Here is a 56,397-nt window from a genome sequence, read left to right as displayed (position 1 = left end):
CCGCCGCGCTTCGGCCTGCTGATTCCCGGCGCCTCGCCGGGCCGGCCCGGCAAGCGCTGGCCGGCCGCCGCCTATGCTGCCCTAGCGGCCGGGCTCGATCTGCCGGTGGCGGTGCTGGGCGGGCCGGGCGAGAGGGAGCTGGCCGCCGCCATCCGCGCCGGGGCGCCCGGCGCCATCGACCTGACCGGCCGCACCACGCTGGAGCAGATCGGCGCCCTGGGGCGGCGCGCCGCCTTCGCCGTGGGCAACGACACCGGACCGACGCATCTGGTGGCGGCCTCGGGCTGCCCGACCGTGGCGCTGTTCGGCGCCGACAGCGACCCGGCCCTCTGCGCCCCGCGCGGCCCCGCGGTCTCGGTGCTGCGCCACCAGCCCCTGGACAGCTTGCCGGTGGCAACGGTGGCGGAGGCGCTGGCGCGGCTCAGGCGCCCGTCCTGACGGCCCGAATCCCTCGCCGGCCCCTCAGGGCGCGGGGGAGAGGCTGCGCTTGAGGCAGCGCAGCGCGAAGGCCGTGCGGGTGTGGCGGACGCCGGGCAGGCGGTAGAGCTTCTCCCGCAGCAGGGCCTCGTAGCCCGCGGTGCCGCCGACCGCGGCCTTCAGCAGATAGTCGTACTCCCCGGTGGTGAGGTGGCATTCCAGCACCTCGGGCATGTCCAGCACCGCCTGCTCGAAGCGGGACAGCGCGGCCTCGTCATGCTTCTCGACCATGACCTCGACGAAGACGGTGTCCGGCAGGCCGAGCATCGACTGGTTCAGCAGGGCCACATAGCCCTCGATCACCCCCGCCTGCTCCAGCCGCCGCACCCGGGTCCAGCAGGGGGAGGGCGAGAGGCCGACCTCCTCGGCCAGCTCGGCATTGGTCAGCCGGGCGTTGCGCGCCAGGGCCCGCAGGATGCGTCGATCGGTCTGGTCCATTCGGCTGTCCTCCTCCACGGCCGAACGGGCCGGACATGACGCGCGCAAGGCCCGAATTCATCAAAAGGTTGACAGAACCCGGCCATATCCTCACGTTGACGCGAGCGGAAAGGGTAGGCATGCGTCTTCACGGCTACCGGACATCGTCGGCCACGTGGCGGGTCAGGATAGCCCTCGCATTGAAGGGCGTCGCCGCCGGTTCCGTATGGCATGACACCCCCGGGGGTGGCCCGCGTGGCGCCGGGACGCTGCGCCTCAACCGACAGGGCCTGCTGCCGGCCATCGAGCTGGACGACGGCACCGTGCTCAGCCAGTCCGTGGCCATTCTGGAATGGCTGGAGGAGATCTGGCCCAGCCCGCCGCTGCTGCCACCCGATCCGCAGCTGCGCTGCAAGGTCCGCAGCTTCGCCCTGGCCATCGTGGCCGATATCCAGCCGCTGCACACGCAGCGCGTGCTGACCCACATGCTGAGCGGCGGGCTTTCGGAGGGGGATGTGCAGGGCTGGGCCCGGCAATGCATCGCCCAGGGCCTCGATGCCTGCGAGACCCTGCTGGACAGTTCGCCCGGCCCCTTCTGCTTCGGCGATTCGCCCAATCTTGCCGATATCTGCCTGGTGCCGCAGCTCTATGCCGCGCGCCGCTTCGGCGTGCACCTGCCCTATCCGCGGCTGCTGGGGGCCGAGGCCGCCTGCATGACCCTGCCATCCTTCATCGAGACCGTGCCGGAGAAGCCGAATGCCATGCTCTGAACGCCCTCGGGGCGTGATGCCACGGCTGGCGGCGCTGGTCCCGGCTGCCCTGCTGGCGCTCCCCCCGGGCGTGGCGCAGGCCCAGCTTCGCAGCCTGGCGGTGCCGGCCGAGGCCGGCCTGGTCGTGGCGGCGCGCGGCCAGTCGCAGCCCCGCCTGGTGGCGCCACCCGCCGCCGTGGCGGCGCCGGCCATGGCCGAGGAGCCGGCGCCGGTGCAGCTGGAGCCGGGTGGCCTTGGCCTGGCGGGGCCTGTCGGCATCGTGCTGCCGCTGGTGGCCGGCGCTCTGCTCGGTGTCGGCGCGGCGGGGCAGGGCTCGGGCGGCGCGGCGCCGGTCCGCACGCGCTGACGGCCCGCGCCGGGCCGACGGGATTCCGAAACCGGCGCTGAGCGCCAAAGGGCCGCGCCCCGCCTTGCGGCCGGCGCGGCTCGGGTCCATGGACGCGGGTGGCCCGGCGGGGCGGCTTCCCGCCGGCGGGCCCGCGCGACACCCGCGCGGGAGCCGGAATGAGGAGATGATGATGGGCACACGCGACGAGGCATTGGCCAGGGCGGGGCGTTTCTTCGACGAGGGCCATTTCCGTACCCTGCTGGGCGATCTGGTCTCGGTGCCCTCCAGCTCGCAGGAGGCCGGGCGGGTGGGGGAGATGGAGCGCTACCTGACCGGGCTGATCCGGCCCTGGCTGGAGCGGCTCGGCTTCACCGTCACGCTGCATCCCAATCCCGAGGAGGGCTTCGGCCCGATCCTCACCGCCCTGCGCATCGAGGACCCCGCGCGCCCGACCGTGCTGCTCTATGGCCATGGCGACACCGTGGCTGGGCTGGACGAGCAATGGTCCGAGGGGCTCGAGCCCTGGCGCCTGACCGATCGCGGCGACCGCTGGTACGGCCGCGGCACCGCCGACAACAAGGGCCAGCACGCCATCAATCTGGCGGCCCTGGAGGCGGTGCTGCAGGAGCGGGGCGGCCGGCTCGGCGCCAATGTGAAGCTGGTGCTGGAAATGGCCGAGGAGCGCGGCAGCAAGGGCCTGCGCGATTTCGTCGCCGCCCATGCGGAGGAACTGGCCGCCGACGCGCTGATCGCCTCCGACGGGCCGCGCGTCGAGCCCGGCCTGCCGACCATCGCCACCGGCACGCGCGGCACCTGGCATTGTGACCTCGCCGTGTCGCTGCGCGAGGGCGGCGTGCATTCCGGCCACTGGGGCGGGCTGACGCGCGATCCGGCCATCCTGCTCGCCCACGCCATCGCCAGCATCGCCGACAAGGACGGGCGCGTGCGGCTGCGCGACTGGCTGCCGGGCGGCGGGGCCGGCGTGCCGGAGGCGGTGCGCGCCGTGCTGCGGGACTGCCCGGTCGGCGGCGGCGACGGCGCGGCGAGCATCGATGCCGGCTGGGGCGAGCCGGGGCTGAGCGATGCCGAGAAGATCTATGGCTGGAACAGCTTCATCGTGCTGGCCATGCTGAGCGGCCGGCCGGAGAATCCGGTCAATGCCGTGGCCCCCTGGGCGCGGGCGCATTGCCAGATCCGCTACACCGTGGACAGCGATCCCTCCGGCTTCGAGCCGGCGCTGCGCCGCCACCTGGACGCGGCCGGGCTGGAGCTGGTGCGCATCGAGAATGCGGGGCTGCGCATGCCGGCCAGCCGAACCGCGCCGGACCACCCCTGGGTGCGCTGGGCGCAGGAGAGCATGCAGCGCAGCCTGGGCAAGCGGGTGCAGATCATCCCCAACAGCAGCGGCGGCCTGCCGGGCGATGTCTTCGTCGATCATCTCGGCGTGCCTCTGGTCTGGGTGCCGCACAGCTACAACGGCTGCAAGCAGCACGGGCCCGACGAACATCTGCTGACCGCGCCGGCGCGCGAGGGGCTGCTGGCCTTCGCCGGGATGTGGTGGGATCTCGGCGAGGCGGGCACGCCGCGCGGCTGAGCCCGCCTCCGGGCGGCCCCGGTGAGGGCTGCCCCGGTGAGGGCTGCCCCGGTTTCGCCGCGCCGCCGCCGCGCCCGCGCCACGCGGCGGGGCGAGCCTCCCCCTGTCGGTCCGGCGATCCCGCCGGCCGGCGGTAAGGGAGGCGGCGCGATGCGACGACGTGACCTGCTGGGACTTGGCCTGGTGTCCCTGGCGGCGGGCACGCCCCTGGTGGCCGCCGCGCAGCGCCCGGATGAATGGCGCCGCCTGCGTGAGGAGGAGGCGCGCCGCCGGGAGATCGAGGCGCGGCGCCATGTCGAGCGGGAGCAGCGGCACTGGGAGGCGGAGCGCCGCCAGCTGGAGGAGCGCCACCGCGAGGCCCGCCGCCGCGAGGAGGAGGAGCGCCGGCACCGCGACGAGGAACGCCGGCGCTTCGAGGAGCGGCAGCGCGAGGCCGCCCGCCGCGCCGAGGAGGAGCGCCGCCGCGCGGAGCAGATGCGCCAGGAGGCCCGGCGGCACCGCCACCCGGGCTGAGGTGAGGGGCGGGGGAGGAAGCACCCGCCGGCGGACAGGGCCCTGACATCGGCATGGGCCTCCGGCACGCCCCCCCGAAGTCCCGGCGGGCGCGCCGCGCCCCTTTGACGCGGCTCCGCTTCCGTCCGATCCTCTCCCGGCCGTCAGAAGCCCGGAGGAGACCCGCATGACCGACTACCCCTTCACCGCCGCCGACCTGGAAGCGCTGCGCGCCTGGGACACGCCCACCATCTGCAACGCGCTGGAGATCACCTCGCCCGAGCGGCGCGGCTATGGCTACACCGTCCGCCCGCTGGTGCCGGCCGACGTGACGCTCCGCCCGATCTGCGGCCTGGCCCGCACCGGCGCCATCCGTGCCGCCGCCCCCTCCGGCCGCGAGGCGGCGAAGGAGCAGTCCATCCGCACCGGCTGGTACGAATACGTGGCCGATGCCGCCATGCCGACCGTGGTGGTCCTGCAGGATCTCGACGACACGCCGGGCTACGGCGCCTTCTGGGGCGAGGTGCATTCGGCGGTGCACAAGGCGCTGGGTGCCCAGGGCTGCGTCACCAACGGCTCCTACCGCGACATCGACATGCTGGCGCCCGAGTTCCAGATCCTGGGCGGCGTGATCAATCCGAGCCACGCGCATGTCCACATGGTGGCCTACGGGCTGGATGTCTCGGTGCACGGCATGGCCTGCGACCACGACGCGGTGGTGCATGCCGACCGGCATGGTGCCGTGGTCATCCCGCAGGATGCCGTGCGCCGTCTGCCGGCGGCGATCGATCTCTGCACGCGGCGCGAGAAGCCGATCCTGGATCTCTGCGCCTCCGGCCAGTTCTCGGTGGCGGCGCTGAAGGAGGCGCTCGCCAGGTCCAAGGAGATCCACTGACCGTGCGCCCACGCCTCGCCCCCTTCGTGGCCTTCGGGCTCGCGCTGGCGACCCTGCCGGCCGCGGCGCAGCAGGACGAGGGCTGGACCCGCTTCCTGCCGGCCATGGCGCCCGGCCTGGTGGCCTGCCTGGAGGGCGAGGCGGGGGGCGTCGTCACCGCCGCCATGCCGATGAACCACGGCCGCGTGCTGGTCCGCCTGCAACGCCCCGGTGGGGAGCGGCTGGAATGCGTGGCCGAGCTCGGCCCGCCGGGCCGGCCGTCCCGGCGCGAGACGCTCCGCCCGGTCGGCGTCGAGCCGCCCTGGCCCGGGGAGGACGGGCGCCGTTTCACGCTGCATCCGCTCTGCGCGGGCGCCGCGGGCGTGCGCGACGAGGCCGGGCAGCCCGCCGGCTGGCTCAATCCCGAAGGCTGCGGCTGACGCCGGCGTGCGGGACGAGATCGCCGAGATCCTGCGGCTGCAGCGCCAGTACAGCGCCCTGCCGACCCCGGCGATGCAGCGGCGCGGCCTGCTGGTGCGCCGCCTCCTGCCGGCGGCGCTGATGCGCGGGCGGGCGCGGCTGGTCCGGGCGCTGGGCGCTCATGGCGAGGATCTCCGCGCCGAGGGGCGCGACGGCCTGGGCTCGAAGGCGCGCCTGCCCTGGACGCGCTTCCATTCGCGGGCCCGCTCACCCAGCGCGCGGCAGGGCTGGTACTGCGTCTATCTCTTCGACGCGGCGGGGGAGGCGGCCTATCTCTCCCTCGCCCATGGCTCGACCTTCTACGAGGATGGCGCCTTCCGGCCGCGCCCGGCGGCGATGATGGCGCGGCTGGTCGCGGCGGGGCGGGCCGTCCTCGCCGCGGACCTCGCCGCCGAGCCCGGCCTGACGCTTCCCTTCGATCTGGGTGGCGGCGCGCTGGGCCGGTCCTATGAGGGGGCGGCGGTGGCGGCCCGCCGCTATCCGGCGGCGGCGCTGCCGTCGGATGCGGGCTTCCTGGAGGATGCCGGGCGCTTCGCCGCCCTGCTCGGCCGCATCCATGCCGCCGAGGATGCCGGCGCCATGCCACCCGCTCCGCCGCCGGAACGCATCGAGGTGGAGAATGCCGCCGCCGGCCGCCCCGGCCGCGGCCTGGGCGGGCAGGGCGGCGGGCTGCCGCCGCGCGCGCGGGCCGCCGTGGTGGCGCATGGCCTGGCGGTGGCGCGGGCGCATCTCGAGGCGCTCGGCTGGACGGTACGGCCGGCACCGCGCGGCCAGCCGCTGGATCTGGTGGCCCGCCGCCGGGGCGCCCGGCTGCATGTCCTGGTCCGCGCCAGCACCGCCACCGCGGCACCGGTGCCGCTCGGCCGCGCCGAACTCATGGCCCTGGCCGAACGGCAGCCGGAGACGGCGCTGCTGCTGGTCAGGGGCGTCCGGCTGGACGAGACGGGGGAGGAGGTCCTGGCGCAGAGTGGCGAGGTCCGCCTGCTCGCCCCCTTCGACCCCGGACCGGAGCGGCTGCGGCCCCTGGTCAGCGAATACGCGCCTCCCGATCCCGGCTGAGGAAGGCTTGCGGCCAGCCGGCCGGCGGCCCATGTCATCTGTCCCAGCAACAGCATGAAAGGAGGTGATCCGGTGTCTCATTGTTTGATGTCGGCGTGCCACGCCCCGTCCCGGCTCTCCGGATCGCGGGAGGCCGTGCCGGCCTGAGAAGGCCCGTGCGGTGGGCGCCAGCCGCCCGCAGGCAATGCTAGGAGGCCCCGGATGGCGACATCCGGGGCCTTTTTCACGCACAGCCCGTGCGGGGATGCGTCCCGCCACCGGCGGCGCACCGCCTGCGGCCCCTTGTGCCGCCCGGCCCGGCCCGATTTAACCGGCCGGGTGCGAACCGCTTCCCCGAAGCGGCGAAGGAGAGAGGAGGCCGCCTGGCCATGAGCGACGTGACGGTGCAACCCTGGGCGGAACGCTTCGCCGTCGGCGCCGTCCGCCCGGAATGGGTGGATCACTACGGCCATATGAACCTGGCCTACTATGTCGTGGCCTTCGACATGGCGACCGATGTCGTCTGGCCCGCCCTTCGTCTCGGCCCCGGCTTCCGCGAGCGCGACCTCGGCACCTTCGCGGCCGAGAACTGGATCGCCTACCGGCGCGAGGTGACGCTCGGCATGCCGCTCGCCGCCAGCACCGAGATCATCGCGCATGACGCCAAGCGCCTGCTGCTGCGCCACCGCCTGTTCCACGCCGAGGAGGGCTGGGAGAGCGCGGAATGCGAGTTGCTGTTCCTCTGCGTCGATCTAGGGCGGCGCAAGGTAGCGGAATGGCCGGAGGATGTGCGCGCCGCCTTCGTGGCTGCGCCTGTGGGACCGCCGGCCCGGCGCCTCGCCCTGAAGCGCTGAGGCCGCCTGGAGCGTCGTCCGTTCGCCCTGGCCCACGGCAGACGCTCCAGCCACCTGTTCTCGCGGGCATCTTCACCCGATCCGGTGATCGGGATCTGCTCTAGCGGCGGCCCGGACGGTGGTCGTTCGGGTCGATGCCGTGGCGCTTCAGCTTGTCGTAGAAGGTCTTGCGCGGCAGGCCGAGCGCCTCCACCACGGCCCGCACATCGCCCTGATGCGCCGCGAGCGCCTCCGTGATGGCCGCCGCCTCGAAGGCATCGACGCGCTGCGGCAGCGGGGCCGCGTCATCCTCCCTGCCGCCGCCGGGCAGGGGCGTGTCCTCGGCCAGCCCGAGGGCGACGCGTTCGGCGTAGTGCGTCAGCTCGCGCACATTGCCCGGCCAGTCATGCGTGACGAGGTGCCGCCGCACCGTCTCGCCGGGCGGCGGCGCCGCGCGGCCGAAGCGTGCCGCCGCGCGCTCCAGGAAATGCGCGAAGAGCAGCGGGATGTCGGCGCGCCGCTCCCGCAGCGGCGGGACCCGCAGCGTCACCACGTGCAGGCGGTAGTAGAGATCCTCGCGGAACCGACCGCGCCGCGCCAGATCGAACAGCGAGACCTTGGTGGCGGCGACGACGCGCAGGTCGAGCCGCCGCACCTCGTTCGTGCCGAGCGGCGCGATCTCGCGGCTCTCCAGCACGCGCAGCAGCTTCACCTGGACGGCGGGCGACATGGCCTCGATCTCGTCGAGGAAGAGCGTGCCGCCATCGGCATGCTCGATGCGGCCGATGCGGCGCTTCTGCGCGCCGGTGAAGGCGCCGGCCTCGTGGCCGAACAGCTCGCTCTCGATCACGCTCTCCGGCAGGGCACCGCAGTTGAGGGCGACGAAGGGCCGGTGCGCGCGGCGGCTCCAGCGGTGCAGGGCGGAGGCGACGACATCCTTGCCGCTGCCGGTCTCGCCCTCGATCAGCACGTCGACACCGGTATCGGCGATCTGCCGCAGCCGCTGGCGCAGCGCCTGCATGGCCGGCGCGTCGCCGAGCAGGCTGGTATCGGCCCCGGCCTCGACCGCGCGGGCCAGGCGGCGGTTCTCCAGCACCAGCCGCCGCTTCTCGAGGGCATGCCGCACCGCCGACACCAGCTCGGCTACCGCGTAGGGCTTGGGCAGGAAGTGATAGGCACCCTCGCGCATCGCCGCGACCGCCATCGGGATGTCGCCATGACCCGTGACCAGGATCACCGGCAGGTCCGGGTCGCGGCGGCGCAGCTCGTGGAACAGGGCGATCCCGTCCATGCCGGGCATCCGCACATCGGTGACGACGACGCCGGGAAACTCCGCGTCCACCACCTCGAGCGCGCGCGGCGCCGAGGCGACGGCCATGGCCTCCAGTCCGGCCAGGGCGAAGCTCTGCAGGTTGGCCTCGCGCAGAGTGTCGTCATCATCGACGAACACGACATCCATTCAGCCGCTCCCTCGCTGGCCCGTCTCCCGGCTCATCCCCTCGCTCATCCCTGGGCCGGCCTCGTCCAGCGTGATGACGAAGCTGGCGCCGCCCGGCGTCTCCGGCGCCTCCAGCGTGCCGCCCAGATCGGCCAGGATCCCGCGCGAGATCACCAGCCCCAGTCCGAGCCCGGCGGATTTGGTGGTCGTGAACGGCATGAACAAGGAACGCCGGACCTCGGGCGGCAGTCCCGGCCCGTTGTCGGCGACGCGGACGCGGACCCGCCCGCCCGTGGCGGCGGCGGAGATGGCGATGCGGGGCGCCGCCGCGCCGTGCAGCGCCTCGATGGCGTTCTGGATCAGGTTCACCAGCACCTGTTCCAGTCGCACGCGCTCGGCCCGCACGCACGGCTCGCCCTCGATCGCCAGCGAGACCGCGATGCCCTCGTGGCGCAGGCGGTGGCCGAGCAGCAGCAGGGCGCCCTCGATGGCGGTGCGGATCGGCATCGGCTCCACCTCGCCGGTGGCCTTGCGGGCGAATCCGCGCAGCCCAGCGGTGATGGTGCCGATGCGCTCGGTGAGGGCGGCGATGGTGGCCAGCCCGCGGCCGGCCATGGCGGCCTCGCCGCGCGCCACGAACTCGGCGGCATTGTCGGCGAAGCTGCGGATGGCGGCGACCGGCTGGTTGATCTCGTGCGCCACGCTGGCGGTGATCTGGCCGAGGATGGCGAGCCGGTTGGCCTGGCCCAGCTCGTCGCGCATGCGGTGCAGCGCCGCCTCGGCCCGCTGCCGCTCCTCGGCCTCGGCGCGAAGGCTGGCATTGGCGGCGCTGAGCTCGGCGGTGCGCTGGCCGACCTCGGCCTCCAGCGCCCGGCGCCGCTCCGCCTCGCGCCGCCGCTCCCGCGCCATGCGCCGCCGTCGCCGCAGGGTGAGGCCGAGCAGCGCCATCAGCGCCAGGCCGAGCAGCAGGGCCCAGGCCCGGGCGGCCGCGCGGGCCGCCTCCAGCGTGGGCGCGGTGGGAGCCAGCAGGGTCAGGCTCCAGCCGGTGCCCGGCACGGGGGTGGAGACGGGGAGGAAGAGGCCGCGCGCCGCCGGCTCGTCGAGCCGCAGCAGGCCGTGGCCGTCGCTCGCCTGATGGGGGGTGAAGGCCAGGTCGCGCAGCGGCGTCTCACCGAACTGCAGGCTGCCGCGGATCGCCTCCCGGGCGGCGGGCTCCAGCGGCCGGGTGGCCAGGAAATGCCATTCCGGCACGCTGGTGACGGTGACGATGCCGCGGTCGTCGGTCGTCAGCACCGGTTCGCGCAGGCGCCGCCACGCCTCCTCCACCTCCGCGAACTCGGCCTTGACCACGATGACGCCGAGCGGCCCGCCGGCATCCTCCAGCCGGCGCGTGAGGTAGAGGCCCGGCCGCTGGCTGACGGTGCCGAGGGCGAAATGCTCGGCCGCGCCGCTCCCGAGCGCCTCCTGGAAATAGGGTCGGAAGGCGTAGTCCTGGCCGACGAAGCTCGTGTCGCTGCGCCAGTTGCTGGCCGCGACGGTGCGCCCCTCCCGGTCCAGCGCATAGATGACGGCGGTGCGCGTGCCTTCCGCCAGCCGCTCCAGCTTGACGTTCAGCGCCGCCAGGCGTCCGGGCTCCGGCCGATCGAGGGCGCGGATCAGGTCCGGGTCCTGCGCCAGGATCACCGGCAGGCTGCGCTGCTTCTCGATCTCGGCCCGCAGCACGGTGGCGCGAAGCTCGGCCGCGGCGCGCGCGCCCGCCTCCATCTCGGCCAGGACGAAGCGCGTGGCAAGGCGCCCGGCGAGCCGGTCCGCGGCCACCAGGAGGGTCAGGGCGGCGAGCGCCAGCGCGGCGCGCCGGACCCCGCGCGGCAGGGAGGTCAGCACGGGAGGCCCGGACGGATCCGTGCGGATCTCCGCACAGGGACCGCGTCAACCGGGCGGAAATCCGCACGGGCGGCGGCGGAGGCGGCGGGGTGGCACATTCTAAACATGTATAAGATCAATGATCTGGGCCGGATGCCAACCGCCGCGGCGGTCTGGCATCGGGCTTGCCATGGAGGGGGGCATGCCGATCCGCGGACCGTATCCCCGGGCGGCCTGATCCAGCTGTCATCCCGACATCCCGAGCAGGGCGATGGCGGGCCCCCCAAGGTGGAGGAAACAACCATGGCCTTCGTGGAACACGCCGTCGCCGGCAAGGCACCGCCCGTCAAGCCCAGGCGCTTCTACCGGCATCTCTATGTCCAGGTGCTGGCCGCCATCACGGTCGGCATCCTGCTCGGGCATTTCTATCCGCAGACCGGCGCCGAGATGAAGCCGCTGGGCGATGCCTTCATCAAGCTGGTGAAGATGGTCATCGCCCCGGTCATCTTCCTGACCGTGGTGGTCGGCATTGCCGGCGTGCGGGATGTCGGCAAGGTCGGGCGGGTCGCCGGCAAGGCCATGCTCTACTTCCTCACCTTCTCCACCCTGGCGCTGATCATCGGCCTGATCATCGCCAATATCGTCCAGCCGGGCGCGGGGCTGAACATCAACCCCGCCTCGCTCGATGCCAGCGCCGTCTCCGGCTATGCGGCCAAGGCGCATGAGAGCACCATCACCGGCTTCCTGATGAACATCATCCCGGCCTCGCCGGTGGCCGCCCTCGCCTCCGGCGACATCCTGCAGGTGCTGTTCTTCGCCGTGCTCTTCGGCATCGCGCTCTCCGCCATCGGCGACCATGCCGAGCCGGTGATGAACCTGCTGCACTCGGCCTCGGCGGCGATGTTCAAGCTGGTCGCCATCCTGATGAAGGCCGCGCCCATCGGTGCCTTCGGCGCGATGGCCTTCACCATCGGCAAGTACGGCATCGGCTCGATCGCCAACCTGGCGCTGCTGATCGCCACCTTCTACGTCACCGCGCTGCTCTTCGTGCTCGTGGTCCTGGGCGCCGTCGCGCGCTACAACGGCTTCTCCATCCTGGCGCTGATCCGCTACATCAAGGAGGAGCTGCTGCTGGTGCTCGGCACCTCCTCCTCCGAGGCGGCGCTGCCGACGCTGATGGAGAAGCTCGAGCGCGCCGGCTGCAGGAAGTCCGTGGTCGGGCTGGTGGTGCCCACCGGCTACAGCTTCAACCTCGACGGCACCAACATCTACATGACCATGGCGGCGCTGTTCATCGCCCAGGCCTGCGGCATCGAGCTGTCGATCTGGGACCAGGTGCTGCTGCTGCTGGTCGCCATGCTCTCCTCCAAGGGCGCGGCGGGCATCACCGGCGCGGGCTTCATCACCCTGGCGGCGACGCTCTCCGTGGTTCCCTCCGTCCCCGTCGCCGGCATGGCGCTGATCCTGGGCATCGACCGCTTCATGTCCGAGTGCCGCGCCCTCACCAACCTGGTCGGCAACGCGGTGGCCACCATCGTCGTCGCCCGGTGGGAGGGCGAGCTGGACACCGTCCGCCTGCAGTCCGCGCTGAAGGGCGCGCCCCTGCCGGTGGAGGAGGATCTGGCGCTGCAGCCCGCCGAGTAAGGGTAAGGGCTTTCCCCCCCGCGCCGGGGGGGCGCGCCGCGACGCCCGCCATTCCCCGGGCGGCGCGGAGGCGGCAGACTGGCCGGAGCGACTCCGGCCGAGAAAGGGAGAAGGCATGCCGGCCTCCATCGGGGCGCGATGGCTCGGGCGGCTGGGCCTGGCCTGGCGCGACGCCTTCGCCGCCTCGCTGGCGGCGGCGCTGGCCTGGATGGTCTCGGTGGCCGCCTTCGGCCATTCGCACCCGGTCTTCGCGGCGGTCACCGCGCTGGTCTGCCTGGCGCCGGGGCTGCCGAGCCACGGGCGGCAGGCGGTCGGGCTGATGCTCGGCGTCACCACCGGCATCGTCGTCGGTGAGCTGGCCCTGCTGCTGCCCGACACCTATCCGCTGCTGCGGGTCGGTCTCGGCAGCTTCCTCGCCATCCTCATCGCCGCCGGCTACGGGCAACCGCCGGTGGTGCCGATCCAGGCCGGGGTCTCGGCCGTGCTGGTCCTCGCCGTGGGCCCGGCCCAGGCCGGGCTGGTGCGCTACCTCGATGTGGCCGTGGGCACCACCATCGGCCTCGTGTTCAGCCAGATCCTGATGACGCCCGATCCGGTGCGGCAGATCGACGACGCGGCGCGCGACCTGCTGCGCCGCCTCGCGGAGGCGCTGCAGGGCTGCCGGGCGGCGGTGGAGGCGGCGGCGGCCGGCCGGCCGGAGGAAGGGCTGGAGCGGGCGCGGGCCGGGCTGCAGGCCGTCTCGGCCGCGCATGCCAGCCTGATCGGCCTGCACGCCGGCATCGCCGCGGCACAGGGCGCGGCGCGCTGGTCCCTGCGCGGCCGGCTGACGGCGCCCGAGGTGCGTGACATGGCCGCCCGCTACGACCGGCGCGGCATCCGCCTCTATGCCTCCGCCCTGCTCTTCGCGGAGGGGCTGGCCAATACCCTGCGCCGGGAGGAGGCGCCGCCGCCACCGGAGCTGGGCCAGGAGATCGACCGGGTCGCGCGGATCTGCGCCGGCTTCGCGGCCGGCGTGGCGCAATCCGTGCCGCCGGCCCCGGCCGCCGCGGCGACCGGGGCCGCGCCGGGCTGGCGGCACTGCGCCGAGCAGCTCCAGGCGGTCGCGGAGGTGCTGGCGGTCCTGGGCACGCCGAGCACGCCCGCCCGCGGCTGAGACGCGCGGCCGGGAGCGGCCGCCTTGGCGCCGCCGCGCCGGATTGCTCTACTGCCTTCCGGCGGCGCCTTTGGGGAGCCGGAACCGGAGACAGACATGCCGCTGCGACGCTGGGTGATGCCGATCGGACTGGCCGCCGTGGTCCTGGCGGGCGGCGGCTATCTCGGCTGGCGGCTGCTCCTGCGCGAGCCCGCGCTGCCCTCCTTCATCGCCGCCACCAACGGCCGCATCGAGGCGGAGCAGATCGACATCGCCAGCAAGATCGCCGGGCGGGTGCTGGAGGTCACGGTCGAGGAAGGCCAGATGGTCGAAGCCGGCGCCGTGGTCGCGCGGCTCGATGACCGCACCCTGCGGGCCCGGCTGCTCGCCGCCGAGGCGCAGGTCCTGGAAGCGCGGCAGGCGGTGGCGGCGGCGGAGGCCGAGCAGCTGCGCGCCGCCAGCACACGCCAGCTCGCCCAGACCGAGCTGGCCCGGACCCAGGAGCTGTCCCGCCGCGGCTTCGCGCCGGCCGAGCAGCTCGATCAGCGCCGCTCGACGCTGGAGGTGGCCGAGGCCACCGTCGCCACCGCCGAGGCGGGCCGGCGCCGCGCCGAGGCCAATCTCGCCGCCGCCGAGGCCAATGCCGCCGAGGTGCGCACCCTGCTGGACGACACCGTCCTGACCGCGCCGCGTACCGGCCGCGTGCTCTACCGCCTGGTGCGCAGCGGCGAGGTGGTCTCGGCCGGGGGGCGTGTGGCGACCCTGATCGACCCGACCGATGTCTCGATGATCATCTTCCTGCCCGCCGCCCAGGCCGGGCGCCTGACCTATGGCGCCGAGGCCAGGCTGGTGCTGGACCCGGTCCCGGACTACGTGCTGCCGGCCAGCGTCAGTTTCGTCGCCCCTGAGGCGCAGTTCACGCCGCGCCAGGTCGAGACGGCGCAGGAGCGCGGCAACCTGATGTTCCGGGTCAAGCTCCGCCTGCCGCCGGATCTGCTGAGGGCGCATGTCGATCAGGTGAAGGGCGGGGTGCGCGGCCTCGGCTATGTCCGGCTCGATCCGGCGCAACCCTGGCCGCCCCGGCTGGAGGTCCGCCTGCCGTGAGCGGCGCGGGCGCGGCGCCACCATCCTCCATTCTCCCGCCGGCCGCCGCGCTGCACGGGGTGCGGCACCGATACGGCGAGGTGGTGGCGCTGGATGACATCGGCCTGGAGGTGCCTGCCGGCGTGATGGCCGGGCTGGTCGGGCCCGACGGCGTCGGCAAGTCCACCCTGCTCGGCCTGCTGGCGGGGGTGCGGCGGCCGCAACAGGGGGAGATCTCGGCGCTCGGCGCCGACCTGCGCGACCGCGCCGCCCTGGCCGGCCTGCGGCGGCGCGTCGCCTACATGCCGCAGGGGCTGGGGCGGAACCTCTATCCGGTGCTCTCCATCGCCGAGAACATCGACTACTTCGCCCGGCTTTTCGGCCAGGGCGCGTCCGAACGCCGCGAGCGCGCGGCGGAGCTGATGCAGGCCACCGGCCTCGCGCGCTTCGCCGCCCGCCCGGCGGGCAAGCTCTCGGGCGGGATGAAGCAGAAGCTCTCGCTCTGCTGTGCCCTGGTGCGCGACCCGGACCTGCTGATCCTGGACGAGCCCACCACCGGCGTCGATCCGCTGTCCCGCCGCCAGTTCTGGGCGCTGATCGGCCGGCTGCGCGCCCGCCGGCCGGGCATGAGCGTGCTGGTGGCCACCGCCTACATGGACGAGGCCCAGCGCTTCGACTGGCTGGCGGCGCTCGATGGCGGGAAGGTCATCGCCACCGGCAGCCCGGCCGGGATCCTCACCCGCACCGGGACGCGCAGCCTGGAGGAGGCCTTCATCGCCCTGCTGCCGGAGGCCCGGCGGAAGGGCCACCGCCCCGTGGTCATCACCCCGCCGCCGCCGCCCCGGCCCGGGGAGGGGCCGGTGATCGAGGCGCGCGGCCTGACCAAGCGCTTCGGCGACTTCACCGCGGTGGATCATGTCGACCTCCGCATCCATCGCGGCGAGATCTTCGGCTTCCTGGGCTCCAACGGCTCGGGCAAGAGCACGACCATGCGCATGCTCTGCGGCCTGCTGCCGGCCAGCGAGGGGGAGGCGAGGGTGCTGGGCCAGCGGCCCGGTGCCGGCGGCGACGCGCGGCGGCAGGTCGGCTACATGTCGCAGGCCTTCTCGCTCTATGGCGAACTGACGGTGCGGCAGAACCTCGCGCTGCATGCGCGCCTCTTCCATCTTCCGGCGGCGCGGGGCGCGGCGCGCATCGCCGCCGTGATGCGGGACTTCGACCTCGAGGCGGTGGCCGATGCCGCGCCGGAATCCCTGCCGCTGGGCGTGCGGCAGCGGTTGCAGCTCGCCGCCGCCGTGGTGCATGAGCCGGCGCTGCTGATCCTGGACGAGCCGACCTCCGGCGTCGATCCGGTGGCGCGCGACCTGTTCTGGCGCCACCTGCTGCGGCTCTCGCGCGAGGATGGCGTCACCATCTTCATCTCCACCCACTTCATGAACGAGGCCGAGCGCTGCGACCGGATCTCGCTGCAGCACGCCGGGCGCATCCTGGCCATGGGGGCGCCGCGCGCGCTGGTGGCCGAGCGCGGCGCCGCCACGCTGGAGGAGGCCTTCATCGGCTGGCTCGAGGAGGCGGCCGGGCCGGAGGAGGCCGCGGAGGCGCCCGCGCCGCGCCCGGCCGCCCCGGCGCGCCGGCCGCGCCGCTTCGAGGCGGCGCGGCTCGCCGCCTGCGCCTGGCGCGAGACGCTCGAACTGCTGCGCGACCCGATCCGCCTGACCTTCGCCCTGCTCGGACCGCTGCTGCTGGCGCTGGCCTTCGGCTTCGGCATCTCCTTCGATGTCGAGAACCTGCCCTATGCCGCGCTGGATGGCGACCGCACGCCGGAGAGCCGTGGCCTGCTCGAAAGCTTCGCCGGATCGCGCTACTTCTCCGAGAGGCCGCCCCTGGCCGACGCGGCGGCGGCCGAGGCGCGGCTGCGCGCGGCGCGGATCGCCGTCGCGGTCGAGATCCCGCCCGGCTTCGGCCACGACCTGCGGCGCGGCGACCGGCCGGAGGTGGCGGTCGCGATCGACGGCGCCATGCCCTTCCGCGCCGAGACCGCGCGCGGCTATGTGCTCGGTCTGGCGCAGAGCTGGCTGCAGGACCGGCAGGCGCTCTCCCCGCTGCCGCGCGGCGCGGCGCTGCTGGCCATCGAGCCCCGCTTCCACTTCAACCAGGCCTTCCGCAGCGTGGTCGCCATCGTGCCGGGCGTCATCATGCTGATGCTGATGCTGGTCCCGGCCATGCTCGCCGCCGTCGGCGTGGTGCGCGAGAAGGAGAGCGGCGCCATCGCCAACTTCCGCGCCACACCGGTCACGGCGCCGGAGTTCCTGATCGGCAAGCAGCTGCCCTACATCGCCGTGGCGCTGACCAGCTTCGCCATGCTGGTGGCGGCGGCGTGGCTTGTCTTCGGCGTGCCGGTCCTCGGCTCGGCTCCGGCGCTGGCCCTGGGCGGGCTGCTCTACGTCCTGGCCTCGACCGGATTCGGGCTGCTCGTCTCGGCCTTCGTCCGCAGCCAGGTCGCGGCGATCTTCGCCACCGCCATCCTCTCCATCGTGCCGGCGGTGAACTTCTCCGGCCTGCTGGTGCCCACCGCCTCGCTGACGGGGGCGGGGCGCGTCATCGGCTTGGCCTTCCCCGCCAGCTGGTTCCAGCAGATCACCATAGGCACGATGAGCAAGGGGCTGGGCCTCGACGCGCTCTGGTGGAACCACGCGATGCTGGCCGGCTTCGCGCTGCTGTTCATCGCGCTGGCGGCGCTGCTGCTGCGCAAGCAGGAGGCCTGAGGCCGATGCGCGGCCTCGGCACGATCCTCTGGCTCGGGCTCAAGGAGCTGCGCGTGCTGCGGGCGGACCCCGTGCTGCTGCTCCTGCTGCTCTACACCTTCACCGTGGCGGTCTACACGGTGGCGACGGGCATGAAGACGGAGGTGCGCAACGCCGCCGTCGCCGTGGTGGACGAGGACCGGTCCGATCTCTCCCGCGCCATCGCGGCCGCCCTGCTGCCGCCGCAGTTCCGCCCGGCCGTGGCGATGACGCCGGCCGAGGTGGCGCGGGCCCTGGATGCCGGGCGCATCACCTTCGCCCTGCAGATCCCGCCGCGCCTCGAGGCGGACCTGCTGGCCCGCCGCCCGGTGAACCTGGCCATCGATGTCGACGCCACGGCGATCTCCCAGGCCGGCAACGGCTCGGGCTTCATCCAGCAGATCGTGCAGCAGGAAGTGGCGGCCCGGCTCGGCGGCACGGCCTCGCCGATCGATCTCGTGCTGCGCACGCGCTTCAACCCGAACAGCACGCCGGAATGGTTCAGCGCCGTGATGCAGGTGGTGAACTCGACGCTGATCCTCTCCATCATCCTGCCCGGCGCGGCGCTGCTGCGCGAGCGCGAGCACGGCACGCTGGAGCACCTGCTTGCCATGCCGGTGACGCCGCTGCAGATCCTGCTGGCCAAGATCGGCGCCAATGCGCTGGTCATCGTCGGCGCCGCCGTGCTCTCCCTGCTGCTGGTCGTGCATGGTCTGCTCGGCGTGCCGCTCGCCGGCTCGCTCGCCCTTTTCGTCCTCGGCACGGTGCTGTTCCAGCTTTCGGTGGCGGCGCTCGGGGTCCTGCTGGCGACGGTGACGAGCTCGACAGGCCAGTTCGGCCTGCTCGCCCTGCCGTCGATCATCCTGATGATGCTGCTCTCAGGCAGCATGACCCCGCTGGAGAGCATGCCGCCCTGGCTGCAATGGGCGGTGCAGCTGCTGCCCACCACGCAGTTCGTCGCCCTCTCGCAGGCGGTGCTCTACCGGGGCGCCGGCCTGGAGGTGGTGGCGCCGCGCCTCGCCGTCCTGGCCATGCTGGGCGCGGCCTTTCTCGGCGTCACCTTCCTGCGGCTGCGGCGCAGCCTGGCGGGCTGAGGCGCCAAGCCGCTTCCCTCAGGCCGCTCCCCTCAGGCCGCCCTGGCCGCCGCCTCGGCCTGCTGCCGGAACGCCGCGCCGCGCGCCTCCATCCCGGGGATCAGGGCGAAGGTGGTGGCGACGTCGAGCAGCTTGCCGCGCACCGCCGGATCGCTCGCCCAATCCGCATTCTCGATCAGCGAGGGCAGCAGGGCATCGGCCAGCAGGGCGGCGACGGTGCGGTAGCGGGCGGCCTCCGCGGCGCCAGGACCGGCCCAGGCCGGCGCCGTCCCCCACCAGAGGATGTCGAGAAGCTGCCGGGCCGGGGTCTGGCGGAAGATCGCGCCGGCCATGCCGGCGACCGCCTGCAGCAGCGCGGATTTCAGGGTCTCGGCGCCGCCGGCCGCCGGCGCGTCCAGCGCCTGGCGCAACCGCGCCAGCTCATGATCCAGCGCGTCCGGCGGGAAGGGGCGGAAGCGCGCGCCGACCATCGTGCCGGTGCTGTCGGCATAGCCCTCGACGGCTTCGAGGGCGTTGAGCAGGGGGTGGTACTCGATCTCGCCGCTCCAGTCGAACTGGCCGCGGAAGAAGCGCTCGTCGTAGCCGCGCGGCACGCCGAGGAAGCGGACTGCGGCGTCGCGGCCGCTGCGGTCGATCTGGAACAGCGCCATCTCGAGCGTGTTCACCGGCCAGCCCAGATCGACGGCGCTCCAGAAACCGTCCGCCACCGGCTCGCCGGCCAGGGCGAGGGCATTGATCAGCAGATGCGTCGCCTGGCGCAGGTTCTGCACGTTGAAGAACCTGTCGGCGCCATGCAGCCCGACCAGCCCCGCCTCGATGCCCTCGGCGATGTCGCGGGCGACGATGCCGTTCTCCAGCACATGGGTGAAGCGGGTGGTGGCGAAGCGGGTCGGTCCGCCGCCGCGTGCCGCCACGGCCCACTGGAACTCGGCCAGCTTCTTGCTGCCGGTGTAGACGTGGTCGGTCACGTAGGCGAAGCACTTGCCGGTCGAGGAATAGACCGCCCGCGCCACGCCATGCCGCCGGCAGGCCGCGATGACATGGCCCGTGCCATAGACATTGGTCTCGATGGCCTCGCGCACCACCGCCTCGGCCCGGCCGGGCTCGCGGATGCTGGCCAGGTGGAAGACCACCTCCGGGCGGTGACGGGCGAAGGCCTCGTCCACCGCCGCCGCCTCGCGGATATCGACGGGACAGGCCTCGCCGGGCCCCTCATGCGGCGCGACGTCGAGGCAGACCAGCGCCGCCGGGCGGAACTCCGCCAGCAGTCCGCGCAGGCGCGTGCCGACGCAACCCGCGCCGCCGGTCACCAGGATGCGGCGGCCGGCCAGCTGCGCGGCGGCGGCCTCGCGGTGCAACTCCACATTGCGGGTCATGGCGAGATGCAGCGGGTCTTCCTGCAGCCGGCCCTCGGCCTTGAAGGCGGCGATCAGCGCCCGCGTCGCCGCGCGCAGCGGCTCCAGCTCCGAGGGGGACAGGTCGGAGGCGCCGCTGGACGCCAGGGCCTGAATATGGCGGATCAGTTCGGCACTGGTTTGCGGAGGCATCTCTCTATCCCGGATCGCCCATGCGCCATCGGGCGCGCGCGGCGGTGAAGTTTCGGATGGTTCTTTCAGATAACGGACCCGCTTCGCGGCGCCCCGGAGCGCGCCGGCGACCGGCGTCTCCGCTTTCCTCCTCAGTCCACCGGCTCAGTCCGCGGGCGCCGGCTGCCTCGGCCGGGCCTCGCCCGGCTCCGCCCTGGGGCCGGTCCAGCCGGCGAAACCCTTCTCCAGGTTGTAGAGCAGCGAGGGATCGTAGCCCGCCGCGGTCAGGGAACGGATCACAGCCGCCGAGCGCAGGCCGGACTGGCAGTAGAGCACGATCTCCCGGTCACGCGGCAGGGCGTCCAGCAGGGTGTTCTCGGGCCGGAGCCCGCCGGAGAGGACCAGATCGACGGCTTCCGTCAGCGCCGGCTTGGACAGGCAGAGCGCCTGCGGGATGGTGCCGCCCAGCCATTCCGAGGGATTGCGCACGTCCACCAGCGTCAGCGCCTCGCCGCCGGCCAGCCGGGCCTGCAGCGCGTCCGCCTCGATGCTGCGGCCGACCTGCGGGGCCGAGCAGACCATCACCGTCTCGCGCAGTTCGATCTCGTCCCGGGGGCCGCTGCAACAGGGGCAGGCGGGCGCCCTGGCGATGTCCACCGAGGTGAAGCTGAGGTCCAGCCCGTCATAGACCAGCATGCGGCCGATCATCGGCTGGCCGATGCCGGTCAGCAGCTTGATCGCCTCGGTCGCCTGCAGGGCGCCGATCACGCCGGGCAGCACGCCCAGCACGCCGGCCTCGGCGCAGTTCGGCGCCAGCTCGCTCGGCGGCGGCTCGGGGAAGAGACAGCGGTAGCAGGGGCCCCGGCGCGCGTCGAAGACGCTGAGCTGGCCGTCGAACCGCAGCACGCCGCCATAGACGTTGGGCTTGCCGAGCTTCACGCAGGCGTCGTTCACCAGGTAGCGCGTCGGGAAGTTGTCGGTGCCGTCGATGACGACGTCGTAGCCGGCGATCAGGTCCAGCGCGTTGCCGACATTCAGGAAGACGTCATGCCGCTCGATCACCACGTCGGGGTTGAGATCGCGCATGCGCGCCGCGGCGCTCTCGGTCTTCGGCCGGCCGAGGGTGCTGTGGCCATGCGCCACCTGCCGCTGCAGGTTGGTCTCCTCCACCACATCGGGATCGACGAGGCCGATCCGGCCGACGCCGGCCGCGGCCAGGTAGAGGGCCGTCGGGCTGCCGAGGCCGCCCGCGCCGATCAGCAGCGCGCTGCCCGCCTTGAGCCGCCGCTGCGCCTCGAGGCCGAATTCGGGAAGAATGAGATGGCGGCTGAAGCGGCGCAGCTCCGCCGCGCCCAGTTCCGGCAGGGCAGGGTCCGTCAGGCGCGCGCTCATCCGCCGGCGATGCTCGCCAGGATGCGGATCTCGTCATTGGCCGCGACCGGCGTCGCCAGCCCGTCCAGCAGGCGGATGTCCTGGCCGTTCTTGCAGACCACGATGAAGCTGCGGAGGTTGCCGGCGTTGAAGATGTGATTGCGCAGTTCCGACGACTGGCCAACGAAATTGTCCAGCGTCCCGGCCACGGTCTCGCCAGTCACGGCAACACGGCTCTGCTGATCCGTATAACGACGCAAGGAACTCGGAACGAGGATTACAGGCATCAGCTTCTCCAATACGGCAGCCTGATGAGCCTAGACTGATCCTCCCTTATCTTTAAAGAGACTTATCCCTTGCAGGAAGGCATCTCGCGCGACTGTGCTTTCCATGAGCAAAGAGCAATATGGCCGCCAATCGGTGTCAAACCTCTGTGAGAGGCGCCTTCCGGCGCGATCAGGGCAGCGGCAGACGCCCCGGCGGGCGCCAGCCGGAACGGCTCAATCCTCGTGGCTGGTCTCACGGTGCAAGACGAGGTTCTCAAGATACTGCCCGTAGCCGCTCTTGCGGAGGGGCTTGGCCAGGGCATGCAGCGCCGTGTCGTCGATCCATCCATTGCGCCAGGCCACCTCCTCGGGGGCGGCGATCTTCTGGCCGGTCCGTTTCTCGATCGCCCGGACGAACTCGCCGGCCTCCAGCATGCTGTCATGCGTGCCGGTGTCGAGCCAGGCATAGCCGCGGCCGAGGCGGGCGACGCGCAGGCTGGCCTCGCCCAGATAGATCTGGTTGAGGTCGGTGATCTCCAGTTCGCCCCGCGCCGAGGGCTGCAACTGGCTGGCCAGGGCACCGGCCCGGCCATCGTAGAAGTACAGCCCCGTCACCGCCCAGTTCGAGCGCGGCTGCGCCGGCTTCTCCTCCAGCGAGAGCGCCTGGCCCTGCCGATCGAAGTCGACGACGCCGTAGCGCTCGGGATCGGAGACCTGATAGGCGAAGACGGCGGCGCCCCGTTCCCCGGCATCGAGCGGGGCGCGGGCCATGCGAAGCTGCTTCTCCAGATCGTGGCCGTGGAACAGGTTGTCGCCGAGGATCAGGGCCGAGGGCTGGCCGTCGAGGAACTTCTCGGCCAGCACGAAAGCATGGGCGATGCCGCGCGGCAGGTCCTGCTCAACATAGCTGAGCTGCACGCCCCAGGCCGCGCCGTCGCCCAGCAGGCGGCGGAACAGCGGCAGGTCATGCGGGGTGGAGACCACCAGGATCTCGGTGATGCCGGCCAGCATCAGCACCGAGAGCGGGTAGTAGACCATCGGCTTGTCATAGACCGGCAGCAGCTGCTTCGACACCGCCAGGGTGGCGGGATGCAGGCGGGTGCCGCTGCCCCCGGCCAGGATGATACCCTTCATGACACTCGTCCCGGAAGCTGGGGCCGCGGGATGGGCGGCCCGTTGTGGGGAATCGCAGGCGGCCGGCCCGGCGCCCTGGCCGGGCCGGGCGGTCTCACGACCTGCCGGCCTCGGGCAGCAGGCCCAGGCGCTGGCCGTCGTAACGGCCCTCGCGCAGCGGGCGCCACCACCATTCGTTGTCGAGGTACCAGCGCAGCGTCCTGTCGATGCCGCTCTCGAAGGTCTCCCGGGGCGACCAGCCCAGGTCGCGGCCGATCTTCACCGGATCGATGGCATAGCGCCGGTCGTGCCCCGGACGGTCGGTAACGAAGGTGATCAGCCGGCGGCGCGGCCCGGCCGCATCGGGACGCAGCGCATCCAGCCGGTCGCAGATGGTCTCGACCACCTCCAGGTTCCGCTTCTCCGCCTTGCCGCCGATGTTGTAGGTCTCGCCGGGCCTCGCCTCCCGCACCACTAGGGCCAGCGCCCGAGCGTGGTCCTCGACGAAGAGCCAGTCGCGCACGTTGCCGCCGTCGCCATAGACCGGCAGCGGCCGGCCCTCCAGCGCGTTGAGGATAATGAGCGGGATCAGCTTCTCGGGGAAGTGATAGGGGCCGTAGTTGTTCGAGCAGTTGGTGACGATGGTCGGCAGCCCGTAGGTCTCGTGCCAGGCGCGGGCCAGATGGTCCGAGGCCGCCTTGGTCGCCGAGTAGGGCGAGCGCGGGTCGTAGGGCGTCGTCTCGCTGAAGGCCGGGTCATTCGGGCCGAGCGAGCCATAGACCTCGTCGGTCGAGACGTGCAGGAAGCGGAAGGCGTCCTTCTCCGCCGGCGGCAGGGCGGACCAGTGGGCGCGCGCCGCCTCCAGCAGGGTGAAGGTGCCCACGACATTGGTCTGCACGAAGGGCGCCGCGCCGGCGATCGAGCGGTCCACATGGCTCTCGGCGGCCAGGTGCATCACCGCCTGCGGGCCGAAATCCGCGAAGGCCCCGCGCATCGCCTCGGCATCGGCGATATCGGCCTCGAGGAAGGCGAAGCCGGGCTTCCCCTCGCAATCGCGGATCGAGCGGCGGTCGCCCGCATAGGTCAGCTTGTCGACGACCAGGACCTCGTCGCCGAGCTCCAGGACAAGGTGGCGGACCAGGGCGGAACCGATGAAGCCGGCACCGCCGGTGACGAGGATACGCAACGGGGCAATCCCTCAGGCGAAGAGGTTGGGCGGCAGATCACGCAGCAGGGGCTGGCGCTGATCCTTCTCCGACAAGATGGCGGCATCAGGGCCGACCGGCCACTCGATCGCCAGCGCCGGGTCGTTCCACAGCAGGCCCTTGTCGCAATCGGGCGCATAGGTGTCCGTCACCTTGTAGGCGACCTCGGTGTCCGGCTCGAGCGTGCAGAAGCCATGCGCGAAGCCGACCGGCACATAGAGCTGCAGCCCGTTCTCGGCCGAGAGCTCGGCCGCCACATGCTGGCCATAGGTCGGCGAGCCGGCGCGGAGATCGACCGCCACGTCCAGGATGCGGCCGCGCAGCACCCGCACAAGCTTGGCCTGGGCATGGGGCGGGGTCTGGAAGTGCAGGCCGCGCAGGGTGCCGACCCCGGCGGACCAGGAGAAGTTGTCCTGCACGAAGGCATCGGCGATGCCGATCGCCTCGAAGTCGCGCAGCGTATAGGTCTCCGCGAAGGCGCCCCGGTGGTCGCCGAAGCGCCGCCCGGACACCAGCACCGGACCATCCAGCGCGGCGCGGCTGGCCTCGAAGTTGCCGGACCTGGCACTGGGCGTCCAGCCGGTCGCCTGGGCCGGCGGGGGGACGGTCGACATGGCGCTCTCCTGTCGGGCAGCTTCGTTTCGCCCGGTATGGCGCGAAGCAGCCCGGCGGGCAACGGGCCTGGCCCGCCTCAGCCGGCGCGGCGGACCGGCAGGCGACTCTCCGCCAGGGCGCGCCGCACCTGCCGGCGCAGGGCCTCCGGGTCGGCATGCAGCCCTTCCTCGGCGGCCCGGGCGGCGGCTTCGGTGGCGATGAAGCGCCAGGAACCGCCCTGCTGAACGGCGACACCCAGGAAGCGGCCATCGATCTCGATGGGCCGTGATCGTATCATGGTCAGTCTCGGTAAGATCTTGCGGCGCTGTGGGCCGCGCGGGTCCGGCGCGGGCACCGGCGGGCGAGCGGCGCTCTATGGCCGCAGAGGCAGCGTGGAGCAATGAAAACACGCTTCCGGAGCCCGGTGCCCCTCGCCGCCCGGGCATGCGGCGAATGCAGGCCGGGCCGGAGGGGCCGAACCAGGGGGCCGCGCTGTTACATCTCCACCCATTGGCGTAACAGATTGTGATAGGTTGCGGTCAGCCCCAGCACGCCCGGATGGTGGTCCGGCAGGTCGGCGCGGGTCCGCATGATCGACATGTCGAGCTCGTAGAGCAGGCGGCGGCGGCCGTCGTCCTTCACCATGGACTGGGTCCAGAAGAAGGAGGCCCAGCGGCTGCCGCGCGTCACCGGCTCGACACGGTGCAGGCTGGTGGCCGGATAGAGCACCATGTCGCCCGCCGGCAGCTTGACCGTCTGCGCGCCGTAGGTGTCCTCGATCACCAGCTCTCCCCCGTCATAGGCCTCCGGCGGGGTCAGGAAGAGGGTGGAGGAGACGTCGGTGCGGATGCGCTGCCGGGCGCCGGGCAGGAAGCGGATGGCATTGTCCACATGGGCGTGGAACTGCATGCCGACATCGTAGCGGTTGAACAGCGGCGGAAAGACGCGGAGCGGCAGCGCGGCGGTGGTGAAAAGCGGGTTGCGGCCCAGCGCCTGCAGAACGATGTCGCCCAGTTCGCGCGATTGCGGCGAGCCTTCCGGCACCTGCAGATTGTGCTTGGCCTTGCCCGACTGCTCACCGGCGGTGACCTTGCCGTCGACCCATTCGGCCGCCTCCAGCACGCGGTGGCAATGCGCCACCTCCTCGGCGGTCAGAAGGTTCGGAATATGCACCAGCATGGCTCGGCTTCCGCTGTGACGGGTCCAAGGAGAAGGGGAAGGGCGCGCGGGCCCTTCCCGTCGCGCCGCGCCCGGTGGTCAAAGGTCGGTGGTCAACGGTCGGTGGTCAGAACTCGGCGGCGAGGGTGAACAGCACGGTCCGCCCGGGCGAGGGGACGATGCGGTTGGCCCAGAGCCCGTCGTAGTTCAGCGCATCGCCCAGGTTGTAGCCGTTCACCTGGACCCGCAGGTTGTCGTTGATGCGGTGGGAGATCATCGCGTCGAAGACCAGGTTGGCGGGGGCCTCGGCGGTGTTGCCGGCGTTCAGGTAGACCTTGTCGCGCCAGGTCACGCCGCCGCCGATGGTCAGGTTCCAGGGCGAGGCGCGGTTGAACTCGTAGGTGCTCCAGAGGGCGGCCGCCTGCTCCGGCACGAACTGCACCCGCCGGCCGATATTGGCCGCGTTGGTCGAAGAGGTGGTCTCGCTGTCCATCGCCGTGTAGTTGGCGTTCAGCGTCCAGGCCGGGGTGATCTGCCCGGTCACGCCGATCTCGACGCCCTGGTTGCGCTGCTTGTCGCTGGTCTGCACCAGCGCGGTCGGGTCCGTCTCCGAAGGCGCCAGCGAGTTCGACTTCAGGATGCGGTAGAGCGAGCCGTAGACGCCGATCCTGTTCTCCAGGAAGCCGACCTTGGCGCCGAGCTCATAGAGTTCGTTGCGCTCCGGGTCGAAGTTGGAATTGAAGTTCGCCGCCGTCGCGGGCTGGGTCGAGAAGAGCAGCCCCGGCGGCGTGTGCGAGACCGAGTAGGTCGCGTAGTAGGTCTGGCTCGGTGTCGGCTCCCAGACCAGCGAGGCGCGCGGGTCGACCACCGTCTTGCTGGGCGAGGCGCCGGTGCGGATGCCGGTGGCGTAGGTGACGGCGTCGTAGTCCACGTCGAAGTGGCTGACGCGGACGCCGCCGATCACCGACAGTTCCGGGATCAGCCAGAGCCGCTCGTTGATGAAGCCGGCATAGGTCGTGTTGTTGCCGTTGCGCTTGTAGGAGGCGGCGCCGCGGTCGAGCGAGATGTCGCCCTGGCCGCCGAACACCGGGATCGCCGGGCGGGTGCCGAGCAGATTGTAGCCGGTGCGCTCGAAGTCCTCGTACATGATGTCGAAGCCGGCGAGCAGCTCATGCCGCAGCGGCCCGGTGGTGAAGCGCGCCGTGGCGGTCGCGACGTTCTGGATGCCCCAGCTTTCCTGGTGGTACGGGTTGCCGGCGCCGCTGGCCGTGACCACGCCGCCCCGCCGCTGGAAGAAGGGCGTGACGCAGGTCGCGGCGGCGCAGCTGACGATGGAGGTGACATAGTCGCGGTCGATGAAGCTCAGCCGCGTGTCGTTGGCCAGGGTCAGCCAGTCGTTCACCTTGTGCGAGAGGCGGGCGGTGAGGATATCGGCCGTCACCTCGTCGCGGTCGCTGTCCAGCCCGTACCAGGTGGAGCGCGGCAGGCCGAACTCGGTCATCGGCCGGGCGATGGTCCCGCCCGGCGGGGCGATCACCGGAATCCCGGAATCGGTCGCGTTGTCGTACTCGTAATGCTGGTAGTGCAGCGAGAGGGTCGTGTCGGTGCCGAGGCCGAAGGCGATCGAGGGGGCGATGCCCCAGCGCCGGCTGTCGACGCCGTCGCGGTCCACCAGCTCGCTCGACTGTCCCATCAGGTTCAGGCGGAGGGCGGTGGTCTCGCCGATCTGCTGGTTCAGGTCGATGGTGCCGCGGGCGAAGGGGCCCATGCCGCCCGTCGCCGTGAAGCCGTAGGAATTGCCAAGATGCGGCAGCCGGGTGCCGACCGCGATGGCGCCGCCCACCGTGCCGTTGCCGAGGGCGAAGCCGGAGGGGCCCTTGAGGACCGAGACCTCCTCATAGGTGAAGGCGTCCCGCGTATAGGCGCCGAAGTCGCGCAGCCCGTCGACGTAGATGTCGTTCTGCGCGGCGAAGCCGCGGATGCGGAACTGGTCGCCGTTGACGCCGCCGTTGCCTTCGCCGATCGAGGCGGTGATGCCGGGGACGTTGCGCAGCGCCTGCTCCAGCGTGGTGACGTTCTGCTGCTCCAGCACCTCGCGCGAGATGGTGTTGATGGTCTGCGGCGTGTCCTGGACCGAGCCGGGCAGGCGGCTGACCGGGGCCGGGTGCTGCAGGGCATTGGCCGGCGCCGCCGCCCGGACATCGACCGGCGGCAGCGCCACCGTGTCGCCGGCCGCCTCCTGGCTGCCCTGCGCCAGCGCGGCCCCCGGCAGGCCGATGGCGATTCCCGCCATCAAGGCCGCCTGCGACGCGCTACCCTTGGAAACACCCTGCCTGGTCATGGCTCGTGCTGATCCTGCGAATGAGAATATATCGCATCTTTAATTGCTGTGCTGAGGCCCGTCAATGAACCGGGCAGGGGGCTCCCTTGAATCTGCGAACCGCTTGCAATAACAGCGACGGGCTGGCGGAATCAGGAGCCTTGCCCATGCAGCGTCGCAGCCTCGCCCTCGGCCTTCCCGCCGGCCTGCTTCTGGCCGCCCTGTCCGGCCCCGCCGCGCGCGCCCAGGTGCAGGCCGACCAGCGGGCCGTGCTGCGCCACTACGCCGATCTCGGCCATGCCATGTACGGCGACAGCCTGGCCGGCGCCGAGGCGCTGCGGCAGGCGGTCGGCGCCTTCCTGGCCGCGCCCACGGCCGAAGGGCTGGCGGCGGCGCGGCAGGCCTGGATCGCCGCCCGCGCGCCCTACGCGCAGACCGAGGCCTTCCGCTTCGGCAATCCCGAGGTGGACGCGTGGGAGGGCCGGGTGAATGCCTGGCCGCTGGACGAGGGGCTGATCGACGCGGTCGATCCCGCCTACGGCACGGAAAGCGACGAGAACCCCCTCTACGCCGCCAACATCATCGCCTCGCGCAGTCTCAGGCTGGGCGACGAGACGCACGATATCTCCGCCATCACGGCCGAGGCGCTGGAAGGGTTGCACGAGGCCGGCGGCGTCGAGGCCAATGTCACCATCGGCTACCATGCCATCGAGTTCCTGCTCTGGGGCCAGGACCTGCACGGCACGGGCAAGGGCGCCGGCGAACGGTCCTTCACCGATTACACCACCGCCGCGAATGCCGACCGGCGCGGCCAGTATCTGCGTGTCGTCACCGATCTGCTGGTGAAGGATCTGGCCGACATGGCCGCGAAATGGGGGCCGGAGGGCGAGATCCGCCGCCGCCTGTCGGGCCGGCCGGCGCCGCAGGGCCTGGCCGCCATGCTGACCGGCCTCGGCAGCCTCTCCTACGGCGAGCTGGCCGGCGAGCGGATGAAGCTCGGCCTGATGCTGCACGATCCGGAGGAGGAGCACGACTGCTTCTCCGACAACACCCACAACAGCCATCGTGGCAATGTGTTGGGCATGATCGCCATCTGGCGCGGCGAGTACACGCGGACGAACGGCACGGTGCTGCGGGGCGCCAGCCTGCGCAACCTGGTGGACCGCACCGACCGCCGCCTGCGCGAGCAGATGGACGCCCGCTTCGCCGCCACCGGCGCCGCCTTCGATGCGCTGAAGCAGCGGGCCGAGACGGTCGAGGCCTATGACCAGATGCTGGCCGAGGGCAACCCGGCCGGCAATGCCGCCATCCAGGCCTGCATCGACGCGCTGCTGGCGCAGACCCGGAGCATCGAGCGCGTCGTCGCGGCGCTGAAGCTGCCGGCGATCTCCGTCGAGGGATCGGAGAGCCTGGACGATCCGGCCAAGGTCTTCAAATGACCCCCCGGCCGGCGGTGCGCGCCGCCGGCCTGCTCTGTGCCCTCCTGCTGGCGGCACCGGCGCTGGCGCAGGGCGCCTTCCGCCAGCCGGAGGCGGCGCTGACGGCGGAGCAGCGGTTCGGCTTCCGCCTCGGGGAGGCGGTGTTCCGCCGGCTCTGGGTCTCCGCCCCGGCCTCGACCCGCCATGCCGATGGCCTCGGCCCCCTGTTCAACGCCCGTTCCTGCCAGGGCTGCCATATCGGCAACGGGCGGGGCCGCGCGCCGTCCGGGCTGGTCGCGCGCATCTCCGTCCCGCCCTCCGTCCTGCCCTTCGGCGCGGAGGCTGCGCCGCGGCTCGCGGCGGGTACCCTCGGCTGGATCGACGAGCCGCGCTACGGCGCGCAGCTGCAGCCTTTCGCCGTGCAGGGCCTGGCCGGGGAGCCGCGCCTCGTCACCGAATGGCGGGAGGAGGCGGTGACGCTGGCCGATGGCACCGCCGTGCCGCTGCGCCGCCCGCTGCACCGGACCGAGGCCGCGCCGGGGATGCCGCCGCTGCATCCCGACGCCATGCTCTCGCCCCGCCTGGCGCCGCCGATGATCGGCCTCGGCCTGCTCGAGACGGTGCCCGAGGCGCAGATCCTCGCCCTGGCCGATCCGGCGGATGCGGATGGCGACGGCATCCGGGGCCGGCCCAATTCCGTCTGGAGCGCGGCGGCGGGCCGCCCCGTCCTCGGCCGCTTCGGTTGGAAGGCCGGGGAGCCGGATCTGGCCCGGCAGGTCGCCAGCGCCGCGGCGCTCGATCTCGGCCTCTCCACGCCGCCGCGCCCCGAGCCCTGGGGCGACTGCACCCCGGCCCAGCCCGCCTGCCGCGCGGCACCGCACGGCCTGGCGGCGGGACAGCGGACCGAACTGGGTCCGGCGCTGTTCGACCTGCTGCTCCACTTCACCCGCCATCTGGCGGTGCCGCCCCGGCGCGACACGGCGGCGCCGGCGGTGCGGCGGGGCGAGGCGCTGTTCGCGGCGCTGGGTTGCGCCGCCTGCCACAATCCGCGCTTCACCCTGGCCGATGGGCGCGCCATCGCCCCCTATACCGACCTGCTGCTGCATGACATGGGCGAGGACCTGGCGGATGGCCGGCCGGAATGGCGGGCCGGCGGGCGTGACTGGCGCACCCCACCGCTCTGGGGCCTGGGCCTGACGCGGGCGGTATCCGGGGAGACCGCCCTGTTGCATGATGGCCGGGCGCGCTCGGCGCTGGAGGCCATCCTGTGGCATGGTGGCGAAGCGCGCCCCGCGCGCGAGCGGGTCGTCGGCCTTCCGGCCGCGGACCGCGCCGCCCTGCTGGCTTTCCTGGAATCGCTCTGATGCGCCTGACCCGCCGCCATCTCCTGCCGTTCGCCGCCGTGCTGCTGGTGCCTGCGACGCCGCATGCCGCGCCGGACGAGGCCGCCTACCGCGCGCTGAACCGCGGCGTGGTGGAGCAGGTGCTGCTGCCCGGCTACCGCGCCTTCCTGGAGGCCGCCGCCAATCTGGCGGCGCGGCTGGACACGCTGGCGCGCACGCCGGGCGAGGCGGCGGCGCTCGAGGCGGCCCGGGGCGGCTTCGCGGCGGCCATGCGGGCCTGGCAGGGCATCCAGCATGTGCGGGTCGGCCCGGCCGACCTGTTCAGCCGCCATGCCCGCATCCAGTTCTGGCCCGATCCCCGCAACAGCATCGGCCGCGACCTCGCCGAGGCCATCGCCCAGCGCGATGCCGCCGTGCTGGAGGTGCGGCCGAACGCGCTCCGCAACGTCACCCTGCAGGGCCTGCCGGCGCTGGAGCGGTTGATCCATGGCGACGAGGCGGTGGCGCGGCTCCGCGCCGGCGATGCCGAGGCCGCCTTCCGCATCGCCCTGCTGCGCAGCATCGGCGGGAATCTCTCCACCCTGGCGGCGGACATGCTCGCCGGCTGGACCGGCGGCGAGCAGCCCTTCGCCGCCGCGCTGATCCAGCCGGCCACGCCCTACGCCACGCCGCTGGAGGCGACGCAGGAGCTGTTCAAGATGCTCCACGCGGCGGTGGAGGTGGTGGCGGACCGCAAGCTGACGCGGGCGCTCGGCGCCGGCCCGCCCGCGGCACGGCCGCAGCTGCTCGAATCCTGGCGCAGCGGCCTGTCCGGTCAGAACATCCAGGCCAATCTGGCCGCCGCCCGCGCCATGTACCGGGCCGGCTTCGCCCAAACCCTGGAGGGCGCGGGAGAGGGCGAGCTGGCCACCCTGCTGGGCCGGGCCTTCGATCAGGTGATGGCGAGCGCGGAGGCCCTACCGCTGCCGCTGGAGGAGGCGATCGGCGACGCGGCGCGCCGCCCCGCCGTGGAGCGGCTGCGGCAGGAGGCGGTGGCGCTGAAGGCGCTGCTGGCGCAGCGCCTGGCGCCGGCCCTCGGCATCCCGCTCGGCTTCAACGCGCTGGACGGCGACTGATGCGGCGGCGCGACCTGCTGCTGGGGGCCGCCCTGGCCGCGATGCCCTTCCGCCCCGCGGCGGCGCGCGAGGCGCTGATCCTCGGCGCCTGGCGGCAGCCGGGGGAGGGGGACCGCCTCGCCGCCTTTTCCACGGGCGGCCGGGCGCCGCTGCGCCTGGGCCTCGAGGCCCGCGCCCATGGCTTCGCGGCGCATCCCCGGCGCCCGCTGGCGGTGGTCTTCGGCCGCCGCCCGGGCTGGGAGGCCCTGGTGGCCGATCTGGCGCGCGGCGAGCTGAACCAGGCCTTCGCCCCGCCGGAGGGGCGGCACCTCAACGGCCACGGGCTGTTCTCGGCCGATGGCAGGCTGCTCTATGCCACCGAGACGCGGGTGGAGGATGGCGAGGGGCTGATCGGGGTCTATGACGCCGCGGCGGATTTCGTCCGCGTCGCCGAGTTCCCGAGCGGCGGGCGCGACCCGCACGAGATGCGCCTCTCGCCCGATGGCGGACGGCTGATCGTCGCCAATGGCGGCATCCTGACCCATCCCGACGCGCCGCGCGCCAATCTCGACCCCGAGGGCATGGACCCCTCCCTGGCGCAACTCGACGCGCGGACAGGCCGCATGCTGGCGCAACGGCGCTTCGACCCGGCGCTGAACCGCCTGTCCATCCGCCACATGGCGGCGGTGCCCGGCGGCACGGCCGTCGCCATGCAGTACGAGGGGGAGGAGACGGCGGAGGTGCCGCTGCTGGCCATCCAGCGCGGCGAGGGCGGGCTGGCGCCGCTGGACCTGCCCGATCCCTGGCGCGCCGCGTGCCGCAACTATCTGGGCAGCGTCGCGGCCGATTCCTCGGGCACCGTCCTGGCGGCCACCAGCCCGCGTGGCGGCCTCACCCTGTTCTGGGACCTGGCAGCGGGCCGCGCCCTGGAGCCGGCGCGGCTCAGGGATGTCTGTGGCCTGGCGCCGGGGGATGCGCCGGGCTGCTTCATCCTGGCCAGCGGCCAGGGCGGGCTGGTCGAGGCCGATGCCCGGCGGGGCCGGATGCGGCCCCTCGCCGGGCCTCCGGGCAGCGATTCGCGCAGCGCCTGGGACAATCATCTGCTCCGTCTCGGCTGAGCGCGCCCTCCCCGCGCGGCGCGCGCTCTGGCGCCCGGCGCCTTTCCTCCCTAGATGCCAGCCCGGGACAAAGCGGGAGAGAGGCATGACGGGCGAGCGGACGACGCCGGCGGACGGGATCGAGGCGCTGATCGGGGGATACCGGCGGTTCCGCAGCGAGGTCTGGCCCGAGCGCCGCAAGCTGTTCGAGACCCTGGCGCGGGACGGGCAGCATCCCCGGGCCCTGGTGATCGCCTGCTCCGACAGCCGGGTCGATCCGGGCATGATCTTCAACGCGGCGCCCGGCGAGCTGTTCATCGTCCGCAACGTCGCCAATCTGGTGCCGCCCTATGCGCCGGACGGCAGCTACCACGGCACCAGCGCCGCGCTCGAATTCGGTGTCTGCGTGCTGCAGGTGCCGCGCATCATCGTCCTCGGCCATGCCATGTGCGGCGGCGTGCGCGCCCTGCTGCGCGGCTTCCCGCCGCAGACCGGCGACTTCGTCGAGCCCTGGCTGACCGGTCTGGCCAGCGAGGCGCGGCGCCGCGCCCTGGCCTGCGACGCACCTGGGCCCGAAGCGGTGATGGCGGAACGGGAATGCGAGCTGGAGACGGTGAAGCTGTCGCTGCGCAACCTGACGACCTTTCCCTGGATCGCCGCGCGGATCGCGGCCGGTACGCTGACCCTGCACGGCGGCTACTTCGACATCCGCGACGGCATCCTGTCCTACCTTGATGATAACGGCCGGTTCTCGCCGGTTGCATGAACGGGCGGGCGCCGTCAGAACGCCACGCTTCGGCCGCATTGCCGGCCGATGAGACCATGAGCGGCCACCGGCCCCGCCAGAGGTGCGCCGGAAGGCGGGCCTAGGGGAAGCCAGAGGGGAGGCTGAGGCTTTGCCTTGGCCGGCAACCCCGCTGGCCATGGGGCGTTGGCAGGAGGCCGCCTGCTGAGGGAGAATCTGCCTGTGAACCGCCGCGACGCCCTGCTCGCCGCCGTGTCCCTTTCCACTGTCTTCATGGCGCAGGAGACGGCGCATCTTTCCGAGGCCCGGGCGGCCGCCGCCGGCGAGACGCCCTTCGATGGCGGCACCGTGCGCGAGACGGCCCGCAAGCTGGCGCAGGAGGCCTTCAAGCCGCCGCCCGACACGCTTCCCGCCGGCCTGACCGACCTCACCTACGACCAGTACCGCGACATCCGCTTCCGCCCCGATCAGGCGCTGTGGCGGGCCGAGGGCCTGCCGTTCCAGATGCAGCTCTTCCATCGCGGCTTCCTCTACAAGTCGCGGGTCGATCTCTACGAGGTCGCGCGCGGCATGGCGCGGCCGATCCCCTACAGCCCCGACCTCTTCACCTTCCAGAACCTGCCGCGCCCGGAGAACGCCGATCTGGGCTTCGCCGGCTTCCGCCTGCATGCGCCGATGAACCGGCCGGACTATTTCGACGAGGTCTGCGCCTTCCTCGGCGCCAGCTACTTCCGCGCCATCGCCAAGGACCAGATCTACGGCCTCTCGGCGCGCGGCCTGGCCATCGGCACGGCCGATCCGAAGGGCGAGGAATTCCCCGTCTTCCGCGCCTTCTGGGTCGAGCGCCCGCGCGAGGGGGTGAACGCCATCACGCTGCACGCGCTGCTCGACAGCCCCTCCTGCTGCGCCGCCTTCCGCTTCGGCATCCGCCCCGGCGTCTCCACGATCTTCGACGTCGAGTGCACGATCTTCCCGCGCAGCGACATGCCGACCGCCGGCATCGCGCCGCTGACCAGCATGTTCTGGTTCTCGCCGCTCAACCGTACCGGGCGCGACGACTGGCGGCCGGCGGTGCATGATTCGGACGGGCTGATGCTCTCCACCGGGCGGGAGGAGCGCATCTGGCGGCCGCTGAACAACCCGCGCGACCTGCAGCTCTCGGCCTTCGGCGATGTCAATCCGCGTGGCTTCGGCCTGGTGCAGCGGCGGCGCGACTACGCCAGCTACGAGGATCTGGAGGCGCGCTACGAGAAGCGGCCGAGCCTCTGGGTGGAGCCGATCGGCGACTGGGGCGAGGGGGCGGTGCAACTGGTCGAGATCCCGACCAGCAGCGAGATCCACGACAATATCGTCGCCTTCTGGCGGCCGCGCGACCCGCTGCGGGCGAAGGGCGAGTACCGCTACACCTATCGCCTCCACTGGTGCGCCGAGCCGCCCGGCGCGCCGGAACTCGGCCGCATCCGCGAGGCGCGCTCCGGCGCCTCCTTCACGCAGGGCGCGCGGATCTTCGTCTTCGACGCGACGGGCGAGGCGCTGTCGGCGCTGCCGGCGGAGGCGAAGCCGGAGCTGAAGGTGACGGCGAGCGCCGGCGAGATCCGCAATCCCGTCGCGCAGCGCAATCCCGAGACGGGCGGCTGGCGCATCAGCTTCGACCTGCTGCCGCGCGACGCGCGCCTCGTCGAGCTGCGCGCGGAGCTGACCCTGGACGGCCGGCCGCTGACCGAGACGCTGCTCTACCGATGGACGGCATGAGCCTGCCCTCCGGCTGGCGCGGCCTGCCGCCGGAGGCACCGCTGGAGATGCCGGTGCAGTCGCTGCGCCAGCGGCCGGCGCGGCGGGGCGGCGGCATGCCCTCGCGCCCGGCGGCGCTCTGGCTGCGGCGGCTGCTGGTGATCGGCACCGCCATCGCGCTGACCGCCTATGGCGCGCGGGAGATGTGGCTGGTGCTGAACAGCGGCCAGCCGACGCCGCTGCAGGCCCTGGTGCTGATCCTCTTCGTCGTGCTCTTCGCCTGGATCGCGCTCTCCTTCACCAGCGCAACCTGCGGCTTCATCCGGCTGCTGCTCGGCCCGGATCGGCGTCTGGGCATCGCGCCCGACGGGCCGCCGCCCATGCCGGGCGCGCGGACGGCGCTGCTGATGCCGACCTACAACGAGGATCCGGCGCGGGTCATGGCGGGGCTGCAGGCGATCCACGAATCCCTCGCCGCCGCCGGGGCGCTCGACCGGTTCGACATCTTCATCCTCAGCGACACCACACGGGTCGACGCCTGGATCGCCGAGGAGGCGGCCTTCCTGGCGCTGCGCGAGCGAACCGGCGACCAGGAGCACATCTTCTACCGCCGCCGCCCGAAGAACACCGAGCGCAAGGCCGGCAACATCGCCGACTGGGTGCGGCGCTGGGGCGGCGCCTATCCGCAGATGCTGGTGCTCGACGCCGACAGCGTGATGGATGCCGACACCATCCTGCGGCTGGCCGACGCGATGGCACGCCACCCGGATGTCGGGATGATCCAGACCCTGCCGATCATCGCCGGCGGCAACACGCTTTTCGCGCGGATGCAGCAGTTCGCCGGGCGCGTCTACGGGCCGATGATCGCCGAGGGCATCGCCTGGTGGCACGGCTCGGAGGGCAACTACTGGGGCCACAACGCCATCATCCGCACGCAGGCCTTCGCCGAGGCGGCCGGCCTGCCCGAGCTGCGCGGCCGCAAGCCGTTCGGCGGCCACATCCTGAGCCACGACTTCGTGGAGGCCGCGCTGCTGCGCCGGGCCGGCTGGGCGGTGCACATGGTGCCCTGGCTGCGCGGCACCTACGAGGAGAGCCCGCCCTCGCTGATGGACCTCGCCATCCGCGACCGCCGCTGGTGCCAGGGCAACCTCCAGCACGCCGCCGTGCTGCCGGCGCGCGGCCTGCACTGGGTCAGCCGGCTGCACCTGCTGACCGGCATCGGCAGCTACATCACCGCGCCGATCTGGCTGGTCTTCCTGGCCATGGGCGTGGTGCTGGCGGTGCAGGCCCGTTTCATCCGGCCGGAATACTTCCCCGCCGGGCCGAGCCTGTTTCCCGAATGGCCGGTGGTCGATCCCGTGCGCGCCATGTGGGTCTTCATCGGCACCATGGCGCTGCTGCTGATCCCCAAGGTGATGGCCTGGATCGCGCTGGTGCTGCGCGGTCCGGAGCGGCGCGGCGCGGGGGGCGGCATCCGCGCCTTCCTGTCCATGCTGGTGGAGACCCTGGTGGCCGGCCTGCTGGCGCCGGTGACCATGCTGACCCAGTCGGTGGATGTCGCCGCCATCCTGATGGGGCGCGATTCCGGCTGGAACGCCCAGCGGCGCGACGACGGCTCGCTGCCCTTCGGCCAGGTGGCGCGCCTCTACTGGAAGCACACGGTCTTCGGCCTGGCCTTCGGCGTCCTGGCCTGGCTCGTCTCGCCCTATCTGGCGCTCTGGATGTCGCCGGTCGTGCTGGGGCTGGCGCTCGCCATTCCGCTGGCCGCCTGGACGGCGCGGCGGGATGTGGGCGTGGCGCTGCGCCGGATGGGCCTGCTGCTGACGCCGGAGGAGCATGAGCCGCCGGCGATCCTGCTGCGCGCCCGTGCCCTGCAGGCCGAGCTTCAGGCGCTGCCGGCCACGGCGTCCGGGGCGGCCCGCCTGCTGGCCGAGCCGGCGCTGCTGGAGGCGCATCGCCGCATGCTGCCGCCGCCCCGCCGGCCACGCCAGGACCCCTTCGACCCCAACCTGCTCATCGGTTTCGCGAAGCTCGACGAGGCGGAAAACCTGGACGGGGCGCTGGCGGCGCTGAGCCCCGCCGAGACGGCGGCGGTGCTGGCGGATGCGAAGGGCCTCGCGGCGCTCCAGCGGCTGGCGGGCGGCGGCGCGGCGGTCGGCGGGGTGCCGGCCCTGGCCGGTGGATGAGAGGGCGGCGGGAAGACGCCGTCCGCCCTACCTGGTGGGAAGAGCGGGCGCCAGGACCCCGCCCGGCGTGACGCGCGGCGTCGCCGCCCGCCGTTCCGCGCGGCGGCCCGCCGCCATCAGCACCAGGATCGGTGGCAGGCCGATGACGGCCAGGGCCAGGGCGGCGACGGCGCCTTCCTCGTAGGTCCCGCGAGAGGCCTCGGCATAGAGCGCCGTCGCCAGCGTCTCCATGTTCATCGGCCGCAGCATCAGCGTCGCCGGCAGCTCTTTCATGGCATCGAGGAACAGCAGCAGCGTCGCGCCCCCCGCCGCCGGCAGCAGCAGCGGCAGATGGACCCGCAGCAGCAGCCGCAGATCCGCCGAGCCCAGCGAGCGGGCCGACCAGTCCACCTCGCGCGGCAGGCGGGCATAGGCTGCCTCGAGCCCGCCCGCCGGAATGGCCAGGAAGCGGATGACATAGGCCGCGACCACCGCCACCGCGCTGCCCGAGAGCAGCGGCGGCGCCAGGGCCCCCAGCCCGGCGGTCAGGGAATCCAGCCAGCCCAGCGCGATGATGACGCCGACCGCCGCCACGCCGCCGGGCAGGGCATAGCCCAGCATGCTCAGCTTCAGCAGGGCGGAGCCGGGCTTGCGGCCGCTGCCGTCCCGCCGGGCCGTGAAGGCCAGCAGCAGCGCCAGGGGCAGCGCCACGGCGCAGGCCGCGGCGGCCAGCAGGGCGCTGTTCGCCATCCAGCGCCACAAGTCCGGCGGCAGGCCGAAGGCGGCGAGGCGATGCCCGGCGGCCCAGGCGAGATAGCCCGCGGGCACGCCGAAGCCCAGCAGCACCGGCAGGGCGCAGACCAGACAGGCCGACAGCCCGGCGAGCCCCGCCAGCGGCGTGAGTTCCGGCGAACCGGCGCCGGCGACCGCATGCGCCGCGTGGCGCCGCCCCCAGCGCTCCAGCAGCAGCAGGGCCAGGACCAGCAGCAGCAGCAGCAGCGCGATCTGCGCGGCGCCGGGCAATGAGGAGCGGGTGATCCAGGTGACGTAGACCGAGACGGTCAGGCTGCGCACACCCAGGAACTCGCTGGCGCCGACATCGTTCAGAGCCTCCATCAGGGCCAGGGCGGCACCGGCGGCGATGGCGGGCCGCGCCAGCGGCAGGCCGATGCGCAGGAACAGCGCCAGGCCGCCCGCGCCGGCCGCCTGTCCGGCCCGCAGCACCTCCCGCCCCTGGGTCAGGAAGGCGACGCGGGCCGCCATGTAGACATAGGGGTAGAGCACCAGCCCCATCACCAGCACGCAGCCGCCGAGCGAGCGGATCTCGGGCAGGGGGATGGCGCGCGGATCGGTGAGGCCGAGCGCGCCACGCAGGGCCATCTGCACCGGGCCGGCCGGATGCATCACATCCAGCCAGGCATAGGCGGCGACATAGGTCGGCAGCGCCAGCGGCAGCAGCAGGGCCCAGGAGAGCAGGTCGCGCAGCGGGAAGCGGTGGCAGGTGACGAGCCAGGCCGTGCCCGTGCCGGCCGCCACGGTGAAGAGGCCGATGCCGCCCAGCAGCAGCAAGGTCTCCCACACGGCCTGCGGCAGCACGAAGCGGAGGAGATGCGGCCACAGATCCCCCGAGCCGCTGCCGGCGGCGACCGCGAGCGCGATCACCACCAGCAGCACGGGCGAGACAGCCAGCGCGGCCCAGACGCGCAGCATGGTCAGAGTCGCGGCATGGTCAGGCGTGGCGCCGGGTGGCGGGCTTGGACATGATCGGCATTCGGCACCGGGAGCCAGACGGCGAGGAATGATCCGCGCCAGGGAGCAGGAGAGCGGGGCCGATGCCGCCGCATGGACGAGAGGCCCGGCAGGGCCGGCGGGCGAGCAGGCGCGCCGGACGACCCCGCGGGCCGAGGCCTGGTGCGCCTTAGCGGTCGAAGCCGACCTCGTCGATGATGCGGCTGGCCTGCACGCGCTTGGCCGCGATCTCGGGCAGCGACACGGCCAGGGCCTGCTGCGGACCGAAGCCGGCGGTGATGGGGTGCAGCGGCGCGTCGGCGCGGACCGGGTATTCGAAGTTCATCTCGGCGTAGAGTGCCTGCGCCTCGGGCGAGACCAGGAACTCCAGCAGCTTCACCGCCTCGGCGCGGTTCGGCGCATGCCTGGCGACCACGGCGCCGGAGATGTTCACCATGGCACCGTCCGCCGGCAGCACCACCCGCACGGCCTGCGCCCACCGGCGCTGCTCGTCGCCGCCGCGCCCGGCCAGCATCAGGCCCATGTAGTAGGTGTTGGCGACGCCGACGTCGCAGAGGCCGGCCATGATGTCGCGGGCCACCTCGCGGTCGCCGCCGGCGGCGCGGCGGGCCAGATTGGCCTTCACGCCGGTCAGGTAGGTGCGCAGCCAGGCTTCGTCATGCTCGATCAGCAGGGCGGCGAAAAGGGCCGTGTTGTAGGGGTGCTGGCCGGAGCGGATGCACACCTTGCCGCGGAAGCGCGGATCGGCCAGATCCTCGTAGGTCAGGCTGGCCGCGTCGGCCTCGCTCACCCGCTCGCGCGAGACATAGAGGGCGCGGGCGCGGGTGGAGAGCGCGAACCAGCGCCCGTCCGCGCCCCGCAGCGCGGAGGGGACGGCGGCCGTGAGTGTGGCGGACTGCACCGGCTGCGCCAGATCCCGGTCCACCAGCTCCATCAGGTTGCCGATATCGACCACCATGGCGAGGTCGGCCGGGGAGCGCGCGCCTTCCGCCGCCAGCCGCTCGGCCAGGCCGCCCTGGACGAAGACCGTGTTGACGGTCGTGCCGGTCTCCTGGGTGAAGCGGTCCAGCAGCGGCCGGATCAGGCCGGGCTCGCGCGTGGTGTAGAGGTTCACCTCCGCGCTCCGGGCTGCGGGAGCGGCGAGGGCGAGCACCAGGGCGCCGAGGGCGGCGCACAGCGGGCGGAAGGGCATGATCTGACGGTTCCGGGCCTGAACTTCTGGCGCGAGACGTTACTGATACTTAATAGCAGGTCAAGGACGCCGGACCCTCGCCTCGACATTTCCGCCCCGCCGCCGCACCCTGGCCGCCCTTGGCTGTTACCCCTGGTTGTTGATGGAGGATGGTCCGTGCAGAACACCGATGAGATCTGGCGCCTGGTCGAGCAGCACCAACAGGCCTTCATCGCGTTGAGCGACCGGGTCTGGGAGATGCCCGAACTGGCCTATGCCGAGGTGCGGTCCTGCGCCGAGCACAAGGCGGCGCTGGAGGCGCACGGCTTCCGCGTCACCGAGCGGCTGGCCGGCATCCCGACCGCCGTGATGGGCGAGGCGGGGGAGGGCGGCCCGGTCATCGCCATCCTGGGCGAGTACGACGCGCTGCCGGGCCTCAGCCAGGAAGCCGGCGTGGCCGAACACCGGCCGTTGCCGGGCGATGGCGCCGGTCATGGCTGCGGCCACAACCTGCTTGGGGCCGGCGCCATGCTGGCGGCCACGGCGGTGAAGGACTGGCTGGCCTCCCAGGGCATCCAGGGTCGCGTGCGCTATTACGGCTGCCCGGCCGAGGAGGGTGGCGCGGCCAAGGCCTTCATGGTCCGCGAGGGCTGCTTCGATGACGTCGATATCGCCATCTCCTGGCATCCCGCGCCCTTCGCGGCGGTGAACGAGGCCCGCTCGCTGGCCAATACCCGCATCGACTTCAGCTTCACCGGCCGTTCCAGCCACGCCGCCGCCGCGCCGCATCTGGGCCGCAGCGCGCTCGATGCCGTCGAGCTGATGAATGTCGGCGTCAACTACATGCGCGAGCACATGCCGAGCGACGCGCGCATCCACTACGCCTATCTGGATGCCGGCGGCATCGCGCCGAATGTCGTCCAGGGCACGGCCAAGGTGCGCTACCTGATCCGCGCCAACGACCTGCCGGAGCTGCAGGCGCTGGTGGCGCGCGTGCGCAAGATCGCCGACGGGGCGGCGCTGATGACGGAGACGACGGTGACGACGCGGGTCGTGTCCGCCGTCTCCAACCTGCTCGGCAACCTGCCGCTGGAGCGGGCGATGCAGAGCCAGCTGGAGCGCCTCGGGCCGCCGCCCTTCGACGAGGCCGACCGGGCGCTCGCCGCCGAGTTCCAGAAGACGCTGTCGGATGAGGACATCGCCTCGGCCTTTCGCCGCATGGGCGTGCCGGTGCGCCGCGGCGTGCCGCTGGCCGATGAGATCATCCCGCTGGAGGCCAAGGGCGCGGCGATGGTCGGCTCGACCGATGTCGGGGATGTCTCCTGGGTGGTGCCCACGGTGCAGGCGCGCGGCGCCACCTATGCCATCGGCACCCCGGGCCATTCCTGGCAGCTGACGGCGCAGGGCAAGACGCCCCTGGCGCACAAGGGCATGGTGCATGTCGCCAAGGTGATGGCCGGCGTCGCCGTGGAGGCCCTGCGGGATCCTGGCCTGGTCGAGCGCGCCAAGGCCGACCAGGCGGCCCGCACGGCCGAGACGCCCTATGTCTGCCCGCTGCCCGCCGATCTGGTGCCGCCGGTGGGGATGGCCTCGGCCTGATGCCGTGTCCTTCCGGGAGGCGGGGCAACTCCTCCTCCCGGAGGCATAGGAGAAATTCAGCTAAAAGTAGAATTTTCTTTTTATATTTTGCGTAAATGGTTCGGAATTGCTTAGTCTCCCCTACCGCCCTGGCGTCACGGAGAGACGATTGTGCCTGCGACCCTGAGCTACGCCGTGCCCAGCCGCTGGGATGGCGGCTTCATCGGCAACATGGCCGTGCTGGCCGGCGACGCGGCCCTGAACGGCTGGACCGTGGCCTTCGATGCCGGCTTCGAGATCACCAATCTCTGGGGCGCCGAGATCGTCAGCCGGGTGGGCACGCATTACGTGCTGCGCAACCTGGGCTGGAACGCCGCGGTCCCGCCGGGCGGGACGGCCAGCTTCGGCTTCCAGGCCGCAGGCGCGGACAGCACCGCGCGCGGCCTCGCGCTGAACGGCGAGACCCAGGGCGGCGAGCCGCCGGCGCCTCCCGCCACGCCGCCGGCCATCACGGTGGCCGATGCCGCGATCGAGGAGGGGCAGGCGGGCACGCGCGAGCTGGTCTTCACCGTCACGCTCGACAGGCCCGCCGCCGGCAGCGTGACCGTGGACTACGCGACGGCCGACGGCACCGCCCTGGCCGGGCAGGATTACGTCGCGACGCAAGGGCGACTCACCTTCGCGCCGGGCGAGACCAGCCGGACCATCCGCGTCACCGTGACCGGCGATGCGGCGGTGGAGGCGGACGAGGCCCTGCTGCTGCGCCTCTCCTCCCCGGTGGGCGCCACCCTGGCTGATGCCGAGGCGATCGCCACGATCCGCAACGACGACGTGGCGCCGCCCGCGCCGCTGCCCAGCCTTTCCGTGGGCGATGCCAGCGTGGCCGAGGGCGATCCCGGCCATGGTGGTTCTGGCGGCGGCGCGGCGGAGGGCTTCCTCAGCACCGCGGGCAACCAGATCGTCGATGCCGCGGGGCAGGCCGTGAAGATCGCCGGGGTCAACTGGTTCGGCCTGGAATCGACGAACTTCGCGCCGCATGGCCTCTGGGCGCGCGGCTACAGGGAGATGATGGACCAGATGAAGGCGGAGGGGTTCAACACCATCCGCCTGCCCTTCTCCTCCGAGCTGCTGCACACCACGGCGGCGCCGAACGGCATCGACTTCTCCAGGAACGCCGATCTGCAGGGCCTGTCCGGTCTTCAGGTGATGGACCGGATCATCGACTACGCCGGCGAGATCGGGCTGCGCATCATCCTCGACCACCACCGCAGCAGCGCCGGCGCCGGCACCTCGGGCAGCGGCTTGTGGTACGAGGGCAGCCATACCGAGGCGCAGTGGATCGCCGACTGGACGATGCTCGCCGCGCGCTATGCCGGCGACGCCACGGTGATCGGCGCCGACCTGCACAACGAGCCGTACAACGGAAGCTGGGGCGGCGGCGGCGCCAATGACTGGGCGGCGGCGGCCGAGCGCGCCGGCAACGCCGTGCTGGCCAGCAATCCGGACTGGCTGATCTTCGTCGAGGGCGTCGGCAGCCACCAGGGCGAGAACTACTGGTGGGGCGGCAATCTGATGGGGGTGCGGGACCGCCCGATCGTGCTCGATGTCGCGGACAAGCTGGTCTATTCCGCGCATGACTACCCGAACTCGATCTTCGCCCAGCCCTGGTTCCAGCAGGCCGGCTGGGAGGCGCAGCTGACCGCCAAGTTCGACCAGATGTGGGGCTACATCTACAGGGAGGGCATCGCGCCGGTCTTCCTCGGCGAGTTCGGCAGCAAGCTGCAGGACGCCAAGGATCTCGCCTGGCTCGACAGGATCACCGCCTATCTCGCGGGCGATCTGGACGCCGACGGCAGCATCGACATCCCCGCCGGGCAGCAGGGCATGAGCTGGATCTGGTGGTCCTGGAACCCGAATTCGGGCGATACCGGCGGCATCCTCGCCGACGACTGGACGACGGTGATCGCCGCCAAGGTGGAGCGGCTGGAGCCCCTGCAGTTCGACCTGGGCGACCTGCCGCAGGATGGCGGCACGGCGGGCGATGCGAACCGGCTGAGCTTCACCGTCACCCTCTCGGCGGCGTCCGACAACGCGGTGCTGGTGGATTACGCCACCGTCGCCGGCACCGCCGGCGCAGCCGACTTCGCGCCGGCGAGCGGCACGCTTCGCTTCGAGCCCGGCGAGACCAGCAAGATCGTCACCGTCGCCGTCACCGCCGACACCCTGGCCGAGGCGGACGAGACGCTCTCCCTCGTCCTGTCCAATCCGCGCGGCGCCACCGCGGGCGATATGAGCGGGACGGGGACCATCCTGGACGACGATGGCACCACCACCCCGCCCGTGACGCCCCCTGTGACGCCGCCCGTGACGCCGCCGCCCGGGGAGGGGGGGCTGGAGGCCGCCTTCAGCCTGACCAGCAGCTGGAGCACCGGCTTCCAGGGTGGCGTCGCCGTGGTCAATCACGGTCCGGCCGCGGTGCAGGGCTGGCAGCTGCGCCTCGACATGCCCTACGAGATCACGCAGATCTGGAATGCCGAGATCGTCGCGCGCGATGCGGAGGGCTATGTGATCTGCAACGTTGCCTGGAACGGCGCCCTGGGTGACGAGGCCACCGTCAGCTTCGGCTTCCTCGGCGCCGGGACGGTGGATGCCACCCAGATCGACATCCTGTTCTGAACGGAGGCGCTACAGGATCCGGGCCTCGAAGGGCGGCAACAGGTCCGGCGCGTCGAATTCCAGGACCCAGAGATCCGGATCGCGCTGCACCTGCCGCGCCACATAGGCATCCGCCTCCGCCTCCGGCACCGGCCGGGGGCCGGAGCCGCGCATCCAGGCCGCGCGCCCCTCGCCGTCGCGGGCCTGGCTGAGCACGACGCAGCCCTCGCGCCCGCGCAGCAGGCAGAGGATGCCGCCGGAATCGGGGTCTCCCTTGCGCAGCACCATGCCGGACCGGCCCGACTGATCGGCCAGCCGCAACGCCATCTGGGCCCAGAGCCCGGCCTTCACCCTTGCTTCCATGCCGGAAAGAGTGACGTGGCGGGCGCCAGATGCAACCCCTTGCGGCGGGCCCTGCCGCGCGGCATTCACCCTGCCGGCGTGGGTGCCGCGAGGATGAGGGATCATGGCGGAGAAGGCGAAGGGTCAGCCGAAGCTGACGGAAGGGCAGCGCGCCTATGAGGCGAAGCGCGCCGCCAAGGCCGGGGTCAGCCTGGAGAAGTGGCTGTCCATGAAGGCGCAGGAGCGCGAACAGGCCACCGCGGCCGCGGCCAAGGCCAGCGAGCCGAAGAAGCCGGGCTTCTTCGCCCGCCTGCTGGAGCGGGCGCAGCGGCCGATCGGCTGAGCCCGGAGCAGGAGGCCGGCACCGTGCTGGCCGCCCACGCCGACTGGAGCATCGACCCCCGCAAGCGCTGGGTGACGCTGGCGCGCCGGGACGCGGCGGGCTGGCGCGCCGGCGCGCCCCGCCCCGTGGGCGATCCGGCGGCGCTCACCGCGCGTCTGCTGGCGGAGGGCCACCCGCTGCTGTTCGGGCTCGACCTGCCGCTCGGCCTGCCGCGCGCCTATGCCGCGACCCGGCCGGAGGAGAGCTTCCCGGCCTTCCTGCGCGGCCTCGGCGAGACCCCTGGTTTCTTCGAGGTCAGCGCCGGGCTCGAGACGGTGTCGCCGGCGCGCCCCTTCTACCCGGCGCGCGGCCTGCGCGGCATGACGCGCGCCGCCCATGCGGCGGCGCTGGGCCTGGAGGGGCCGCGCGCCCTCTGCCGCCTCTGCGATCTGGCGACCGCCGAGCGCCCCGCCGGCGCCCCGCTCTTCTGGACGCTCGGCGCCAACCAGACCGGCAAGGCGGCGATCTCGGCCTGGCGCGACTGGCTCCACCCCGCGCTGGCGGCGGGCGTGCCGCTCCGCCTCTGGCCCTTCGAGGGCTCCGTCCGCGCGCTGCTGGCGCCGGGCCGCGCGGTGCTGGCGGAAACCTATCCCGCCGAGGCCCTGCGCCATCTCGGCCTCGTGCTCGGGGGCAGCAAACGCGTCCCCGAGGTGCGCCGCGCCGCCGCGCCCGCCCTGCGGCTGGCGATGGCGAGGCTGGACGTGTCGGCGGATCCCGCGCTGGCGGCGGCGCTGGACGATGGCTTCGGCGCGGATGCGGCGGGCGAGGACCGGTTCGACAGCCTGCTCGGCCTGCTCTGCGTCATCGGCGTGCTGGAGGGCGCCCGGCCGGATTTCGTGCCTGCGGATCCCTGGGTGCGGCGCTGGGAAGGCTGGGTGCTGGGGCAGTCGGCGCTGCCGGCCGGGGCGTGACGAGGCCGCCCCGGCGGTTTCGCTCCGGTCAGGCGGGCGGCACGTAGAGTCCGGCGGCGGTGGCCGCCTGGGTGGCGAGGGCCACGGAGAGGTCGAGGGTCGGCGTCTCCACCCCGGCAAGGCGGGCCAGCTGCAACGGCGTGCGGAACAGCGCCTCGACCTCCATCGGCCGGCCCAGCTCCAGATCCTGCAGGATGGAGGGCTTGTGCGCCAGCTTGGCGGAACCGGCGACGCGCTTCTCCAGGTCGTACTCGAAGGGATGGCCGAGGGCCGCGGCCACCGCCATGGCCTCTTTCATGGCGCGCAGGATCGCCGCGCGCACCGCCGGCTCGGCGAGGGTCGGGCCGATGCCCTGGCGCGAGAGAATGGTGAAGGGCCCCTGCGCCAGATTGCCCATCAGCTTGGCCCAGACTTCCCGCCGGATGGCGTCCGTCACCTCGCCCGAGATGCCGCCGGCGCTCAGCGCCTCGGCGATGGCGCGGGCGCGCGGGCTGTCGCGCCCGTCCGGCTCGCCCAGGATGACGCGGTTGCTGGCGTGCTCCACCTTGATCACGCCCGGCTCGGTGACGGTGCAGGCGGAATAGACCACGCCGCCCAGGGTGCGGTCGATGCCCACCGCCTGCCGCACCGCCTCGCCCGGATCGATCGCCGGCAGCCGGCGGCCCTCGAGATCGCCGCCGTGCCGGTCGAAGTACCACCAGGGGATGCCGTTCATCACGAAGGCCACGGTGGTGTCCGGCCCGAGCAGGGGGCCGATCGCCGCCGCCACCTGCGGCAGGGAGGGCGCCTTGACGGTGACGATGACGGCATCCTGCGGCCCCAGCGCCGCGGCGCTGTCCGCCGCCACGCGCACGGTATGATGGCCGTCGGGCGCCTGGATGGTCAGGCCCTTCTCGCGGATCGCCGCCAGTTGCGGCCCGCGCGCCACGACGCTGGTCTCGGCGCCGCCGAGCGCCAGGCGCGCGGCGAGATGGCCGCCGATCGCCCCCGCCCCGAACACACAGATCTTCATCCGTTCGATTCCTTTCAGTTGTGGCGCGACAGCAGGTCGAGGGCGATGCGCGAGAGCGCCTCGACGCCGTTGGGGATGCAGGCCTCGTCGGGCTGGTAATCGGCGTTGTGCAGGCGATCCGCGCGGCCGGGGGCGCCGGCGCCGATGCGAAGCTGGAAGGCCGGAACCCGCTCGGCGAAGGCGGAGAAATCCTCCGAGCCCATGCTGGGCTCGCCCTCCAGCAGCGCGGCCTCGCCGAACTGGGCGGCCAGCGCGGCGACCGCCGGTTCGAGCACGCGGTCGTCGTTCACCAGCGGCGGCACCATGCGGAGATACTCCATGCTGGCGGTGACGCGCAGCCCGGTGGCGATGCCCTCGGCCAGGCGGCGCAGCGCCGCTTCCGCCGTGTCCCGCGCCGCGGGGTGCAGGGTGCGGACCGAGCCCTTCAGATGCACCCGCTCGGGGATGATGTTGTAGGTGGTGCCGCCGGCCGACTGGCCGATGGTGACGACGGCCGGATGCAGCGGCCGGACCTCGCGCGAGACGACGGTCTGCGCCTGGGTGACGAAATGGGCCGCGGCGACGATCGGGTCGACGGCGGCATAGGGATGCGCGGCATGGCCCGAGCGGCCGCGCAGCACGAGGTCGAAGCGGTCGGCGGCGGCGAGGCAGGCGCCGCGCACGAAGCCGAGGCTGCCGACGGGCATGTCGGGATGGTTGTGGAAGCCGAGCGCCATGTCGAGCCCCTCGGCCGCGCCATCGGCGATCATCGCCGCCGCGCCCTCCAGCGTCTCCTCCGCCGGCTGGAACACCAGCGCGACGCGGCCGGCGAGCTGCGGCGCCATCTCCTGGAGCAGCGCGGCGACGCCGAGCAGGGTGACGGTGTGGATGTCGTGGCCGCAGGCATGCATCTTGCCGGGGACGGCGCTGGCGAAGGGCAGGCCGGTCTCCTCCTGGATCGGCAGCGCGTCCATGTCGGCCCGGATGGCCAGCGTCGGGCCGGGCAGCCCGCCCTCGATCATGCCCAGCACGCCGGTGCGGCCGACGCCGGTGCGGTGCGGGATGCCGAGGCGGCCGAGTTCGGCGGCGACGAGGCCGGCGGTGCGCCGCTCCTCGAAGGCCAGTTCCGGATGGGCGTGCAGGTCCCGACGCAGGGCGATCAGCGCGGGGGCGAGTGCCCGGCTGGAGTCCCGCAACCTGCGGGAGGGGTCGTTGGTCAGATTATCGCGCTTCATCAATGAAAACTTCCCATTCGAGACGCATTGGATGCGACGGGGCTAACTTTATTGCGCTGCAGTAAGATGAACTTTCGTCCATAATATTCACGCGCCTTGCCGATGCGCGGCGCCGTGCCATAGGTTGCGCGGCATTCCGACGATAAGGAAGGGGAGGGTAAGAAGCAGGGCGTTGCCGGGACATGTCCCAAGACTGACGGCGTGACGCTTCCGGCGCCGCCGCGCAGAGCCGGCAGGACGCCTGACAGACCAGCCCTTCCACGATAAAGCGAGGCCCGGATGGCAAAGGCCGTCCGGACCCAACCTGCCATCAAAGAGCTAAAGCATCACGACAAGGGCCCCGGCATCTGACAGGGCCCTTCAGTGCCCAGTGCACAGGGGCGTGCCTCCGGCGCGCGGGTTCAAGAAGGGATCGGCATGAGGATTAACGCGAAAGACCTTGCCTCCGGCATCTTTCTGGTGCTGCTGGCGGCAATCGGCCTTTGGCTGAACACCGAGCACACGCTGGGCTCGGCGCGACGCATGGGCCCCGGCTACATGCCGATGCTCGTTTTCTGGCTGGAACTCGGGCTGGGGATGATTGTCCTGGTCACCTCCTTCTTCGGCGGCCTCGACCCGCTGGAGAAGTGGACCAAGCTCGACTTCACCACGCTCTTCGTCGGCGTCGCGGTGGCCATCTTCGCCTATCCGATGCTGGCGGCGATCCCGGCCCTGTCCGCCAACTGGTACGCGCTGGGCATCGCCATGTGCATCGGCGCCGCCATCATGGCGGTCAGCCCGGGCTGGCGGAAGATGGCGGTGATCCTGGCGGCGATGACCGTCTTCGGCGTGCTGCTGGACCAGGGCGGCCTGTTCCTGGCCATCACCGCCATGGTGGTCGTCTCGGCCCTGGCCGATCCGGAGCACAGGCCCCTCGGCGTGCTGGGCTGCGTGGTGTTCCTGCTGGCCCTCTGCTGGTGGGTGTTCATCTATGAGCTCGACATCCGCGTGAACGTCTGGCCGACCTTCTGAGGCACAGGGACGACCATGGAACTTCTTCTCGCCAACCTGGCGCACGGCTTCGGTGTCGCGCTCAGCTTCGACAACCTGCTCTTCGCGCTGCTCGGCGCCTTCATCGGCACGGCCATCGGCGTGCTGCCGGGCATCGGGCCGGTCGCGACCATCTCCCTGCTGCTGCCGATCACCTTCGGCCAGCCGGCGGTCACGGCCATCATCATGCTGGCCGGCATCTACTACGGTGCCCAGTATGGTGGCTCGACCACCGCCATCCTGCTGAACCTGCCGGGCGAGGTCTCCTCGGTGGTGACCACGCTGGAAGGCTACAAAATGGCGCGCAACGGCCGCGCCGGCGCGGCGCTGGCCATCTCGGCGCTGGGCTCCTTCTTCGCCGGTTCCGTCGCCACCATCCTGGTCGCCGCCTCGGGTCCGCTGCTGACCCAGGTGGCGCTGTCCTTCGGACCGGCCGACTACTTCTCGCTCATGTTGCTGGGCCTGATCATTTCGGCCGTGCTGGCGCAGGGCTCGGTGGTGAAGTCGGTGGGCATGGTGGTGCTGGGCGTGGCGCTCGGCCTGGTCGGCACCGACGTGCAGACCGGCCAGCAGCGCTTCACCTTCGGCATTCCCGAGCTGTCGGACGGCCTGAACTTCGCCGCCATCGCCATGGGCGTGTTCGGCATCGCCGAGATCATCCTGAACCTGGAGCGTCCCGAGGTCCGCTCGGTGCTCTCGGCCAAGGTCGGCAGCCTGTTCCTGACCAAGGAGGAATGGAAGCGCGCCATGCCTTCCGTGCTCCGCGGCACGGTCATCGGTTCGGCGCTGGGCATCCTGCCCGGTGGCGGCGCCTCGCTGGCCTCCTTCGGCTCCTACATGATGGAGCGCAAGCTCTCCAAGGGACGTGACGAGTTCGGCAATGGCGCCATCGAGGGCGTGGCCGGTCCCGAGGCGGCGAACAACGCCGCGGCGCAGACCAGCTTCATCCCGCTGCTGACGCTGGGCATCCCCTCCAACGCCGTCATGGCGCTGATGGTGGGCGCCCTGATCATCCAGGGCATCCAGCCCGGGCCGCGCATGGTCGAGGCGCAGCCCGACCTGTTCTGGGGCCTGATCTGCTCCATGTGGATCGGCAACCTGATGCTGCTCGTCATCAACCTGCCGATGATCGGCATGTGGGTGAAGCTGCTGCAGGTCCCCTACAAGTTCATGTACCCGGCGATCCTGACCTTCTGCGCGATCGGCGTGTACTCCATCAACAACAACGTCTTCGACGTCTACCAGACGGTGTTCTTCGCCGTGCTCGGCTATGTCTTCTCCAAGCTGAAGATGGAGCCGGCGCCGCTGCTGGTCGGCTTCGTGCTCGGCCCGATGATGGAGGAGCACCTGCGCCGCGCCATGCTGCTCTCGCGCGGTGACCCGATGGTCTTCGTCGAGCGGCCGATCTCCGGTGTGCTGCTGGCGATCTCCGCCCTGGCGCTGGGCATGATGCTGCTGCCGGGCCTTCGCAAGAAGAAGGAAGCGGCGATGGCGGGTTAACAGCCGCCACCAAGTCGTGAACAATGGGCCGCCCCGGCTGCAACCGGGGCGGCTTTTCTTTTTTTGGACTGGTCCTTAGAACCTCGTCCCATGATTCCAGCGAAGGTTGACTGCATGCCCGGCTCCCCAACCGATCCGATTGTGCCGGTGATCCTCTGCGGAGGAAGTGGCAGCCGCCTCTGGCCCCTGTCGCGGGAAGGCTTCCCGAAGCAGTTCTGGCCTCTGCTGAGCGAGCGCACCATGCTGCAGGAGACCGCCGCCCGGGCGGAGGGGTCAGGCTTCCGCGCGCCGATCGTCGTCTGCAACGAGGAGCACCGCTTCCTGGTGGCGGAGCAGCTCCGCCTCGGCGGCGTGGCCGAGCCGCGCATCGTGCTGGAGCCGGTTGGCCGCAACAGCGCCCCGGCCATCGCCGTCGCCGCGGTCCTGGCGCAGGAGGCGCATCCCGAGGCCATCCTCTGGCTGATGGCGGCCGATGCCGCGATCCGCGACGTGCCCGCCCTGCACGCCGCCCTGACGCGCGCCGCCGCCGCCGCCCGCGCCGGCCATATCGCCACCTTCGGCATGCGGCCGACCGCGCCCGAGACCGGCTATGGCTATATCGAGACCGGCGCGCCGGTCGCCGGCCTGGAGGGCGTCTCCACCATCGCCCGTTTCGTCGAGAAGCCGGACGCGGCCACCGCCGCCGGCTTCCTGGCCGATGGGCGGCACCTGTGGAACTCGGGCATGTTCGTCGCCAGCGCGCGCACGCTGCTGGAGGAGCTGCAGGCGCTGGCGCCCGAGGTGCTCGCCGCAGCCCGCGCCGCCGTTGCCGCCTCGACCCGCGACCTCGACTTCGTCCGCCTCGACCCCGCCGCCTTCCGGGCCGCGCCGGACATCTCCATCGACTACGCGGTGATGGAGAAGACCCGCCGCGCCGTGGTGGTGCCGGCCGCCATCGGCTGGTCCGACGTGGGCTCCTGGGCGGCGCTGTGGGATGTGTCGGAGAAGGATGCGGCGGGCAATGCGACGACCGGCCCGGTCGAGTTGCTCGATGCCCGCAACTGCTACGTCCGCACCGAGGGGGTGCTCACCGCCGTCGTCGGGCTGGAGGACGCGGTGATCGTCGTCACCGACGATGCCGTGCTGGCCATGCACCGGGACCGGGCGCAGGAGGTCAAGACCCTCCTCGGCCAGCTCAAGGCCCACGGGCGGAAGGAGGCGACCGAGCATCGCCGCATGTACCGCCCCTGGGGCCATTACGAGGGGCTGATCAAGGGCGACCGCTTCCAGGTGAAGAAGATCTCGGTCAAGCCCGGCGCCAAGCTCTCCCTGCAGAAGCACTTCCACCGTGCCGAGCATTGGGTGGTGGTGGCCGGCACCGCCATCGTCGAGCGGGATTCCGAGCGCATCATGCTGCGCGAGAACGAGTCCATCTACCTGCCGCTGGGCTGCGTGCACCGCATGGAGAACCCCGGCATGATCCCGCTGACGCTGATCGAGGTGCAGTCCGGCGCCTATCTCGGCGAGGACGACATCGTCCGTTTCGAGGACACCTACGGCCGCAGCTGAGGCTGGCCGGCCAGGGCCATCGCCCGCACCTTGGCCGGGCTGTGGCCCGCCTGCCGCAGGGCGGCCAGCGTCGGCGCCCCGTCGCGCTTCGACAGGCGCCGCCCGTCGGCGCCCAGCAGCAGGGGGTGGTGGCGGTAGCGCGGCGCCGGCCAGCCGAGCAGCGCCTGCAACAGGCGGTGCAGATCGGTCGCCGGGCGCAGGTCCTCCCCCCGCGTCACCAGCGACACGCCCTGCAGGGCGTCGTCATGCGTGACGCAGAGGTGGTAGGAGGCGGGAATGTCCTTCCGCGCCAGCACCACGTCGCCGAAGCGGGCCGGATCGCAGCGGCGGCGGCCCTCGCCGCATTCCAGGAAGGAGAGCGGCCCCTTCAGCCGGCGCAGCGCCGCTGCCATGTCGAGGCGCAGCGCATAGGGCGCGCCGGAGGCGAGGCGCCCGGCCCGCGCGGCCGGCGTGAGATGGCGGCAGGTGCCGGGGTAGAGCGGACCGTCCGGCCCGTGCGGCGCATGGCCGATGGCGGCGATCTCGCGGGCGATCTCGGCACGGGTGCAGAAGCAGGGGTAGAGCAGCCCCGCATCGGTCAGCCGGTCGAGCACGGCCCGGTATTCGTCCAGATGGCTGGACTGGCGGCGCACCGGCCCGTCCCAGTCGAGGCCGAGCCAGGCGAGGTCCTCCTCGATGCCGCCGATGAACCCGGCCCGGCAGCGCACCGGGTCGATATCCTCGATGCGCAGCAGGAAGCGGCCGCCGGCCTTGCGCGCCAGCCGCCAGCCGAGCAGGGCGCTGTGCGCATGGCCCAGGTGCAGCTGGCCGGTCGGGCTGGGGGCGAAGCGCGTGACGACGGTTGCGGCCATGATGCTTCGCGCGTAGCGGATGGAGCCTGACCGCAGCAAGAGGAGGCCCGGATGGCCAGGCTGGATGGACCGCGTTGGGGACCGAAGTCGGGAGGCGCCGCGAGGATGCTCGTCCTCCTGCTGCACGGCTACGGCGCCGACGGCAACGACCTGATCGACCTGGCGCCGCACTGGGCGCAGGCGGTGCCCGATGCGCTGTTCATCGCGCCCCATGCGCCGCAGGATTGCGACGGCGGCCCCTATGGCCGGCAATGGTTCAGCCTGGAGGACCGCAGCCCGGCGGCGCTGCTGGCCGGCATCCAGTCCGCGCGGCCGCAGCTGGACGCGCTGATCGAGGCCGAATGCGTGGCGGCGGACCTGCCGCCGGGTGCGGTGGCGCTGATGGGCTTCAGCCAGGGCGCGATGATGGCGCTGTATACGGGCCTGCGCCGGGCCGTGCCGCCGGCCGGCATCCTGGCCTATTCCGGCCGGCTGATCGGCGAGGAGAGCCTGGCCGCCGAGATCCGCGCCCGGCCGCCGGTGCTGCTGGTCCATGGCGAGGCGGACGAGGTGGTTCCGGCCGAGGCGAGCCGCGCCGCCGAACGGGCGCTGCGGGCCGCCGGGGTCCCGGTCGAGTCGCTCTACACCCCGCGCCTGGCCCATGGCATCGACGAGGCCGGCCTCTCGGCCGGAGCGCTGTTCCTGCAACGGCTGGCGGCGGGGCCGGGCGGGGCAGCGTGACCGTGGCGTGAAACCTGCGAGGCGAGTGGTTGCGCCGGTCGCGCGGGGCTGGCATGAATCCGCTGCACACCGGCGGCGCCACGAAATCTGGGGCCTGCCCGACCGGACCGGCCCCATGGCTTGAGGCGCGCAGCTTGAAAGGAGCGGCGTTTGCCTGACGGGATGTCACTGGGAGGCCACGGCACTGGGTCCGGCGGCTTCCCGGCCTTGGTGCTGAACGCGGATTTCCGTCCGCTGTCGTACTATCCTCTGTCGCTGTGGTCATGGCAGGACGCGGTGAAGGCGGTCTATCTCGACCGCGTCTCGGTGCTATCGGAATACGAGACCGCCGTCCGCTCGCCCAACCACACGATCCGCCTGCCCAGCGTCATCGCGCTGCGCGAGTACATCCCGGCGGCGCGGCGTCCGGCCTTCACCCGCTTCAACGTCTTCCTGCGCGACGGCTTCTCCTGCGTCTATTGCGGCCAGGAGCATCCGACCCCGGAACTGACCTTCGACCATGTGATCCCGCGCAGCCGGGGCGGCCGCACGAGCTGGGAGAATGTCGTCACCGCCTGCGGCCCCTGCAACCTGCGGAAAGGCTCGAAGCTGCCGCAGGAGATCCGCATGTTCCCGCGCCACACGCCGCGCCAGCCGACGAGCTGGGAACTGCAGGACAATGGACGGATGTTTCCGCCCAACTACCTGCACGAAAGCTGGCGCGACTATCTCTACTGGGACACCGAGCTGGAGAGCTGAGGCGGAACCGCCGGCTCAGCGCCGTCGCCGCGCCATCGCCAGGGCGAAGCCGCCCAGCCCCAGGGCATAGAGCAGGTTCATCGCCGCCATCGAGACCGGCAGGCCGGGGATGAGGAACGTCGCCTCGTCGCAGGGCTTGGCCGGGGTGGCGGCGAGGCTGCTCATCAGATCCTCCACGCTGCGCGCGCCGCCGGCGCTGGGCGCGGCGCAGCCGGGCAGGGGGGAGGGCCACCAATGCGCCTCGACCCCGACATGCACCAGCGCCACGGCGGCGGAAGCCAGCACCGCGATCCCCGCGAGGGTGAGCATCAGCCGGCGTGGCAGCAGCAAGGCGCCAAGCGCCAGGGCGGCGGCGATCCAGTAGGGCCAGCGTTGCCAGAGGCAGAGCAGGCAGGGGTTCAGCCCGCCCCACCGCTCCGACGCCATGGCCAGGAGCGGGGCGGCCGCGGCGAGCGCCGCGATCAGCAGCGGCATCAGTTCGACCCGGTATCCAGCATCTGGTTCATGGCGCGCGAGGGCTCGGCGCAGCCCGCCTGGCCCACGACCCGGGCCGGCACCCCGGCCACCGTGGACCCCGAGGGCACCGGCTTCAGCACCACCGAGCCGGCGGCGACGCGGGCGCAGGCGCCCACCTCGATATTGCCCAGCACCTTCGCCCCGGCCCCGATCAGCACCCCGTGGCGGATCTTCGGATGACGGTCGCCGCATTCCTTGCCGGTGCCGCCCAGCGTCACACCCTGCAGCAGCGAGACATCGTCCTCGATCAGGGCCGTCTCGCCGATGACCAGGCCGGTCGCATGATCGAGGAAGATGCCGTGGCCCATGCGAACCGCCGGGTGGATATCGGTCTGGAACACCGACGAGCTGCGCGACTGCACCCAGAGCGCCAGGTCGCGCCGGCCTTCCAGCCACAGCGCATGGGCGAGGCGATGCGCGCCCAGCGCGTGGAAGCCCTTGTAGTAGAGCAGGGGCTCCAGGGCGCGGCTGGTGGCCGGGTCGCGGTCCACCACGGCCAGGATGTCGCGGCGCACGGCGTGGCGCAGCGCCGGGTCCTCGGCCAGATGGCGCTCCAGGCTGCGGCGCAGCAGCGCGCTCGGCAGGTCGGCGTGCTCCAACCGCGCCGCGATCCGTCCGGCCAGGGCGGATTCCAGCGTGTCGTGCTGCAGCACCGCGGCGTGAAGGAAGCCCGCCAGCTCCGGCTCCTGCACGGCCGCCCGCTGGGCCTCGTCGCGGATGCGGCACCAGACGGGATCGAGGCTCACGGCATCAGCCGTCGCGACAGGCTTGGCGAGCTGGTTCATGCGGGCTCCTCGGCAGAACGGCCGTCCGGGCGGAGCAAGCTGGCGCCGGCGGGAGGACGGGTCAAGCGCCATGCGGCGGAGCCAGACCCCCTCTCCCCGCATCACCGCGTGACGCGCTGGCCGGCATGCGCTATGCCGTCGCGGCGTCCGCGAGAGTGGCGGAACGGTAGACGCAGACGACTCAAAATCGTCCGACTTCGGTCATGGGGG

50 protein-coding genes and 1 tRNA gene (2 of these 51 only partly in view) are annotated in these 56,397 nt (G+C 72.5%); 31 read left to right on the top strand and 20 right to left on the bottom strand.

Features of this window, described 5'->3' with window-relative positions:
• On the top strand, positions 1-438 hold the final stretch of the coding sequence (locus D9598_RS15660; RefSeq protein ID WP_198367467.1) for a glycosyltransferase family 9 protein. It extends 486 nt beyond the left edge of the window; 438 of the gene's 924 nt are visible here — the last part of the coding sequence; its start codon lies off the left edge, out of view; its stop codon occupies positions 436-438.
• A 24-nt stretch (positions 439-462) separates the two neighbouring features.
• Here D9598_RS15660 and D9598_RS15655 read toward each other — a convergent pair whose 3' ends face one another.
• The gene (locus tag D9598_RS15655) at positions 463-915 is read right to left on the bottom strand and encodes an Lrp/AsnC family transcriptional regulator (RefSeq protein ID WP_198367466.1); all 453 of its coding nucleotides are present in this window, start codon (positions 913-915) and stop codon (positions 463-465) included.
• A gap of 35 nt (positions 916-950) precedes the next feature.
• Here D9598_RS15655 and maiA point away from each other — a divergent pair, with 35 nt between their 5' ends.
• The 8 genes from maiA to D9598_RS15615 all read left to right on the top strand — a co-directional run bounded on the left by maiA (position 951) and on the right by D9598_RS15615 (position 7,324).
• Positions 951-1,664, top strand: a complete 714-nt coding sequence (maiA, locus tag D9598_RS15650; RefSeq protein ID WP_255528775.1) for a maleylacetoacetate isomerase — start codon at positions 951-953, stop codon at positions 1,662-1,664.
• Between the two features lie 13 nt (positions 1,665-1,677).
• A complete protein-coding gene (locus tag D9598_RS15645) occupies positions 1,678-2,010 on the top strand; it encodes a hypothetical protein (RefSeq protein WP_198367464.1) in 333 nt (110 codons plus the stop codon).
• Between the two features lie 172 nt (positions 2,011-2,182).
• Positions 2,183-3,586 carry a M20/M25/M40 family metallo-hydrolase gene (locus D9598_RS15640; protein WP_198367463.1) on the top strand — a complete coding sequence of 468 codons (1,404 nt, stop codon included), beginning with the start codon at positions 2,183-2,185 and terminating at the stop codon, positions 3,584-3,586.
• Between the two features lie 150 nt (positions 3,587-3,736).
• Positions 3,737-4,099 carry a hypothetical protein gene (locus tag D9598_RS15635; RefSeq protein WP_198367462.1) on the top strand — a complete coding sequence of 121 codons (363 nt, stop codon included), beginning with the start codon at positions 3,737-3,739 and terminating at the stop codon, positions 4,097-4,099.
• Positions 4,100-4,265: 166 nt separating this feature from the next.
• Positions 4,266-4,973: an RraA family protein gene (locus D9598_RS15630; RefSeq protein ID WP_198367461.1), complete on the top strand. Its 708-nt coding sequence runs from the start codon at positions 4,266-4,268 to the stop codon at positions 4,971-4,973.
• Positions 4,974-4,975: 2 nt separating this feature from the next.
• Positions 4,976-5,392: a hypothetical protein gene (locus tag D9598_RS15625; RefSeq protein WP_198367460.1), complete on the top strand. Its 417-nt coding sequence runs from the start codon at positions 4,976-4,978 to the stop codon at positions 5,390-5,392.
• 7 nt (positions 5,393-5,399) lie between these two features.
• Positions 5,400-6,491 (top strand): MrcB family domain-containing protein, encoded by a 1,092-nt coding sequence (locus tag D9598_RS15620; protein ID WP_198367459.1) that lies wholly within the window; start codon positions 5,400-5,402, stop codon positions 6,489-6,491.
• Between the two features lie 368 nt (positions 6,492-6,859).
• Positions 6,860-7,324: a thioesterase family protein gene (locus tag D9598_RS15615; protein WP_198367458.1), complete on the top strand. Its 465-nt coding sequence runs from the start codon at positions 6,860-6,862 to the stop codon at positions 7,322-7,324.
• 100 nt (positions 7,325-7,424) lie between these two features.
• Here D9598_RS15615 and D9598_RS15610 read toward each other — a convergent pair whose 3' ends face one another.
• On the bottom strand, positions 7,425-8,762 hold the full coding sequence (locus D9598_RS15610; protein WP_198367457.1) for a sigma-54 dependent transcriptional regulator: 1,338 nt from the start codon (positions 8,760-8,762) through the stop codon (positions 7,425-7,427).
• A complete protein-coding gene (locus tag D9598_RS15605) occupies positions 8,763-10,625 on the bottom strand; it encodes an ATP-binding protein (protein ID WP_370592053.1) in 1,863 nt (620 codons plus the stop codon).
• Between the two features lie 282 nt (positions 10,626-10,907).
• Here D9598_RS15605 and D9598_RS15600 point away from each other — a divergent pair, with 282 nt between their 5' ends.
• The 5 genes from D9598_RS15600 (at position 10,908) to D9598_RS15580 (ending at position 18,340) form a co-directional block, all read left to right on the top strand.
• On the top strand, positions 10,908-12,248 hold the full coding sequence (locus D9598_RS15600) for a dicarboxylate/amino acid:cation symporter (RefSeq protein ID WP_198367456.1): 1,341 nt from the start codon (positions 10,908-10,910) through the stop codon (positions 12,246-12,248).
• A 115-nt stretch (positions 12,249-12,363) separates the two neighbouring features.
• On the top strand, positions 12,364-13,401 hold the full coding sequence (locus D9598_RS15595) for an aromatic acid exporter family protein (protein WP_198367455.1): 1,038 nt from the start codon (positions 12,364-12,366) through the stop codon (positions 13,399-13,401).
• 96 nt (positions 13,402-13,497) lie between these two features.
• Positions 13,498-14,484, top strand: a complete 987-nt coding sequence (locus D9598_RS15590) for an HlyD family secretion protein (protein ID WP_198367454.1) — start codon at positions 13,498-13,500, stop codon at positions 14,482-14,484.
• Positions 14,481-17,228, top strand: a complete 2,748-nt coding sequence (gene rbbA, locus D9598_RS15585) for a ribosome-associated ATPase/putative transporter RbbA (RefSeq protein WP_370592052.1) — start codon at positions 14,481-14,483, stop codon at positions 17,226-17,228. Before D9598_RS15590 ends, rbbA begins: the two co-directional genes overlap by 4 nt.
• A gap of 5 nt (positions 17,229-17,233) precedes the next feature.
• Positions 17,234-18,340, top strand: a complete 1,107-nt coding sequence (locus D9598_RS15580) for an ABC transporter permease (RefSeq protein ID WP_198367453.1) — start codon at positions 17,234-17,236, stop codon at positions 18,338-18,340.
• Positions 18,341-18,372: 32 nt separating this feature from the next.
• Here D9598_RS15580 and D9598_RS15575 read toward each other — a convergent pair whose 3' ends face one another.
• The 9 genes from D9598_RS15575 to D9598_RS15535 all read right to left on the bottom strand — a co-directional run bounded on the left by D9598_RS15575 (position 18,373) and on the right by D9598_RS15535 (position 27,866).
• Positions 18,373-19,887, bottom strand: a complete 1,515-nt coding sequence (locus D9598_RS15575) for a polysaccharide biosynthesis protein (protein WP_198367452.1) — start codon at positions 19,885-19,887, stop codon at positions 18,373-18,375.
• 144 nt (positions 19,888-20,031) lie between these two features.
• Positions 20,032-21,258 (bottom strand): molybdopterin-synthase adenylyltransferase MoeB, encoded by a 1,227-nt coding sequence (moeB, locus tag D9598_RS15570; RefSeq protein ID WP_198367451.1) that lies wholly within the window; start codon positions 21,256-21,258, stop codon positions 20,032-20,034.
• A complete protein-coding gene (locus D9598_RS15565; RefSeq protein ID WP_370592051.1) occupies positions 21,255-21,461 on the bottom strand; it encodes a MoaD/ThiS family protein in 207 nt (68 codons plus the stop codon). The genes moeB and D9598_RS15565 overlap by 4 nt, the downstream gene beginning before the upstream one ends.
• Positions 21,462-21,737: 276 nt before the next feature.
• A complete protein-coding gene (gene rfbA / locus D9598_RS15560; protein WP_198367449.1) occupies positions 21,738-22,637 on the bottom strand; it encodes a glucose-1-phosphate thymidylyltransferase RfbA in 900 nt (299 codons plus the stop codon).
• A gap of 94 nt (positions 22,638-22,731) precedes the next feature.
• The gene (gene rfbB, locus D9598_RS15555) at positions 22,732-23,802 is read right to left on the bottom strand and encodes a dTDP-glucose 4,6-dehydratase (protein WP_198367448.1); all 1,071 of its coding nucleotides are present in this window, start codon (positions 23,800-23,802) and stop codon (positions 22,732-22,734) included.
• Positions 23,803-23,814: 12 nt separating this feature from the next.
• The gene (gene rfbC, locus D9598_RS15550) at positions 23,815-24,435 is read right to left on the bottom strand and encodes a dTDP-4-dehydrorhamnose 3,5-epimerase (RefSeq protein ID WP_198367447.1); all 621 of its coding nucleotides are present in this window, start codon (positions 24,433-24,435) and stop codon (positions 23,815-23,817) included.
• A 77-nt stretch (positions 24,436-24,512) separates the two neighbouring features.
• A complete protein-coding gene (locus D9598_RS15545) occupies positions 24,513-24,713 on the bottom strand; it encodes a hypothetical protein (RefSeq protein WP_198367446.1) in 201 nt (66 codons plus the stop codon).
• Between the two features lie 197 nt (positions 24,714-24,910).
• Positions 24,911-25,594: a Fe2+-dependent dioxygenase gene (locus D9598_RS15540; RefSeq protein WP_198367445.1), complete on the bottom strand. Its 684-nt coding sequence runs from the start codon at positions 25,592-25,594 to the stop codon at positions 24,911-24,913.
• A gap of 106 nt (positions 25,595-25,700) precedes the next feature.
• Positions 25,701-27,866: a TonB-dependent siderophore receptor gene (locus tag D9598_RS15535; RefSeq protein WP_232477276.1), complete on the bottom strand. Its 2,166-nt coding sequence runs from the start codon at positions 27,864-27,866 to the stop codon at positions 25,701-25,703.
• 194 nt (positions 27,867-28,060) lie between these two features.
• Here D9598_RS15535 and D9598_RS15530 point away from each other — a divergent pair, with 194 nt between their 5' ends.
• The 7 genes from D9598_RS15530 to mdoH all read left to right on the top strand — a co-directional run bounded on the left by D9598_RS15530 (position 28,061) and on the right by mdoH (position 37,507).
• Positions 28,061-29,332, top strand: a complete 1,272-nt coding sequence (locus D9598_RS15530) for an imelysin family protein (protein ID WP_198367443.1) — start codon at positions 28,061-28,063, stop codon at positions 29,330-29,332.
• Entirely contained in the window at positions 29,329-30,675 is a 1,347-nt protein-coding gene (locus D9598_RS15525) for a di-heme oxidoredictase family protein (protein ID WP_198367442.1), read from the top strand. Before D9598_RS15530 ends, D9598_RS15525 begins: the two co-directional genes overlap by 4 nt.
• Complete coding sequence (locus D9598_RS15520; protein ID WP_198367441.1) at positions 30,675-31,769, top strand: imelysin family protein; 1,095 nt, start codon at positions 30,675-30,677, stop codon at positions 31,767-31,769. The genes D9598_RS15525 and D9598_RS15520 overlap by 1 nt, the downstream gene beginning before the upstream one ends.
• The gene (locus D9598_RS15515) at positions 31,769-32,866 is read left to right on the top strand and encodes a DUF1513 domain-containing protein (protein ID WP_198367440.1); all 1,098 of its coding nucleotides are present in this window, start codon (positions 31,769-31,771) and stop codon (positions 32,864-32,866) included. The genes D9598_RS15520 and D9598_RS15515 overlap by 1 nt, the downstream gene beginning before the upstream one ends.
• Positions 32,867-32,951: 85 nt before the next feature.
• Positions 32,952-33,611 (top strand): carbonic anhydrase, encoded by a 660-nt coding sequence (locus tag D9598_RS15510; protein WP_198367439.1) that lies wholly within the window; start codon positions 32,952-32,954, stop codon positions 33,609-33,611.
• A 252-nt stretch (positions 33,612-33,863) separates the two neighbouring features.
• Positions 33,864-35,342 carry a glucan biosynthesis protein gene (locus D9598_RS15505; protein WP_232477308.1) on the top strand — a complete coding sequence of 493 codons (1,479 nt, stop codon included), beginning with the start codon at positions 33,864-33,866 and terminating at the stop codon, positions 35,340-35,342.
• Positions 35,330-37,507, top strand: coding sequence for a glucans biosynthesis glucosyltransferase MdoH (gene mdoH, locus D9598_RS15500; RefSeq protein ID WP_198367437.1), 2,178 nt, complete (start codon positions 35,330-35,332; stop codon positions 37,505-37,507). Before D9598_RS15505 ends, mdoH begins: the two co-directional genes overlap by 13 nt.
• Positions 37,508-37,534: 27 nt before the next feature.
• On the opposite strand, the gene D9598_RS15495 is transcribed toward mdoH, so the two are convergent.
• Both D9598_RS15495 and D9598_RS15490 read right to left on the bottom strand, forming a co-directional pair.
• Positions 37,535-39,196 (bottom strand): iron ABC transporter permease, encoded by a 1,662-nt coding sequence (locus D9598_RS15495; RefSeq protein ID WP_198367436.1) that lies wholly within the window; start codon positions 39,194-39,196, stop codon positions 37,535-37,537.
• A gap of 208 nt (positions 39,197-39,404) precedes the next feature.
• Complete coding sequence (locus D9598_RS15490) at positions 39,405-40,427, bottom strand: extracellular solute-binding protein (RefSeq protein ID WP_198367435.1); 1,023 nt, start codon at positions 40,425-40,427, stop codon at positions 39,405-39,407.
• 156 nt (positions 40,428-40,583) lie between these two features.
• Here D9598_RS15490 and D9598_RS15485 point away from each other — a divergent pair, with 156 nt between their 5' ends.
• On the top strand, positions 40,584-42,005 hold the full coding sequence (locus D9598_RS15485) for a M20 family metallopeptidase (protein WP_198367434.1): 1,422 nt from the start codon (positions 40,584-40,586) through the stop codon (positions 42,003-42,005).
• A gap of 150 nt (positions 42,006-42,155) precedes the next feature.
• On the top strand, positions 42,156-44,660 hold the full coding sequence (locus tag D9598_RS15480; RefSeq protein ID WP_198367433.1) for a cellulase family glycosylhydrolase: 2,505 nt from the start codon (positions 42,156-42,158) through the stop codon (positions 44,658-44,660).
• 9 nt (positions 44,661-44,669) lie between these two features.
• Here the strand turns inward: D9598_RS15480 and D9598_RS15475 are convergent, their stop codons facing one another.
• Positions 44,670-45,002 (bottom strand): DUF1491 family protein, encoded by a 333-nt coding sequence (locus tag D9598_RS15475; protein WP_198367432.1) that lies wholly within the window; start codon positions 45,000-45,002, stop codon positions 44,670-44,672.
• A 103-nt stretch (positions 45,003-45,105) separates the two neighbouring features.
• Here D9598_RS15475 and D9598_RS15470 point away from each other — a divergent pair, with 103 nt between their 5' ends.
• Both D9598_RS15470 and D9598_RS15465 read left to right on the top strand, forming a co-directional pair.
• Positions 45,106-45,324 carry a hypothetical protein gene (locus D9598_RS15470; RefSeq protein WP_198367431.1) on the top strand — a complete coding sequence of 73 codons (219 nt, stop codon included), beginning with the start codon at positions 45,106-45,108 and terminating at the stop codon, positions 45,322-45,324.
• 23 nt (positions 45,325-45,347) lie between these two features.
• Positions 45,348-46,274 (top strand): hypothetical protein, encoded by a 927-nt coding sequence (locus D9598_RS15465; protein WP_198367430.1) that lies wholly within the window; start codon positions 45,348-45,350, stop codon positions 46,272-46,274.
• 28 nt (positions 46,275-46,302) lie between these two features.
• Here D9598_RS15465 and D9598_RS15460 read toward each other — a convergent pair whose 3' ends face one another.
• Together D9598_RS15460 and D9598_RS15455 are read right to left on the bottom strand one after the other, a co-directional pair.
• A complete protein-coding gene (locus D9598_RS15460) occupies positions 46,303-47,286 on the bottom strand; it encodes a ketopantoate reductase family protein (RefSeq protein ID WP_198367429.1) in 984 nt (327 codons plus the stop codon).
• A gap of 14 nt (positions 47,287-47,300) precedes the next feature.
• Entirely contained in the window at positions 47,301-48,500 is a 1,200-nt protein-coding gene (locus tag D9598_RS15455) for a M20 family metallopeptidase (protein ID WP_198367428.1), read from the bottom strand.
• A gap of 417 nt (positions 48,501-48,917) precedes the next feature.
• On the opposite strand from D9598_RS15455, the gene D9598_RS15450 reads away from it, so the two are divergent.
• The 3 genes from D9598_RS15450 to D9598_RS15440 all read left to right on the top strand — a co-directional run bounded on the left by D9598_RS15450 (position 48,918) and on the right by D9598_RS15440 (position 52,577).
• Positions 48,918-49,511, top strand: a complete 594-nt coding sequence (locus D9598_RS15450; protein WP_198367427.1) for a hypothetical protein — start codon at positions 48,918-48,920, stop codon at positions 49,509-49,511.
• Between the two features lie 15 nt (positions 49,512-49,526).
• Complete coding sequence (locus D9598_RS15445) at positions 49,527-51,029, top strand: tripartite tricarboxylate transporter permease (RefSeq protein WP_198367426.1); 1,503 nt, start codon at positions 49,527-49,529, stop codon at positions 51,027-51,029.
• Between the two features lie 114 nt (positions 51,030-51,143).
• The gene (locus tag D9598_RS15440; RefSeq protein ID WP_198367425.1) at positions 51,144-52,577 is read left to right on the top strand and encodes a mannose-1-phosphate guanylyltransferase/mannose-6-phosphate isomerase; all 1,434 of its coding nucleotides are present in this window, start codon (positions 51,144-51,146) and stop codon (positions 52,575-52,577) included.
• Here D9598_RS15440 and gluQRS read toward each other — a convergent pair.
• Positions 52,562-53,428: a tRNA glutamyl-Q(34) synthetase GluQRS gene (gluQRS, locus tag D9598_RS15435; RefSeq protein WP_198367424.1), complete on the bottom strand. Its 867-nt coding sequence runs from the start codon at positions 53,426-53,428 to the stop codon at positions 52,562-52,564. The genes D9598_RS15440 and gluQRS overlap by 16 nt on opposite strands.
• Before the next feature lie 51 nt (positions 53,429-53,479).
• Here gluQRS and D9598_RS15430 point away from each other — a divergent pair, with 51 nt between their 5' ends.
• A complete protein-coding gene (locus D9598_RS15430) occupies positions 53,480-54,148 on the top strand; it encodes an alpha/beta hydrolase (RefSeq protein WP_198367423.1) in 669 nt (222 codons plus the stop codon).
• Between the two features lie 150 nt (positions 54,149-54,298).
• Positions 54,299-54,886, top strand: a complete 588-nt coding sequence (locus D9598_RS15425; protein WP_370592050.1) for an HNH endonuclease — start codon at positions 54,299-54,301, stop codon at positions 54,884-54,886.
• A gap of 15 nt (positions 54,887-54,901) precedes the next feature.
• Here D9598_RS15425 and D9598_RS15420 read toward each other — a convergent pair whose 3' ends face one another.
• Positions 54,902-55,360: a disulfide bond formation protein B gene (locus tag D9598_RS15420; protein ID WP_198367422.1), complete on the bottom strand. Its 459-nt coding sequence runs from the start codon at positions 55,358-55,360 to the stop codon at positions 54,902-54,904.
• The gene (gene cysE / locus D9598_RS15415) at positions 55,360-56,187 is read right to left on the bottom strand and encodes a serine O-acetyltransferase (RefSeq protein WP_198367421.1); all 828 of its coding nucleotides are present in this window, start codon (positions 56,185-56,187) and stop codon (positions 55,360-55,362) included. The genes D9598_RS15420 and cysE overlap by 1 nt, the downstream gene beginning before the upstream one ends.
• Positions 56,188-56,336: 149 nt before the next feature.
• Between cysE and D9598_RS15410 the strand changes: the two genes are divergently transcribed.
• Positions 56,337-56,397 (top strand) — tRNA-Leu (locus tag D9598_RS15410); it runs 20 nt beyond the window's last position.

Source organism: Roseomonas sp. KE0001, assembly GCF_016107285.1.
Taxonomy (GTDB): Bacteria; Pseudomonadota; Alphaproteobacteria; order Acetobacterales; family Acetobacteraceae; genus Pseudoroseomonas.
The sequence above is the reverse complement of the archived record's forward strand: the minus strand, read 5'-3'. Positions and strand labels throughout refer to the sequence as shown.

What these genes read in the sequence shown, in the direction of transcription:
- D9598_RS15545 (WP_198367446.1), bottom strand. Translation starts at nt 24,713, where the DNA reads ATGATACGATCACGGCCCATCGAGATCGATGGCCGCTTCCTGGGTGTC.
- D9598_RS15490 (WP_198367435.1), bottom strand. Translation starts at nt 40,427, where the DNA reads ATGCCCTTCCGCCCGCTGTGCGCCGCCCTCGGCGCCCTGGTGCTCGCC.
- D9598_RS15590 (WP_198367454.1), top strand. Translation starts at nt 13,498, where the DNA reads ATGCCGCTGCGACGCTGGGTGATGCCGATCGGACTGGCCGCCGTGGTC.
- D9598_RS15655 (WP_198367466.1), bottom strand. Translation starts at nt 915, where the DNA reads ATGGACCAGACCGATCGACGCATCCTGCGGGCCCTGGCGCGCAACGCC.
- D9598_RS15535 (WP_232477276.1), bottom strand. Translation starts at nt 27,866, where the DNA reads ATGGCGGGAATCGCCATCGGCCTGCCGGGGGCCGCGCTGGCGCAGGGC.
- mdoH (WP_198367437.1), top strand. Translation starts at nt 35,330, where the DNA reads ATGGACGGCATGAGCCTGCCCTCCGGCTGGCGCGGCCTGCCGCCGGAG.
- D9598_RS15530 (WP_198367443.1), top strand. Translation starts at nt 28,061, where the DNA reads ATGCAGCGTCGCAGCCTCGCCCTCGGCCTTCCCGCCGGCCTGCTTCTG.
- D9598_RS15475 (WP_198367432.1), bottom strand. Translation starts at nt 45,002, where the DNA reads ATGGAAGCAAGGGTGAAGGCCGGGCTCTGGGCCCAGATGGCGTTGCGG.
- D9598_RS15455 (WP_198367428.1), bottom strand. Translation starts at nt 48,500, where the DNA reads ATGAAGCGCGATAATCTGACCAACGACCCCTCCCGCAGGTTGCGGGAC.
- D9598_RS15610 (WP_198367457.1), bottom strand. Translation starts at nt 8,762, where the DNA reads ATGGATGTCGTGTTCGTCGATGATGACGACACTCTGCGCGAGGCCAAC.
- D9598_RS15505 (WP_232477308.1), top strand. Translation starts at nt 33,864, where the DNA reads ATGGCGCAGGAGACGGCGCATCTTTCCGAGGCCCGGGCGGCCGCCGCC.
- cysE (WP_198367421.1), bottom strand. Translation starts at nt 56,187, where the DNA reads ATGAACCAGCTCGCCAAGCCTGTCGCGACGGCTGATGCCGTGAGCCTC.
- D9598_RS15580 (WP_198367453.1), top strand. Translation starts at nt 17,234, where the DNA reads ATGCGCGGCCTCGGCACGATCCTCTGGCTCGGGCTCAAGGAGCTGCGC.
- gluQRS (WP_198367424.1), bottom strand. Translation starts at nt 53,428, where the DNA reads ATGGCCGCAACCGTCGTCACGCGCTTCGCCCCCAGCCCGACCGGCCAG.
- rfbA (WP_198367449.1), bottom strand. Translation starts at nt 22,637, where the DNA reads ATGAAGGGTATCATCCTGGCCGGGGGCAGCGGCACCCGCCTGCATCCC.
- D9598_RS15635 (WP_198367462.1), top strand. Translation starts at nt 3,737, where the DNA reads ATGCGACGACGTGACCTGCTGGGACTTGGCCTGGTGTCCCTGGCGGCG.
- D9598_RS15495 (WP_198367436.1), bottom strand. Translation starts at nt 39,196, where the DNA reads ATGCTGCGCGTCTGGGCCGCGCTGGCTGTCTCGCCCGTGCTGCTGGTG.
- D9598_RS15470 (WP_198367431.1), top strand. Translation starts at nt 45,106, where the DNA reads ATGGCGGAGAAGGCGAAGGGTCAGCCGAAGCTGACGGAAGGGCAGCGC.
- rfbC (WP_198367447.1), bottom strand. Translation starts at nt 24,435, where the DNA reads ATGTCGACCGTCCCCCCGCCGGCCCAGGCGACCGGCTGGACGCCCAGT.
- D9598_RS15510 (WP_198367439.1), top strand. Translation starts at nt 32,952, where the DNA reads ATGACGGGCGAGCGGACGACGCCGGCGGACGGGATCGAGGCGCTGATC.
- D9598_RS15595 (WP_198367455.1), top strand. Translation starts at nt 12,364, where the DNA reads ATGCCGGCCTCCATCGGGGCGCGATGGCTCGGGCGGCTGGGCCTGGCC.
- D9598_RS15640 (WP_198367463.1), top strand. Translation starts at nt 2,183, where the DNA reads ATGGGCACACGCGACGAGGCATTGGCCAGGGCGGGGCGTTTCTTCGAC.
- D9598_RS15615 (WP_198367458.1), top strand. Translation starts at nt 6,860, where the DNA reads ATGAGCGACGTGACGGTGCAACCCTGGGCGGAACGCTTCGCCGTCGGC.
- D9598_RS15450 (WP_198367427.1), top strand. Translation starts at nt 48,918, where the DNA reads ATGAGGATTAACGCGAAAGACCTTGCCTCCGGCATCTTTCTGGTGCTG.
- D9598_RS15540 (WP_198367445.1), bottom strand. Translation starts at nt 25,594, where the DNA reads ATGCTGGTGCATATTCCGAACCTTCTGACCGCCGAGGAGGTGGCGCAT.
- moeB (WP_198367451.1), bottom strand. Translation starts at nt 21,258, where the DNA reads ATGAGCGCGCGCCTGACGGACCCTGCCCTGCCGGAACTGGGCGCGGCG.
- D9598_RS15460 (WP_198367429.1), bottom strand. Translation starts at nt 47,286, where the DNA reads ATGAAGATCTGTGTGTTCGGGGCGGGGGCGATCGGCGGCCATCTCGCC.
- D9598_RS15575 (WP_198367452.1), bottom strand. Translation starts at nt 19,887, where the DNA reads ATGCCTCCGCAAACCAGTGCCGAACTGATCCGCCATATTCAGGCCCTG.
- D9598_RS15515 (WP_198367440.1), top strand. Translation starts at nt 31,769, where the DNA reads ATGCGGCGGCGCGACCTGCTGCTGGGGGCCGCCCTGGCCGCGATGCCC.
- D9598_RS15630 (WP_198367461.1), top strand. Translation starts at nt 4,266, where the DNA reads ATGACCGACTACCCCTTCACCGCCGCCGACCTGGAAGCGCTGCGCGCC.
- D9598_RS15520 (WP_198367441.1), top strand. Translation starts at nt 30,675, where the DNA reads ATGCGCCTGACCCGCCGCCATCTCCTGCCGTTCGCCGCCGTGCTGCTG.
- D9598_RS15430 (WP_198367423.1), top strand. Translation starts at nt 53,480, where the DNA reads ATGGCCAGGCTGGATGGACCGCGTTGGGGACCGAAGTCGGGAGGCGCC.
- D9598_RS15440 (WP_198367425.1), top strand. Translation starts at nt 51,144, where the DNA reads ATGCCCGGCTCCCCAACCGATCCGATTGTGCCGGTGATCCTCTGCGGA.
- D9598_RS15525 (WP_198367442.1), top strand. Translation starts at nt 29,329, where the DNA reads ATGACCCCCCGGCCGGCGGTGCGCGCCGCCGGCCTGCTCTGTGCCCTC.
- maiA (WP_255528775.1), top strand. Translation starts at nt 951, where the DNA reads ATGACGCGCGCAAGGCCCGAATTCATCAAAAGGTTGACAGAACCCGGC.
- D9598_RS15600 (WP_198367456.1), top strand. Translation starts at nt 10,908, where the DNA reads ATGGCCTTCGTGGAACACGCCGTCGCCGGCAAGGCACCGCCCGTCAAG.
- D9598_RS15445 (WP_198367426.1), top strand. Translation starts at nt 49,527, where the DNA reads ATGGAACTTCTTCTCGCCAACCTGGCGCACGGCTTCGGTGTCGCGCTC.
- D9598_RS15420 (WP_198367422.1), bottom strand. Translation starts at nt 55,360, where the DNA reads ATGCCGCTGCTGATCGCGGCGCTCGCCGCGGCCGCCCCGCTCCTGGCC.